Genomic DNA, 53,850 nt, shown 5'->3' on the forward strand with positions numbered 1-53,850 from the left:
GCCCGGTGCGCTCGGCCAGTTCCAGCCGGCTGATCCCCTCCGCCCCCGCGGTCCGCAGCAGGTCGAGCACGAGCGCGGTGTTGTGGCTGCGCAGGGCGAGCAGGTTGACCCCCAGCGGGGTCCCGCCGCTGCCGTCGTTGGTCCTGTTCACCGGGCCATTCTCCCTCCTGCTTGCACTTTGGCAACAGCGTTGCGAAAGTAGGTGCATGACTGTCACTCCCCTCCGCGTCGGCCTCGTCGGCTACGGCCTCGCGGGTTCCGTGTTCCACGCCCCGCTGATCGCCGCGACCGAGGGCCTCGCGCTCGACACGGTCGTCACCTCGAACCCGGAGCGGCAGCGGGGGGCCCGCGCCGAGTTCCCGGACGTACGCGTCGCCGCGACGCCGGACGAGCTCCTCGCCCGCTCCGGCGAGCTGGACCTGATCGTCATCGCGTCCCCGAACAAGACGCACGTCCCCCTCGCCAAGGCCGCCCTCCAGGCCGGTCTACCGGTGGTCGTCGACAAGCCGCTCTCCGGCACGGCGGCCGAGGCCCGCGAGCTGGCGGCGCTCGCCGAGGAGCGCGGCCTGCTCCTCTCCGTCTTCCAGAACCGCCGCTGGGACAACGACTTCCTCACCCTGCGCAAGCTGCTCGACGACGGCGAACTCGGCGACGTGTACCGCTTCGAGTCCCGTTTCGAACGCTGGCGTCCGCAGCTCAAGGGCGGCTGGCGGGAGTCCGGCGACCCCGCGGAGATCGGCGGTCTGCTCTACGACCTCGGCAGCCATGTCGTCGACCAGGCGCTGGTCCTCTTCGGCCCGGTGACCGCCGTGTACGCGGAGGCGGTCGTCCGCCGTGACGGCGCGCAGACCGACGACGACACGTTCATCGCGCTGACGCACACCAACGGCGTCCGCTCCCACCTCTACGTCTCCGCAACCACGGCCCAGCTCGGCCCGCGCTTCCGCGTCCTGGGCTCGAAGGCGGGGTACGTCAAGCACGGCCTCGACCCCCAGGAGGCGGCCCTGCGCGACGGCGACCGCCCCGGCACGGCCGGCGCCGACTGGGGCACGGAGCCGGAGGAGCTGTGGGGCCGCGTCGGCGCCGGGGAGTCCCCGGTGACCGGCGGCGGCAGCCCCGTACCGACCCTCCCGGGCGACTACCCCGCCTACTACGCGGCCGTGGCGAAGGCCCTGCTGGAGGGCGCCCCCAATCCGGTGACCGCGCGGGAGGCGGCCGCCACCCTGGACGTACTGGAGGCCGCCCGCCGGTCGGCCCTGGAGAAGGTGACGGTGACGCTGTGACCACCACCCCGACCGTGGAGGAGCTGGAGGCGCAGGAACGCCGCCTGGTCTTCTCGCAGTTCACCTACGACGACGCGTGGGCGCTCGGCTCCCTGCTGGTGGAGCTGGCGCGGGAGCGCCGGGCCCCCGTCGCCATCGACATCCACCGCGCGGGCCAGCAGCTCTTCCACGCCGCCCTGCCCGGCTCCACCCCCGACAACGACGCCTGGATCGCCCGCAAGCGCCGCGTGGTGGAACGCTACGGCTCCGCCTCCTACCTGGTGGGCGCCCGCCACCGGGCCAAGGGCACCACCTTCGAGGCCTCCTCCCGCCTCGACCCCGACACCTACGCGGCCCACGGCGGCTCCTTCCCCCTCACCCTCGAAGGCACGGGCGTCATAGGCGCGATCACCGTCTCAGGCCTCCCCCAACTCGAAGACCACGAACTGGTGGTGGCAGCCCTGGAGCGCTTCCTGGCCCGCCCGTAGGCACCGCCGGGCGCCTCCCGCACGAGCCCTGCCGGGTCCCGCACGAGCCCTGCCGGGTCCGCAGGGCACTGGAGGATCCCGCAGGTGCCCTGCCGGGTCCGCCCCTTGCCCGCGGCGCTGCTCCGGCCGGGTGACACTCGGGGCGCGGCGCGACGCCCCGGCGGGGAGGCTGGCGTCATGGCACCCTCGCTGTCGCGGCGGCCGGCCGCCGCGCTCCTCGTCTGCATAGCCGTCATGTGCGGGACGGTCGCCGCCGTCCCGGCCGGCGGCGACCCCGGTGCTTCGGACCGGTCTCCCACGGCGGCCGGCGACGCACTGCCGTCCCCCGCGCCGCCGGCCCTCGAGAAGGCCGCCCGTCCGTTGCGCACCATCGAGCCCACCGGCCCCTTCGAGGACCTGCGCCCCTTCGGGAGGGCGGTCGGTGACGCCGTCGTGGTCGGCATCGGCGAGGCCGCCCACGGCTCCCACGACTTCGTCGCCTTCCGGCACCGGGTGCTGCGGTACCTGGTCGAGGAGAAGGGCTTCCGCTCCTTCGTCCTGGAGGCCAACTGGAGCGCGGGCGCCCGCCTCGACGACCATCTGCTCACCGGTCGCGGCGACCCGGCCCGCATCATGTCCGAGGAGTTCCAGGACGCCTACCTGCTGCTGCACAGCCAGGAGTACCTGGACATGATCCGCTGGATGCGCGCGTACAACGTCGCCCACCCCGGCGATCCGCTCAGGTTCGCCGGCGACGACAGCAGTCACGCCGGCCCGGAACTGTACGACCGGGTCCTCGACCACGTCCGGCACGCCCACCCCGACCTGCTGCCCACCGTCACCCGCCTGTACCGGGGGCTGCGCCCCACCCTGCCCGCCGGTGCGTGGATGCGCGCCGTCGTGACCGCGCCGCTGGACGAGCGCCGCGCGGCGGCCGAACGCACCGGACGCGTCCTGGAGCTGCTGCGCGCCCGCGAGCCCGCCGGGAGGGACGGCGGCCACGACCTGACGGTCCAGCACGCCAGGGTCATCGACCAGGTGGCGCGGCTGTACGCCTTCGACCTCAGCGACCCCCGGGCCGTACCGCGGGCCATGGTCCACCGCGACACCGCCATGGCGGACAACACCCTGTGGTGGCACCGGCACACCGGCCACCGGCTGGTGCTGGGCGGACACAACAGCCATCTGTACAAGCGCAGTTCCACGCCCAGCCTGCCCCTCGCCCAGGGCGCGGTGCTCCAGCGGCGCCTCGGCGACGGCTACCTGGCGGTGGGTCTCTCCTTCGGCAGGGGCGCCGTGCGCGCCACCGCACAGGGCCTGCAGAACCCGGCCGACGGCGACGTCCGGCGGTTCGAGGTGGAGCCCCCCGAACCCGGCTCGGTCGAGCACCTCCTGGACCGGGTGGGCCACCAAAGCTGGTACGCCGACCTGCGCACCGCGCCGCCGGACGCCCGCGCCCTGCTGGACGTCACCCGGCCCAAGCGCGAGATCGGCACGGACTTCCCGCCGCCCGGTGACCGGGTCAACCTGCTGCGGTCGGCGGACCTGGTGGTGCACCTGCGCGAGATCCGGCCGGGCGCGGGACTCGCCCGTGAAGGGGCCGGACAGCGGGCCCGTGCGCCGGGGACGTCCACCGGCCTGCTGCCCGCCCTGCGCAAGGCGGCCCGTCCGCTGCGCACCGTGGAGCCCACCGGCCCCCTCGACGACCTGCGCCCCTTGGGGGCGGCGGTGGGCGACGCCCGGCTGGTCGGCGTGGGGCAGGCCGCCCACGGCTCGCACGACTTCCTCGCCCTCCAGCACCGGGTGCTGCGGTACCTGGTCGAGGAGAAGGGCTTCCGCTCCTTCGTCCTCGAAGCCCCTTGGAGCGCGGGGCTGCGTCTGGACGACCATCTGCTCACCGGTCGCGGCGACCCGGCCCGGATCATGTCCGAGGAGTTCCAGGACGCCTACCTGTTCATGCGCACCCGTGAGGTACTGGACCTGATCCGCTGGATGCGCGCGTACAACGTGGCCCACCCCGGCGATCCGCTCAGGTTCGCCGGCAACGACAGCAGTCACGTCGGCCCGGAACTGTACGACCGGGTCCTCGACCACGTCCGGCACGCCCACCCCGACCTGCTGCCCACCGTCACCCGCCTGTACCGGGGCCTGCGCCCCACCCTGCCCGCCGGTGAGCACATGGCGGCTTCCCTCGAGGAGCCCCTGGCCGTGCGGCAGGAGAAGGCCGCACGCACCGGGCGCGTCCTGGAGCTGCTGCGCGCCCGGAGCTTCGCCGGGCTCACCGCGACCCGGGGCGACCACCTGCGCGCGGTGCGGAACGCGGAGGTCGTCCACCAGGTCGCACGCCAGAACGCCTTCGACTACGACGACCCGGCCGAGGAACGCCGCGCCCTGGCCTACCGCGACACCGTGATGGCGGAGAACACCCTCTGGTGGCTCCGGCACACCGGTGCCCGGACGGTGCTGGCCGCCCACGACGGCCATGTGTACCTGGAGGGCTTCGACCCGGACTACCCGGTCATCCAGGGCGGCCTGCTCCGCCGCGCGCTCGGGGACTCCTACCGCGCCGTGGGCCTGGCCTTCGGCCACGGCTCCTTCAACGCCACCGGCACGGGCGTCGCCGCCCCCCGTCCCGAGGACGTGAAGGTGTTCCGGTCGGGACCGGCCGCGGCCGGCTCGGTCGAGCTCGTCCTGGACCGGGTGGGGCACCGGAACTGGTACCTGGACCTGCGCACCGCGCCGCCCGCCGTGCGCTCCTGGCTGGACCACGCCCGTCCCAAACGGGAGATCGGCACGCACTGGCCGCGGGACCCGGACCGGGTCAACCTGCTCAGGTCGGCGGACGTGCTGGTGTACCTGCGCGAGATCCGGCCGAGCCGTCCGCTCCTCCCCGGCTGAGCCCCGCCGCCGGGGCGGCCCCTACGGTGCCGCCCCGTTCGCGTACTGAACCGGGCGCGCCCCGCCCCCTCACCGGTACAGCGCGGCCCGCTCCACCAGCCCCCACGTCGTACTGGTAACCACATACAGCGCCGCCGCCAACGGCATGACCGCCACGCTGACGAGCGTGAAGAACGACATGAACGGCATCACCTTCGTCACCGCCCCCAGCCCAGGAACCTGTTCCCCCTCGCCGACACCCGCCGTCGCGGACTGCGCAGCCATCATCCGCCGCGACAACCGGTACCCGAACCACGCGACGACGGCAACGACCGCGAACAACCCCACGTACACCACCCCGGCCCCGCCGAACACCCCGCCGTCCCCGAGCGCGTCCGCCCACCGCCCCCCGAGCGGCGCCGCGAACAGCTGATGGTCGAGGAGCCCGTTGGCCCGCCCGCCGATCTCCTCGCTGGAGAACAGGTGGTACATCAGGAAGAACGCCGGCACCTGCAGCAGACTCGGCAGGCACCCGGACAGCGGCGACACCTTCTCCCGCGTGTGCAGCTCCAGCACGGCCCGCCGCAGCTTCTCGGGATCGCGCCCGTGCCTGCGCCGCAGCTCGGCGATGCGCGGCTGAAGCGCGGTCCGGGCCTTCTGCCCGCGTGCGGCGGCCCGCGACAGGGGGTGGACGAGGAGTCGTACGAACGCGGTGAACAGGACGATCGCGGCGGCCGCCGCGGAGACGCCGAACAACGGCTGGAGCAGGTCGGCCAGGCGCTCGACCAGGCTGGCGAAAACGGTCATGGGTGAGCCCTCCGGGGGTCTCGTCGTGCCGGAAGTCCCGGGAAGTCCGGGACGGACGTACGGATTGCGGCATGACGACCCGCAGCGGGGCGTGGTGAAGGTAAGGAAGCAGCGCCCTACGCGGCGGTCGCCGGAAGGGCGTGCCCGGGTGCCCGGGGTCTGGTGCGCCCCTTGGCGTCGGGGTCGCGCTGGGGCAGGAAGGCCGTACGCCGGTCACGGTCGCGTATGGCCGTACGCACCCGGGTGGGCGCCACGGCGGGCGCGCTGCGCGCGAGGACGACCACGCAGGCGGCGAGCGCGGCACCGGCCGCGGCGGTCGCGACATCGGCCACGGAGAGGCCGCCGGCGACCGCCACCAGCACCAGGACGACCTGGACGAGGGGAAGCAGCACGGCGACGGACCGCATGGCCACCCGACCGCGCATCGCCCGCCCCTCCCCTCGACACCCGCCCCGGATCCACCGGATCCCGATCGAGCGCGGGCCCGGCAGCACATCAACGTCCGGCACGTCCGGGATGGTTCCGGGAACCGGATGTTCACCCGTACGTGCCGGACACTGCCTCGGACTCCGTACGTCAGGCGCCGGACGAAGGGGAGGGCGACGCGGTGGGCGCGGGCCCGCCGGGCGGCAGGTCGCCGTCGTTGGTGGCTTCGGGATCGACGGCCATCGTGATGTGGCCGACGACGCCGCGCTCGATGTGCCGCTTGTCGTGGACGAGCCGGAGCAGACCGCCCTGGGTGCCGGTCCCCGGGTAGATGCCGTCCTCGTCGAGGGTGACCCGCCGCGCGGTGTTCGCCGAGTAGGGGGCGATGGTCTCGGTGGCCTCCACCGACTCCTCGGCAAAGTAGAACTGCCCGGTGTGGCAGGTGCGTCCGCCGGTGTAGCCCTCGGAGGTGCGGGTGCCGCCGGTGTGCACCTTGGTGTGGACGTGGACGGCCCGCCCGGCGTACCAGCCGGGGAAGACGGTCCGGAAGGTGACGAAGCCGTGGCGGTCGGTCATCTGGATGCCGCGCAGCCAGGTCAGGTCGTCGGTCGGGGTGGCGTGCCCGCCACCGCCGCCCGGGGGCGGGCCGGTCGGCGCGTCGGTGGGCGGGGTGCCGGGCGGTTCGGTGGGGGGCGTGCCGCCGCCCCCGTTGCCGTTGTCGGTGTAGCCGGAGTAGACGCCGGAGGCGTCGCAGTGCCAGATCTCGATGGCCGAGTGGCGGATGGGCTCGCAGGTCACGGCGTCGACCGCGCGCAGGACGAGGAGGAGGGGGATGCCGGTGCGGTCCTCGACGACGTTCGACCGGAAGAGTTCGTAGTCGAGGTAGTAGGGGCCCTCCATCTGCTCGGTGGTCAGCTCCATGCACGCGCTGAAGGCCAGGGCCGCGGCCTTGGCCTTCTCGACGGCGTCGGCGCCGGTGGAGGCGTCCCGGGCGAGGGCGTGCGCGGCTCCGAACCCGGTGAGGGCGAAGGCACCGGCCGCGCCGAGGCCGAGCATGCGGCGGCGGGGCAGGAGACGGGAGACGGCGGCGTTGTCGGGCTCCTCGTGGAGTGGTTTTGTCATGCGCGCGACGCTATTGACGCTGCCTGTGAGGACCATATGAAGAACCCCACCCGATCACGCCAACTTCTGTCCGGTCACCCCCTGTCCACCGGACCGCCCCCACCACCCCACAGCTCCAGAGGCCGAAGCACCGCCCCGGAGCCTCAGCAGACCACCACGGGAACGGCGGTCACCGGCTCCACGACACCCCCGCCGGAACCAAGGACCCGCTGAAGGCGATAGCACTGCTCGACCACCGCCCCCTCACCACCCGAACCCCCGCCCAGGCCCGTGTCCCGGACGAGAACCACAGCGACGACGTTCTCCCCCCGCCGGACGACGCTCCGAACGACGAAACGACTCTCGTCGTCCGCCCGGCCGACCGGATCGAGGACGCGCTGCAGACCCGCGCGCGTGAACCGGCCGTCCGCCTCCCATCCCTCCATGGCCGTGCGCACGAACCGCACGGAGCTCTCGATCTGCCGGCTCCCCCGACACGCCTCGATGTCCCGCTCGGTGACCTTCGAGGTCCACCCCGCGCCAGGACGGCGTACATAGGAGGAGACGAAGCAGCGCTGGACCATGTCCGGCCCACCGCCGAGCAGCTGCATCTCCTCCGTGTACTCGGCGGACCGCAGCCCGACGGCGGTGAACACCCGCCGCTCCTCGTCGTACGAGATGACGGGAGTCCCGGTGTGCTCCCAGATCACGCCCGTCAGCACGTCCGCGCCGCCGTTGCCGCCCGCGGCGCTCTCGTCCAGCGCGCCGACGGTCCGGTCCGCAGCGGCCCGGGCCTGGCGCAGGAGCGAGTCGTGAGCCTCCTGCCGGCGCCGGTCGTTCTCGTGCCCGGCCTGCCAGACCGAGTACCAGAAGTACGCCAGCAGCACGGCGGGAATCATCAGCACTACCAGACACCCGGTGGTCAACGCCTTGCGCACGCTCCCGCCCCCTCGGTCGCTCGCCCGCACCGAAGCGTAGGCCCCGCCCGGCACCCCCGCCGCCCTCACCCCCCAGGCCCCCACCCCCGCGCCGGGGCGCCCCACAACCGGAGGCCGTCTCACCTTCGTCACCCACCGGCAGTACGGTGTCCCCCATGCGCCCCGACACGCCTGCCGAAAACGTCGACCACACCGCCGAAGCCGCCCGCCTGGAGCGGACCGCCGATCTCTACCCCGAGGACGCGGAAGCCCTCCTCCTGCGGGCCGCCGCCCACCGGGAACTCTCCGGCGACCGCCCCTCCGCGACCGCGCTCTACGACCGCCTGCTGACCTCCGCCCAGGAGCTGGACGACCCGTACCTGGTACGGGCGCTCAAGGCGTCCAACCTCTGGGAGTACGGCCACGAGGCGGAGGCCCGCGCGATCATCGACGGCATCCGCACGGCGTCCCCGCGCGACCCGGCCCCCTGGGTGATCGTCGCGGAGTCCCTGGAGTCCCACGACGAGCTGGAGCAGGCGCACGAGACGTTCACGCAGGCGGTGCGTCTCCTGCTGGCCGACGGGACGGAGCCCCCGCGCGCCACCCACCCGCTCCTCTTCGGCCGCCACCGCGTGCGCCGGATGCTCGGCGCGGCGCACGACGAGTGGGACGCCCTGGCGGACACCGTCCACACCCTCCCGATCACCCTGGACGAGCTCCACGACCCCAAGCGCGTGTGGTCCCTGGGCTCGGAGAACCCGGCGGAGCTGGAGGCGGAGATCATCCGCCTGCGCGCGGAACTGGGCGCGTACCGGGAGGCGTTGTCCCGCCCCTTCCCGGTGGCGGTGCTCCACTGGCCGGCCGGCGAACTGACGGAACTGCTGTCGGCGTACCCGACGCTGGCCGAGGAGTACCCCTCGCACGGGGACCACCTGAGCGCGATAGAGGGCGCCCTGCGCGAACTGGCCTCTTCCGGCACCCCCAACCTGGGCATCGTCACGGGCACGGTCCCGTCGTACGAGGCCTTCGCCGCCTCGGAACTCGCGTCCCCGTCCGACGCGACCCTGCTCCCCCAGTACGCGACGACGCTGGCGGCCCGGGGCCGTGCCGTGGCCTGGCCCCCGGAGCGGTCGGCGGCCTGCTGGTGCGGCTCGGGACAGCCGTACGGGGAGTGCCACGGCGCCTGACGCTCCCCGGGCGTCAGCGCACGGGTCACGCCGTGGCCCGGTCGCCGACGGTCACCCGCCCGCCCGCGGCGCACCGCACCAGGCGCGCCCCGTGCCCACGGCGCTCCGCCTCCGCGAGGAAGTCCTCCAGCGGGGAACGGAAGACCGTGTAGTCGCTGTGGTGCACGGGCAGCGCCCGCCGCGGTCGCAGCAGGTCGAGCAGGTCGGCGCCCTGCCCGGCGTCCATGGTGACCACCAGGCCGCCCGGCAGGGTCGTACCCCCGAGGTGCAGGACCGCCAGGTGGATGTCCGGGTACCGCGCGGCGATCTCGCGCAGCCCGTCGTACATCAGGGTGTCGCCGGAGAGGTAGAGGACCAGCCGGGTCTCCCCCGAGCCGTCGCCGAACTCCAGCAGGCTCCCCATCACGGGCGGCAGCAGGCCCCGCAGCGGGCCGGGCGCGTGGCGGCCCGGCAGCGAGGTGACGCGCACGGAGGAGTCCCCGCGCCGCAGCGTGCGGCTCTGCCAGGTGCGCAGGCCGGTGGCCCGGCGGAACCCGTACAGGCCCTTCAGCAGGCGGGCGGCGTGGTGGGTGGTGACAAAGGGCAGGCCCCGGTCCAGTCCGCGCCGGGCCACCCGGTCGAAGTGGTCGCCGTGCAGGTGCGAGAGCAGGACGGCGTCCAGGTCCTCGTGGGGCAGCTCCGCCACGTCCAGGACGGGCTCGGTCAGCCGGCGCGAGACCAGCCCGTAGCCGAGGTGGGCGTACTGCCCGCGGTGCAGGAAGTTCGGATCGGTCAGCAGCGTCAGCTCCCCGTAGCGGATCAGCAGGGTGGCGTTGCCGATGAAGAGGATCTCCGCGGTGCCCTCGGGCGGATGCTGCCGCACGGCCGGCTCCCTCCGTCGTTCGCGGGTTCCGTAACCCCCGAGTGAGCACCAGCGCCGGTTCCACACCCACGCGCCCCTCCGGAACTCCGTCCACCGGCTATCTCGCGTCCGGGGCGCGGGCTAGCATGCCCCGTCGACTCCGGGGGGAGGCCAGGTGGACCAGCCGTGGCTCACGATCACGCTCGTCATGGCGGCAGGGGCGCTGGCCCTGGGCATCGCGATCCTGCGCACGGCCCTGCCCCAGCGCCGCGCCCTCGGCCGCCTCGGCGTCCGGGGCGTCCGCACCCGCGGCGAGGTCGCCCGCGGCGCACGCCGCGAGGGCCAGACCGTCCACCCCCCGCAGGTCCGCTACCAGGCCCCACCGGTCGGCCGCCCCGACGCCCCACCCACCCAGACCTACCGCCGCACCCCCCTCAACCACGAGTCCCATCCCCTCCACGCCGGCATCCCGGTCGTCCTCCGCTACGACCCGGCCGACCCGCGCAGGGTGGTGGTCGTCCACACGAAGGACGGCCGCCCGGGGATGGTGTCGTACTCGGCTACGGCGAACCTGACGTGGGGGATCTTCTTCGTGCTCTTCGGGGTGGCTGTGGGGGTGGGGGCGTTTCTGTAGTACCCAAGGATCTTCGCCCGCACGGACAGCATGATCCGCTTGCACTCCAGGCACTCGGCGTCGCGCCGACTCTCTTCCTCGCATGGTTGCCCGGGTGGAGGCGGCAAGCACCTCCATCCAGCAGCTCCTCCAGACACGCAAAGTATCTGACTGCGTACGCGACGTACGCCGATACGCAGTTGGCCCCAGGAACCTTGCTGTTGCCGTGGGGACGCAAGCGGTCATGGCGCAGAATGCGAGACTCTTGGTACCGAGGAGCAGGTCCTGATCACTGCTCCTCCCTTGATGAAGACACCTCAGGAGGAGCGGTATGCCCCGCAGCGGCCAGAAGCGACCGCGGTTCGCCTCGCCATTGACCTCGATCGAGATCTGTGCGGGTGCCGGGGGGCAAGCCGTCGGACTGCACAACGCCGGCTTCGACCACCGCGCCCTCGTCGAGTGGGACTCACACGCCGTGGCCACGCTGCGGGCCAACGTGGGCGACTGGCCCGGCTGGGATCAAGAGAAGGCCCATGACATCCACCCGATGGATGTCAAGGATTTCCTGGCCTCCGATGTGCGGAAGAGCCTCAATCTGAAGCCTGGAGAGCTCGATCTGCTCGCCGGCGGGGTTCCGTGCCCGCCGTTCTCCCTGGCGGGTCACAGGCTTGGCCCCGACGACGAACGGGATCTCTTCCCCGCCGCACTCGACATCATCAAGGCACTCAGACCGAAAGCGGTAATGATCGAGAACGTTCGGGGAATTCTCGAGCCCCCAGAGGTTTTCCTCGAATACAGAAATTCGATTCTCGACACCCTGCGTGACCTTGAATATCTGATTCCCGATGTCAACCGAGATCTTTCCGCTAACGCCCAGGACGTAGAAATGCGGAAAGTTTGGCGGCGACTTGATGCACGAGACTTTGGAGTACCACAGCTTCGCCCCCGCGCTATCCTAGTCGCTATCCACAAGGACGCGGTCACCTCGGACAGTCCTGGGTTCCAGTGGCCGACGAGAATCAAGGGAAGCGAAGTAACAGTATTCGAAAAACTCAAGGACAGCATGCTCGCGCGCTGTGAGGAGTTCTGGGACAGGAACCAGTACGGCAAACCGGCGGGTCCTGGAGAAGCAACCGGCGAGAGAGTCTTTCGGAACTGGGAGCGGAAGCTCACCGAAGCCAAGAAAACGGGCAAGACCGTGGCTCCCACGCTGGTGGGTGGCTCAAGGAAGCACGGTGGTGCCGACCTGGGTCCGACTCGAGCCAAGCGTGCTTGGGGAGAGCTGGGCATTGACGGCATGGGCATTGCCAACGATCCGGAAGACTGCGACCCCGAGCGCGACCTGTTCCGGCCGAACGGCCCCATGCTCACTGTCGCCCAGGCGGCAATCATCCAGGGATTCCCGGAGGACTGGAAGTTCCAGGGGCGGAAGACAGCCCGTTACCGTCAGGTCGGAAACGCGTTCCCCCCTCCGGTAGCAGAGGCCGTCGGACGGGCCATCGCCGCGGTCCTCCGCCCCGAGCAGCGCGAGATGCTCACAGAGGGCTACGAGATGGAGCCGACGGGCGCGCCGCCCGCGGAGGAGATTCCGCAGCAGCTGGAAATCTCAGTCCCCGCGAGCCAGGCGAGCTTCACGCCGAGCCAGCACCGCCAAGGCGATTTTGTCAGCACAGGCGTCTGACGGCTCGTGCTCCCAGAAGCGGAGCACGAGCCAGCCAGCTTCTCTCAGCTTCTCGTCGGTTTCACGATCTCGCCTGACATTGCCAAGGACTTTCTCTGACCAGTACCCGGAGTTCGTTTTCGGCGGCACATAGTGCTCAGGGCAACCGTGCCAGTAGCAGCCATCTATGAACACCGCCACCTTCGCCGGACGGAAGACCATGTCAGCCGTCCGGCGAAGGTCCGGCAGAGGGCGGGCTGCCACCCTGTACCGCAGCCCCGCGGCATGTACGAGACGCCGAATCGTAATCTCCGGCTTCGTGTCACGGCTGCGGATCGCCTGCATGTTGCGGCGACGGGCTGCGGACGAAGCCCAGGAACCCTCCGGGGCTTCCCATTCGGCATCTTGGGACACACTGGAGAGCGTAGTCCGCTATGCCCGCAGCACGCGGCCCGGTCCTACCGGTCCTATCGGCCTCCTATGTGAGTCAACAGCGCCTCGATGTCGCTCGGTGCAAGGCCAGCGGCCACCGACGGCTCCTCTTCGAGGTCGGCGAGCTGCTGCACGGTGGGATCGTCCAGGATGCGTCCCATGAACTCCAGCTTCTGTTCCAGGCGGGCCGCCACCACCTCGTCGATGGAGTTCCGTACGGCTAGGACCGTCACCCTGGTCTCCGTCTCGGGAGCGAGCCCGAGACGGTGAATTCGGTCCAGACTCTGAAGAAACCGACCCGCCATGAAGTCACGGTCCACGTAGATCGCGTCGTGGCAGACGTGGTGCAGGCTGATCCCTTCGCCCAGCGTGGCCGGGTTAGAGATGAGCACCATGCATCCTGGGTCCTCCCTGAATCGGCGGAGCTGCTCATCCCTGTCGGGGGTGCCGCCGTAGACGACAGCCGGGCTGTACTTCTCCAGCATGCGCTCCAGCGTGGTCAGGCTTCTGACGAACGTCGTCCAGACCAGCGTCTTACGGCCCTGAGCGGCGTTCTCCGCGATGATGGCTACGGCTTCCTTGTACTTGGGTGACAGCTCGTAGTCAGGCAGGTTCTGCATGAGCGAGTACAGCGAGCTTCCCTCAGGGGGGTCGATCGGCGGAAGCTGATAGGCGAGGGGTTCGTACCGGCTGCCTCCCTCAAGGAGCAAGGCTGGGCTCGTGGCAGCCATGAGAAGCCGGAGAGCCGTCTTCCCGAGGGAACTCAGGTCTTCGCGTGCGCCACCGCTGCTCACGCCCCCGACGAGAGAGGCGTAGATCTCGTCGTGCAACGGCGGCATATCGACGAACCGCAATCCCAGCTCTACGGGAGGCAGACCGAGTTCCTGCTTCGTAGTACGGGTGAACAGCGGCCGGAGGACGGAGCTGGCATGAGCCAGATCGCCTCCGGCTACCGCTTGGACCACCGTGCGCTGGCCATGTCCCGGCCAGACAAAACCGAGGAGGTTCTCCAGATCCCTGGACCCATTAGGGGCCGGCGTGCCGGTAAGGATCAGTCGGCGCGCCGCCAATGGGCCCAGTGCCATGCAAGCCGCCCCGTACGTGCCTCGTGCCCCCAGCTTCATCCGGTGCGCCTCATCCAGAATGATCATCGAGGGCGCCGACTTGAGCCAGCCGGCCAGCACGGACAGCGACCGGTCAAGACGCTCATAGTTCACCACGAGCACCTCGGCCCACTGGTCCATCGACCCGTCTAGGACGTTGACGCGGAGTGGATGGATCAGGCACTCGGCTGTTTCGTAACGCCACGACTCGTAAGCCGACTTCGGGCACACGACCAGCAGCCGGCGCACTCGGCCTGCTGCCTTCTGAGCCGCGTACACAGCGAGCGCGACCCGGGTCTTGCCAGCGCCGGGCACGCTGAAATTGGCACCGTGCTGAAGCGACAGCAGCTTTGCGATGTCCCGGCGCTGGAACTCGCTGAGTTCGCCCTTCCAGCTATCGCCGAGAAGCGCGAGCACGCCGTCAGGCGCGACCTCGCCGACCGTCTCCCGCCCCGCAAGCCGCTGCTGCACGGTGTGGGCGTCCTGGACCACCCCGGACACCAGATCACGCAGGTCGTCCGCCCACTCCACACCAGCCGGGTCGGACCATGTGCTAAGCAGGCCAAGGTCTGCGAGCAGCTCATCCAGCGAGACCGAGGCACTCAGCGGGCCGAGCTGGCCGCCGGTACGAAACCGGGCGGCCAGCTGTACCAGTTCCTGCTGGAACGATTCCGTAGTCCGCAGGACGACACGAGTCCGGGTTTCGTCGAACCCGAGACGCAGTGACTTCCCATCGACGGCACTGCTCACCGGGAGCCCTCCGCCGAGACCGCCTCCAGCAGCCAGGCCACGCCGTCACCCGGCTGAGGGAGTCCGCGGCCCGCCTGCTGCGCGAGCTTCAGCAGGCTGTCCCGCAGCTTGACCACCGCGTCGTCGAACGCCTCCTCGTCCAGGCTCCGGGAGGTCCGTGCCTGGACCAAGTCGCTCACGCACTGGTCGATGCTCGCGCAGGCTTCAGCCAGCCGGGCCGGCGCGAGCTGCTTGCGCTTGCGCAGCCTGGCGTTGCGGCCGGCCGCTTCGATGGCCCCGTCGAACGCCTCTTTGGCGCTGTCGAGGACATTCTGTGCGGCTGCCTTGCCCGCGTCTCCGACCGCCGGTGTCTCACTGCTCACCACAGCGGCGGCCCGCAGGATCTCGTCGTTTATCGCACGCGCCTCGGCGACTACCGAGGAGGCCGCCGGCACCTCCAAGCCGAGCCCGGGGATGGAGACCGACTGCGGCTGGGCCGCACTGGCACCACTGGTGATCAGCCGCTGTTCGAGCCTGTCCTTGAGGAAGTCCTCGTTGAGGTGACGGACGTCCGTCTTGGAGAAGTTGAGCAGGATCGCGGCCAGACGCAGTTCCTTCAGGACCTCCGCCTGGTCACGGTCGACCGTCTCCAGCTTGACGTACAGCCGCTGGAGTTCCTTGAGCCGCTCCTGCGCGCCCTCCCAGTCGACCAGGCGCAGCCCGTTGCCGCTGCCGGTGCGGCTGCGCTCGATCAGCTCGCGGATCGTACTGAGGATCCACCGCTCCTGGTGGTAGGTACGGACTTGGATTCGGAAGTCCTTGGCGATCTGCTCCGGCGTGCGCCCCAGCGCCGCCTGTTCCTCCATGGCGATGAGACGGTTGATGTAGGAGTAGTCCCGCCGGTGGTCCTTGCGCAGCTGCAAGGACAGCTCGACAGCGTTGATGTCGGCCCAGGTGAACGACGCCGGCAGCACGCCAACCCGCATCGACTGCTCTCCGAGTTCACGCAGCGCGGCGGCCCGGGTGTTGCCGTTGACCAGCACTCCGTGCCGCGTCACCAGCCCAGGGTCGTTCTGTCTGAACTGCTGGAGGCTTTCCTTGAGGGTGTCAAACTCCTTGTCCCGAAGGCTGGGGTCCGCAGGGGACGCCTTGAGCAGGAACTGCAGGTAGTCCTGACTCTCGACGCTCCACGGGTCCTTCTCCAGCGCTGCCTCTCGCTCCGGGTCGTGGCTGCGCTGAGCCCGGATCCGGTGGGTGCTGGGGTTGTAGAAGAGGCTGCTGAGCGGCAGGTCGATCACCTCGACATGCGCCTGCTGCCCGTTCCAGTCGACGGTCACGGTCTCCCGGGTGCCGCCGGCTACCTTGACCTCTTCGACCTTCTTACTGATCAGCTCACTGAACTCGGCCGCCCGCGGCGGGGCCGGAAACTCTCGCATCATCATCGTCCCGTCCTGCCTCAGTCGTCCGTACCGTCAAGAGCGTCGGCCACAGCTTTACGGGAGTCCTCCGGCAGGGTCCGGTACAGCCCCCACAGCACCTCCAGCGAGCTGTACGTACGCTGGTCGTTCTTCACCCAGCTGCTCAGCACACTGCGCTCAAGGGGCGCCAGCGAATCAAGCTGGGAGATCAGCTCCGACAACTGCACGGTCCGGTCCACGGTGCCCCGGCCGCACCGCTGACACTCGGTGACCAGCTGGTGCGTGGCACTGCCGTCCGCCAGGGTGACCTGCCGTCGGGCGACGTTGAGCACCGCCTGCGCGACACCGTCCTCGTACGCCTCGCCGGCCGCGATGCCACAGGTGCGGCACAGGTAGCCGTCGGCCTGGAGCACCTTCACCCGCTGAGCGTTGGTGATGCTGGACTTGTGACTAGGGCCCTTCGCCTGGCCTGGCACCCAGACGTCCTTGCCCCGCGTAACGAAACGGCGTTCCTGCGGCAGCAGCTCGGGGTCCTCGCGGGCCGTCGAGATCTCCCACTCGTAGTCCCGAAGCCCGCGCATGCGCCGGTCGATCTGTGCGACGTCCGGAAATGCCTCGCGCAGCTTGGCCACCGTGAAGATCTCCCCCTCCCCGACCACCTGGATCAGCCACAGCGCGGCACGCGCCATGCTCCCCAGCTTGTGGTTCCCGACACTGGTCTCCTGCCAAGACGGCATCGTCATGATGGGTCCCCTCCCATAAAGCACGCGCTTACTGCGCGCAATCTGACGATCCGCCGCCAATCACACGAAATGACACGACTGCGCCCTTCACTCGGGCACAACTCGCGCCACCTCCGCCCAACTGGCGACTGACACCTAAAGCGTGGCACATCGAAACCGCTTTGAACCCTCTCGATGCAACTTGCGCACCAACTAGCAAGACAGGAAGCAAAAAACGCCAGGCAGCGCTTTTGCACCCTCCGGCACAATGACGAACGGCATCGACAACTGGCAGCATTAGCCGCCGGTTCGACCCGAAATACGGAGGTATGCCGCAGTGGCAGCTCGCAGCAGCAGTCGTCCCCCGTTCGCATGGACGAAAAAGGACCTCCACGAGAATGTGCTGCCGGACAAACGGCGACTGGCCGTGACTCTGCAGAAGATCTGCCGCCACCTGGTCATCAAGTCTGCGGATGGCGCGCCTGTCACTCATCCAACGCAAGCGCAGGCAGCGAAGCACATGAACATCGGCGAAACCTCGCTGACGAGGTACCTCACTGGTCAGTACGTCCCGCCCGCGCAGGTGACCGCCTCACTCTTTGACACCGCCTGCCTGGATGCTGGAGGCGAGCAGAATCTTGGCATCACCAAGGTGGAACTGCTGGAACTGCGTGCGCGAGCCGAGCAGGAACGATGCGGCAACTGCGCACGGAACAGAGAGGAAGCGCGCGCTGCCGGGCTGAGACTCAGAGCCTCACGGGAGACGCAGGAGAGACTTGAGCGAACAGCTGAAGAACAGGGCGAACGGCTACGTGTGCTGCGACAGCGGGCAGCCGTTTTGGAGCAGGAGGCACAGCAAGCGCGAGCCATTCAGCCAGGCGCTGAAGCCGGCCCGCGACAGGGTTGGCACGCGGTACAGACCGCAACTCCGTTGCCGGTCTCCCGCCGACAAGGGGACCGGCAACAGAGCGGAAACGACGTGGCGGCCGCACAAGTAATCGCCCGTCGAGCAGAGGAGCTGCTCCGCAGCGGCCGGCCGGACGGCACTCTTGCACTGTTGCGCAACACAGCGGAGGCCTACACCGCCACCGAAATAGCCCTGCTAGTAGCCCTGTTGCGAACGAACGGACAAAACCAGCTAGCTGGCAACCTGGTGCACATTTACGGGCGAGACCGGAGCGACCGGGATGTTGTGCGCGCGGCACTGAAGCTGCACGAACAGGATGTCGTCGCGGACGCGGAGGCGCTTCTGCGCGCAGCGGCAGCGCGTCCGGGTTCGGCACCCTCACACCCGGGCCGGCCAAGACCGCTGAAATGACAGCGGTCGGCCTTCCCAGTACGCGAAACGCGGGATGCTACCGCCACGCCGGCGGCCAGAAGCCAATGCCTCCCGCGGAGATGCTCAGGCAGCGATGTGCGCCTCGGCCTCGTAGTGCATCTGCGCCCGGTCCAGCACGTCGTCCGGGTCCAGGCCCTGCGCGGACGTCCAGTGGAGCAGGTCTGCGATCAGCTCGACCGCTGACTCCTCCAGGACCGCTTCGTGCCGCCCGCGCAGGGCGGTCTCGCTGCGCTCCCGGTAGTTCTCCAGCGCGTCAACGGCCCGCTCCATCCGCAGGCAGACGTCGTCCGGGCCCAGCTCGATCTCGCACCACACCGCCTTGCCCAGCGCCGTGACGACGGTCCCCCAGTCCACGGCCATGGCGGCGAGCATGTGCAGGCCGCGGCCGCACTCCGCCTCGCAGTCGGCGGTGCGCGGTGCGGGCAGGCAGCTGCTCTTGTCGTGCATCTCGACACGCAGCCGCTCGCGCTGCCACTCCAGGATCAGGGTCGCCGGTGAGCCCTCGCCCACGTGCTTGATGACGTTCGTCGCCAGCTCCGTCACGACGAGCTGCGTCGCATCGCCGGCGGCCGGCACACCCCACTGACCGAGCTGTGTGGCGGCGGCCCGCCGCAGCAGACGCACCTCCGCCGGCAGCGCCTCGAAGGGCAGAACGCAGCGACGTCGGCGGTCCTTGATGTCGATCCCGGGCATAAGCGGTTCTCCCTCCCGTGCCACGCGCATGCTGCGCCCGCCGTGTCCGAACGGCTGCACTGCGTAGCTTTCCGTCACCGAGAATGACACAGAGAAGTCTCGCTATGTAACTTCTCATCGACCTCGATCGAGTGAATCGCGTAGTGAGCAAGCTGCCGCGCTACCTAGCCTGTTCACACCCCGAGCGCCTGCCCGGGTCAGTGCTTGAGGAGTTCCATGTCCGTACGGACCACTACACGCCGTCGCCAACTCGGAGCGATGCTGCGCAAGTTGCGGGCGCGCAAGGGGATGACCCTGGAGGAAGCCGGCAGGCTGGTCGGCGTATCGAAGGCGACGGTCAGCCGGTACGAGACGCAGGCGGGACCAGTGAAGTGGATCGTCGTGGACGCCTTGTGCCGTGAGTACGGAGCCGCGGACGCCGAGCGGGAAGCCGTGGTCCGCCTGGCGAAGGACGCCAAGCAGCAGGGGTGGTGGAGCTCTTTCGCCGACTCCATTCCGGAGAGCATGAACCTCTTGCTCACCCTGGAGGACGAGGCCGTGCGCGAGGACCACTTCTCGTGCGTCTACGTCCCCGGCCTTCTCCAGACACGCGCCTACAGCACCGCTCTCCAGAAGGCGAACGAGATCCCCCTGGAGCCGGCCGAGATCGAGCGGCTGGTGGACATCCGTATGAAGCGGCAGGAGATCCTCACTCGACCGAAGCCGCCTCGCCTGTGGGCCATCCTCGACGAGTCCGTCATCCGCCGTGTCGTGGGGTCGCAGGAGGCCATGCGGGAGCAGCTTGACCGGCTGCTTGAGGCGAACGACTCACCTCACATCAGGCTCCAGGTACTGCCGTTCGCCAAGGGCGCCCATTCCGCCGCCCTCGGCAGCTTCGTGATCCTCGGGGGAGTCGAGTCCGCCCTCGACGTGGTGTACGTGGACTTCCACGCCGGCTCTCTCTTCCTTGAGAAGGAAGAAGAACTGGAGCGCTACAGACTTGCGTTCGAGTACCTCCGCGCACAAGCGTTGGACATGGAGGCCTCCTCCGCCCTGATCCACCGCGCGCGCAAGGAGCTGTGAATGTCCGTGGCCCATCGGCCCGTCACCGAGCGAAGCTGGTTCAAGTCGTCGTACAGCGGCGGCAACGCCACGGAGTGTGTTGAGTGCGCGTTCGCCGGGAGCGGCACTCTGATACGCGACTCGAAGAGGGTGAACGGCCCGGTGATCCGCGTTGCGGCCGGACCTTGGCTCACGTTCGTACGGGCCCTGCCTCAGCGCCCCGCCGAATAGCACGGTGCCGGAAGGGCCACTGGACATGTCGGATGTCATACCGCCGCTCGTTCATCCGCACCAGGTGTTGGAAGGGCTCGCCGGGAACCCCGCGCTGCCGCCCGCGTTCGTCCGGCGGCTCTGCGGCCATCGCGCGGGCCTCCGCGGGGTCGCCCAGCGGGCGGACCTGGCCGACGACGTGATCGCCGAGATCATCGCCCTCGACGACCACTGGCTCACCCATTCCCTCGCGCTCAACCGCAGCCTGCCGCGCGCCTTCCGGATGAGGCTCGCCGAGCACCCGGATCCCGCGATACGTACGGCCGTGGTGGTCGGTGCGGACGGCGCGCCCCGGGAGTTGTTCGAGCGGTTGATCGGCGACGGCGAGCCGCAGGTGCGGGAGCACCTGGCGCAGAGCGATCACGTGCCGCCGGATCTGCGGGCCCGGCTGGCGACCGACCCGGACGCGACGGTACGGGCGACGCTTGCCCGGTGGTGGACTCAGGTCCCGGAGCCGGTGCGCCGGCGCCTGCTGACTGATGCCGAGGACGCGGTACGGGCGAAGGCCTGCGCGACCTACTACGCACGGCTCCCCCATCCCGTACCGCCCGCCGACCTGCTTCCGGCGCTGCTGGCCGACCCGGTCACGCGCGCCGGGGCGGTGCGGCACTGCGCACTCGACGCGGACACGGCCCGTCGGCTGGCCGGTGACCCGGACGAGGAGGTGCGTGAGGAACTCGCCGGACACCCCGACCTCCCGCCCCCGCTGCGCGACCGGCTCGCCGAGGACCCCGTGCCGCAGGTCGCGCTCCGCGTCTTCGCCCGGCAGGACACCCCCGGACCGACCCGCGCCGCGATCCACGCACGGATCCTGTCCGAGGCTCCGCCGGCGGACTGGCTCACCGACGGCTCGGTCCCGGACGACGACGTGCTGGAGCGGCAGCTCATGAGCGAGATGGCCCGGCTTCAGCTGAGGACGCTGCGGCTGCCGTGGGTGACCGCGGACCCCTTGCCGTACGTGGACTCCCCCTATGCCTGCTTCCGCGCCTCGGCGGCGATGTCCGACGACCTCCCCGCACCGGTCGTGGCCCGGTTGCTCCACGACGACGAGAGCAGCGTCCGCACGGCCATGGCCCTGCACGCCCGTGACCGGGTCGACTCCGCCACCGCGGAGCGCATCGACCGCGGTTACCGTCCGGCGAAGAAGACCTCGTGGCGTCCGGCCGACGACTTCCCCCTCCCGGTGGACGTCCTCCGGCGTCTGGCCGCGGACCCCGACCCGAGGATGCGGGAGCTCGCCCCGCGCGACCCCGACCTGCCGGAGGCACTCGTCCGCCGGCTGGCCGCCGATCCCGATGCCAGGGTGCGGGGCGCGATCGCGCGGTGTCCCCGGACTCCGGCCGGCGTGCTGGCGCGACTGCTGGCCGATCCGTCGGAAGCGGTCGCGAGCGCCGCCGCCCGCCATCCCGGGCTGTCGCAGGAGCACATGCGGCAGCTCCTCGCCCTGGCGGAACCGTGACCCGGCCGGACGGAAGCTAGCCCTCGATGTCGAGTGCCGTCCCATAGAGGCGGTTCACCTTCAGGCGGATGACCACGCGACGCTCGGCGACCAGTTGGGCCAGGAACGCGGTCTCGTCCTCGGGCTTCGCGGCCTCCGGGAGCATGCCGAGCAGTTCGCGGCCGACCTCGTCGCCGGGGGTCGTCGTGATGTCGGAGACCTCGGCGTCGCCCTCGGCGACGGCGAAGGACCACGGGTCGCCGCCCTGTACGTGGAGGGCCGCGTGCGGGTTGTTGCGGAGGTGTTTGAGCTTGACGCGGTCGGCCGTGGTGGAGAAGCGGACGACGCGGGCCTCCGGGTCCCAGCCGTAGACCATGGTGGTCAGGTGGGGGTGGCCGCTGCGCTTGACGGTGGCGAGGGTGCCGAACTGCTGCCGGCCGAGCAGCTCGGAGAGGGCGTCGTCGGTCAGGGGGCGGGGTGCGGGTCCTTGGCTCATGACGTGGCCAACTGCCGCCCCACGCGGATCATTCCGTGGGGGTAGGGACAGAATCAGGCCAAAGTCGCCGCCGCAGTAGAGGAGTTGGGGCTGTGCTCGGCGAGGGCCGGTGGACGCCGGTGCCGTTCGGGGTGACCCGGGCCGGTCAGGGGCCGTCCGGGGCCAGTAGCTGGGCGCGGAGGGTGTCGTGGGCCCAGCGCTGCCACTTGGCGGGGGGCCAGGCGCGGTCGCGGGTGAGGACCAGGAAGAGTTCCGGGCTGAGGACGGCGTAGAGGATGTCCGCCGCCTCGTCGGCGGGGAGGGCCGGGCGGGCGCCCGGTTTCCCGGTCAGGGACTTCGCCGCCGTGGAGAGCACCTCGTAGCGGGGGTCCGTCTCGTCCGGCCACAGGCCCCTGATCTCCGGGTCGGTGGCCGCCGCGGCGCTGACCATCTCGGCGATGGCCGCCACGCGTTCGAGCGTCCCGCGGGTGCCGGAGACCAGGGCGGTCAGCGCTGACCCGGCGGTGGGCGCCGAGGTGACCTCCGCGAACCAGGGGCGGTCCATGGTCGGCACCGGGTCGTCGTCGCCGGCGATCGCGACGTCGACGAGCTCCTTGAGCAGGGTGGGCTTGTTGCGGAACACGAAGTAGATCGTCTGCACCGCGACGCCCGCGCGGTCGGCGATCTCCTGCAGCTTGGTCGCCCCGTAGCCCTGCTCGACGAAGAGCGCGCCCGCCGCCTCGATGATCCGCCGACGCGTCTTTTGGGCCTTGGCGCCCCTTTTCCCCTTGCCCTCAGCCATGAATGGAGTCTATATCTAGAAGTGCACTCTAGAGTTGGACTCTAGCGAAGGGGAGATGAGCCGTGCGCGCCATCGCGAACCGTCAGCAGGCAGAGGCATGGAACGACTGGGAGGGCAGGCACTGGGCCGAACATCCGGAGCGCTACAACGGGATGCTGGAGGCGTTCAACGCGCCCCTGTTCGACGCGGCGGGCGTCGCGGCCGGCGACCGCGTCCTCGACGTCGGCTGCGGCACCGGGCAGACGACGCTGATCGCCGCGCGGCGGGCGTACGACGGAAGCGTCCTGGGGGTCGACCTGTCGGCGCCGATGCTGGAGCGGGCCCGCCGGGACGCCGTCGCGGAAGGCGTCGGCAACGTCGGCTTCGAGCAGGGGGACGCCCAGGTGCACCCGCTCCCCGGGCAGGAGTTCGACGTCGTCCTGAGCCGGGGCGGGGTGATGTTCTTCACCGATCCCGTCGCGGCCTTCACTCACCTCAGGGGCGCCCTGAAGCCCGGCGGGCGGCTCGCGTTCCTCGGTCCCCGGCCCGGGGGCCCGGACAGCGCCTACGGGCGGGCGACCGCCGCGCTCACGCCCTACCTGCGCGAGTCGTCCCCCGCGGCCCGCGGCATGGGGTCGCTCCTCGACCCGGACCGTATCCGCGACGTGCTCACCGGCGCGGGGTTCACCGGCGTCGACGTCACCCCGGCCGATGCCGACATGCGCTTCGGCGCCGACGCGGACGACGCCGCGGACTTCCTCTTCGGCATGGGTCCGACGCGCTACAACCTGCGTGACGTCGACGCGCGGACCGTCGCCCGTGTGCGGGACGAAGTGCGTGACGCGCTGGGGCAGTTCGAGACCGCCGACGGTGTCCGGATTCCCGGGTCGGTCTGGATCGTCACCGCGTCGCCGGGAGGCGCCTCCCCGGTCGGGTGAGGCCGCACCCGCCCCGCCGACGGGCCCGGTCAGGCCGTCGTGGTGATGCGGGCGACCGCCTCGCGGGTCAGGGCGCGGTCGGGCGGGGTGTCGTCCAGGGCGCGGTGCAGGGCCAGTCCCTCGATGAGGGCGTCCAGCTGGCGGGCCGTGGCGGCGTCGAAGTGCTGTTCCAGGAGGGTGCGGCTGCGGCGCATCCAGCGGGCGCACAGTTCGCGGTACGGCTCGTGGCGGGCCGCCAGGGTGTAGAGCTCCTGGGTGAGGATCAGGTCGCGGCGGGGGCCCTCGGAGAGGGTGTGGATGAGGTCGGTGACCGCCTCGCGGGCCTCGTCGGCGGTGGTGGCGCCGCCGAGGTGGGTCTCGAAGAGCGTCACCACATGGCGGGCGAAGCCGGTGAACGCCTGGAGCAGCAGGTCGTCGATGCCGGTGAAGTGGTACGTCATCGAGCCCAGGGGCACCTGGGCCCGCGCGGCGATCCTGCGGTGGGAGGCGCCCGCGACGCCCGCCTCGGCGATCAGGTCGAGCGCCGCCGCGAGGATGCGCTCGCGGCGGTGGGGGTCGGTCTGTCCGGTGGCCATGCGGGTGCGTCAGATCGAGCGGACCACGCGGGCCGGGTTCCCCACGGCCACCACGTTGGCGGGGATGTCCTTGGTGACGACCGCTCCGGCGCCGATCACCGAGTTGTCGCCGATGGTCACTCCGGGGCAGACGATCGCGCCGCCGCCGAGCCAGACGTTGTCCCCGATGGTGATGGGCAGCGCGGCCTCGAGCTTGTCGCGGCGGGGGCCGGGCTCCACGGGGTGGGTGGGGGTGAGCAGCTGGACGTTCGGGCCGATCTGGCAGTCCTCGCCGATGGTGATCCGGGCGACGTCCAGGGCGGTGAGGTGGTAGTTGACGAAGGTGCGGGCGCCGATGCTGATGTTGCTGCCGTAGTCCACGTACAGCGGCGGGCGCACGTCGACGTCCTCACCCACCGAGGCGAGGAGTTCGGTCAGGGTCGTCCTCGCCTCGGTGGGGCTCTCGGGGTAGGCGGCCGTGTAGCGGGCCGCGAGGCGCATCGCGCGCTGCTGACGGCGGGCGATCTCCGGGTCGTCGGCGATGTACAGGTCACCGGCGAGCATGCGCTCCAGGTTGGTGCGCGGGTCGTTCGCGAAGTAGTCGTCCGTCGGCATGCGTACGATCGTACACTCCGAGGCGTACGAACGTACACTCCCCCGCGGTGGCGTGTTCCGTCAGTCGAGGTCGCCGCGCTCCACGCAGAACTCGTTGCCCTCGGGGTCGGCCAGGGTGACCCAGCCGCCGCCGTCGGGGCGGGTGCGGTCCGCCACCTGGCGGGCGCCCAGGGACAGGGCCCGGGCCACCTCCTGCGCGCGGGTGCGCCCCGTCGGCCGCAGGTCGAAGTGGAGGCGGTTCTTGGCGGTCTTGCCCTCGGGCACGCGCACGAAGAGCAGGCCGGGGCCGCCGGCCGGGTCCGCGATCAGGGCCTCCGGGTCGCCGGGCTTGTCGTCGTCGGCGAGCGGGTTGCCCAGCATCGCGCTCCAGAACTGGGCGAGATCGTAGGGGTCGCCGGTGCAGTCGAAGGTGATGTGGCGGATGGTGGGATGCAACGGTCCTCCGGGACACGGGAGTTGGGCCGGTATGGCTTCCGGGGCGCAGGATGCCGCGCGGGGAGGGACGTCGTCGAACCATTTTCGGCGGGCGGAGACCGGGGCCGGGAGGGATGACCCGGCACCGGCCCCGGTCCACCCGGGCACGGCCCCGGCCCCGTGCCCGGGGCCGTGCCGGCTTTCGTGCGGGAGAGGGGCGTGCGCCCTTCCGTCAGACCGCGGACAGCTCCGCCCGGCCGAAGAGCAGGGCGTAGCCCGGCGGCAGCTGGGCCAGCACCCGGCTGACCAGGGCGTCGCCGACCAGGCCGGGCAGGACGCACAGGACCGAGCTGACGTCCCAGCGGGCCGTGGCCGGGGTCGCGCCCTCGGTGCGGTCGGCGAGCGACGCGACGAACTCCGCGGCGGTCAGGTGCCGGGTCACCGGTATCTGGGAGGCGATCACTCGCGCCGCCTCCTCGGGCAGGGCGCGGGCCAGGTCGACGCGTTCGTCGCCGATGACGTGACCGCCCAGTGCGGCGAGGACGGCACGGGTGACGCTCTCCGCCTCCGACCGTGTCGCGTACTGGCCCGATTCCCGTACGGCGTCGATCAGGTGGTGCCAGCGGTCGTCCTCCGGCGTGGCCGCCGGGGCCGGGACTGCTCCGGCCGGGACTGCTCCGGCCGGCTGCGGGGTCGCGGGCATCTGCGGTGTCAGCGTGGTCATCGGTTCCTCTCTCCTTCTCCGGTTACTCCAGTGCCCCGGTTCTTCGCACACATGTGCCGCGCCGCGGGCCTGGTCGCGGGGGCCGCGCCGGGGAGCGTTAGCCTCGGAGTCCGGACGATCCCGTGCCCTGGGGGCACGGCGGCAGGAGGCGGCGGAGATGGCGAAGGTTCCCAGTTCGGTGGTGGCAGCGAGCGGACTCGTCGGGGGGTACGGCGTGGCCCGCTGGACCCGGAAGCGGCAGCTGGGCGGGGTCGTCCTCGCCGCCGCCGGGGCCGCCGCCGCGCAGCAGTGGCGGGAGCGGGCCGGCGGGAAGGCCGCGGGGGCGCTGTCGGTGGCGTACGTCGCCGCGTTCGCGGGGTCGCATCCGCTGGCGAAGAAGGTCGGCGCCTGGCCCGCCGTGTTCGGAGTGGCGGGGGCCGTGGCGCTCGCGTCCTGGGCGGTGGCCGACCGGCGGGGCTGAGCGGCAGCTCCGCCGGGGGACGCCCTCGTCAGGGGGCGCCCCGGTCAGGGGCGGTGGGCCAGGACGTTCACCACGCGGTCGTTGGGGTCGCGGGCGAAGAAGCGGCGTACGCCCCACTCCTCGTCCCTGAGTTCCCGGACGATCTCCACGCCCGAGGCCCGTACCTGCTCGTACACCGCGTCGACGTCCGTCACCTCCACGCTGAAGTCGGGGACCACCGGCGCCGTGCGGTCCTCGGTGAAGAAGCTGATCTGGGCGGTGGGGTTGGACGGGGAGGCCATGGTGGTCACCCAGCCCATGTTCATCATCTCCTCGAAGCCGAGCAGACCGTAGAAGGTCCGGCTGCTGTCCAGGGCCTCCTCGGAGGCGACCTTGATGTCGGGCATGATCCGGCGGACGGTCATCGGGGGCGGCTCCTCGTGCCTGTGGGTGTCCGGGGGCTGGTGGGTCCGGGGGGGGCGGCTGCTGGTGGTCCGGGTGATTGCTACCCGCTATGCCGTCGCCTGTCGCGAGCCAGTGGCGTCCGGGTCCGTGCCCCCGCCGGTGGCCTTCGACGCGGCGGCCGTGAGCGGCCTGGCGATGTCCTCCAGGGAACGGCGTTCCGCGTTCACCGCGAGGAACGCGGCGACCAGGCCCGCCGCGCACATCAGACCGGCGCCGATCTGGAAGGCGAGGACGGTGTCGCCGACCTTGCCGGTGCCCGTGAGGTCGGCGAAGAGCAGAGGGCCGCTGATGCCGCCGGCGGCGGTGCCGAGAGCGTAGAAGAAGGCGATGGACATCGCGCGGGTCTCCATGGGGAAGACCTCGGAGACCGTCAGATAGGCGCTGCTCGCGCCCGCCGAGGCGAAGAACAGGACCGCGCACCAGCAGGCCGTCAGCGTGGTGGCGCTGAGCGAACCCTGGTCGAACAGCCAGGCGGTGCCGAAGAGGAGCAGGCCGGAGAGCAGGTAGGTGCCGGAGATCATCACCCGGCGGCCGACCGTGTCGAACAGCTTGCCGAGCAGCATCGGGCCGAGGAAGTTGCCGACCGCGATCACCGCGAAGTAGTAGCCGGTGTTGCCCGACGGGACGTCGAAGAACGTCGTCAGGATCGCGCCGAAGCCGAAGGTGATGGCGTTGTAGAGGAACGCCTGCCCGATGAAGAGGGAGAAGCCGAGGACCGAGCGCCTGCGGTACTTGGCGAAGACGGTGCGGGCGATCTCGGCGAAGGTGACGCTCTTGCGCTGGTGGATGGTCAGCTCGCCCTCGGCGCGGGGCAGCGGCTCGCCCCGCTCGGCCTCGACGCGCTGCTCGATCTCGCCGACGATGCGTTCCGCCTCCTCGTCGCGGCCGTGGATCAGCAGCCAGCGCGGGCTCTCGGGGACGTGCCGGCGCACCAGGAGGATGACCAGGGCGAGTACGGCGCCGAGGGCGAAGGTGAGGCGCCAGCCGACGTTCGCCGGGAAGATCGACGTGTTCAGGGCGAGGATCGACAGCAGGGAGCCGCCGACCGCGCCCAGCCAGAAGCTGCCGTTGATCATGAGGTCGACGCGACCGCGGTACTTGGCCGGGATCAGCTCGTCGACCGCGGAGTTGATCGCCGCGTACTCACCGCCGATGCCGAAGCCCGTGATGAAGCGGAAGAGCAGGAACCACCAGGTGTCGAACGCGATCGCGGTGAGGGCGGTCGCGCCGAGGTACACCGCGAGGGTGATCATGAAGAGCTTCTTGCGGCCCCAGACGTCGGTCAGGCGGCCCCAGAAGAGGGCGCCCGCGCAGGCGCCGGCGACGTAGAGGGCGGCGGCGAGGCCGGTGACCTGGCCGGAGCTGATGGGCAGGCCGCTGCCCGGTTCGGAGAGGCGGCCTGCGATGTTCCCGACGACCGTGACCTCGAGGCCGTCGAGGATCCACACGGTGCCGAGACCGATGACGATGGACCAGTGCCAGCGGGACCACGGGAGGCGGTCCAGGCGGGCGGGGATGGTGGTGGTGATGGTGCGTGCGGACCCGGACGGCGCGGTGGTCATGGGCTCCCTCCCTGGCGAAGTGAACCTTCGTCGTGTGCCCCCGGGCGGGCGTTTTCACGCCCGCCCGCTTTGTCATGCCGTGACGGGGGGTGCCTGGGGGCGTGGGGAGGGTGCGGGTGGGTGGGGGCTGGTCGCGCAGTTCCCCGCGCCCCTGAGGGGGGTGGGGGGACCGGCGGTCGGCGGGTGCGGGTGGGTGGGGGCTTGGCGCGCAGTTCCCCGCGCCCCTAAGGGGGGTGGGGGGCCGGTGGTTGGGAGGTGCGGGTGGGTGGGGGCGCGGTTTTCCGCGCTCGGTTAGGCGCTCAGGGCTTGGGTGAGGGTGTAGATGAGGAGGCCGGCGAGGGAGCCGACGACTGTGCCGTTGATGCGGATGAACTGGAGGTCGCGGCCGATGTTGGCCTCGATCTTCTTCGTGGTGTGCTCGGCGTCCCAGCTCGCCACCGTGTCGGTGATCAAGGAGGTGATCTCCTTGCGGTAGGTGGTGACCAGGTACACCGCCGCGCTCTCCAGCCAGCCGTCGACCTTGCCCTGCATCTTCGGGTCGAGGGACATCCGGGCGCCCAGCGCGAGCAGCGAGGAGCGCACCCGCAGGCGCAGTTCGCTGCGCTCGTCCTCCGCCGCGGACACGATCATGGACCGTACGGCGGTCCAGGCGGAGGCGATGAGGTCCTGGACCTCGCCGCGGCCGAGGATCTCGCTCTTGAGGCGCTCCGCGCGGGCCCGCGTGTCGGTGTCGGACTGCAGGTCGGAGGCGAAGTCGCTGAGGAAGCGGTCGAGGGCGCCGCGCGCGGGGTGGGCGGGCATGTCGCGCATCTCGGTGATGAAGCGGAGCAGTTCCTTGTAGACGCGCTCGCCGACCTTGCGGTCCACGAACCGGGGGGTCCAGCCGGGGGCGCCGCCGTGGACGGCGTCCATCACGGTGTCGCTGTGCAGCACCAGCCAGTCGTGGGCGCGGGTGACGACGAGGTCGACGGCGCGTTTGTGGCCGCCGTCGGCAACGACCTTCTCCAGCATCTTGCCCATGCCGGGCGCGATCTCCTGGGCGTCGGCGCGGCGGGTGATGGCCTCGCCCACCACCGCCTGGACGTCGGAGTCGCGCAGCACGGTCAGGGCGCCGCGCAGGGCCGCCGACAGTTCGGCGGTGACCCGGTCGGCGTGCTCGGGGACGGCGAGCCAGGCGCCGAGCCGGCTGCCGATGCCGACGGCGCGCAGCCGCTGCCGTACGACGGCCTCGGAGAGGAAGTTCTCGCCGACGAACTCACCGAGGGAGACACCGAGCTGGTCCTTCTTGGTGGGGATGATCGCGGTGTGCGGGATGCGCAGGCCGAGGGGGTGGCGGAAGAGCGCGGTCACGGCGAACCAGTCGGCGAGCGCGCCGACCATGCCGGCCTCGGCCGCGGCCGCGACATAGCCCGCCCAGGGTCCGGCGCCCTGGTGGGAGGCCCACTTGGCGAGGACGTAGACGACGGCGACGAAGAGCAGCAGCCCGGTGGCGGTGAGCTTCATACGGCGCACTCCGCGCTGCTTCTCCTCGTCCGCAGGGCTGAACGTGTTCATCGCACGGTTCGTGAAGGCGCCGGGGCGGGCATGCTCGCCCTCGGCGTCCGGGCCCGCGGTTTCCGCCCTTCCCGCCGCTTCCGCCGTCTGTGCCGTTTCCTTCTGGTCCATCCGCTCCACCCGTTCGGTGATCCCTCACACATTGTCCCTTCCTGACCGACTCCTGGAACGGAACAGGAGTTCCCGGCGTCTGTCCGGAGGGGGGTTTGTCCGGGGGATCACCCAAGGGTCCTCAGGGGTCCCTCCCGTCAGCCTTCCCGGCCCATGGCTCATCATGGGTCCGTCGGATCGGAGCCTCGGGCTCCCGTCTCCCGAGGAGAACAGAACAGCATGACCCCGGGTCGTGACGGCGGCGCGCAGGTGCCTCCGGCCAGGCAGCGCGCCCTGCTCGCGGCGATCGTCGCCGCGGTCGTGGCGGTTTCGGCCGCCATCTACGTCGGTGTCGGCGTGGGCGCCGTCGACGGTACGAGTGAGCGCGGCACCCTCGCCGGTGGCCGTGGCGCGCAGAACAATCCGGCCGCGCCGGCCTCCACCGGCACCTGGGTGGCCTCCTGGGCGACCGCCCCGGTCGGGGGCGAGCCCGGCACCGAGACGACGGGCCTTGCGGGCCGCTCGGTGCGCAACGTCGTCCACACCAGCGCCGGCGGGACGAGTGCCCGCGTCACGCTGTCCAACCTGTACGGCCAGTCACCGCTGACCGTCAGCCACGCCTCGATCGCGGTCGCCGCCGGTCCGGGTACGGCGGCGGCGCTGGCGGACAGCCTGCGTCCGCTGACCTTCGCCGGCAGTCCGTCGGTGGTGATCCCGGCGGGCGGGCAGGTGCTGAGCGACGTGGTGCGCATCGCCGTGCCGCACGACGGGGACGTGCTGATCACCACGTACTCCCCCACCGCCTCCGGGCCGGTCACCTACCATCCGCACGCGCGCCAGATCTCGTACGTCGCCGACGGCGAGCACACCCGGGACGCGACGGGGGCGGCGTACACCGGGCAGAGCACGTTCTGGCGGTACGTGACCGCGCTGGACGTGCTGGGCAACGAGTCGGACGGCACGGTCGTCGTCCTCGGGGACTCGCTGACCGACGGCATCACCTCCACGGCGGGCGCCAACCGCCGGTGGCCGGACGTGCTGTCCGACCGGTTGCGGGATGCGGTCGCCGCCGGGCGGGACGTGCCGCGCTACAGCGTCGTCAACGAGGGCATCAGCGGGAACCAGGTGCTCGCGGACGGGCTGGGGCGGCCGGCGGAGAACCCCAGCGGGGTGAACCGGTTCGAACGGGACGTGCTGGGGCGGACGAACGTCAAGGTGGTCGTGGTCGCGCTGGGGATCAACGACATCCTGCGGCATCCCGGCACCGCGGATCCCGACGTGGTCGTCGCGGGGCTGAACGTGCTGGTCGAGCGGGCCCATGCGCGGGGGCTGAAGGTCGTGGGGGCGACGCTCATGCCGTTCCGGGGGCATCGGGGGTACACCGGTGCGCGGGAGGCCGTGCGGCAGGCGATCAACGCGGAGATCCGGGCGGGGCGGGTGTTCGATGGGGTGGTCGACTTCGATGCGGCGGTGCGGGATCCGTATGATCCGCGGCGGTTTCGGGTGGAGTACGACTCCGGGGATCATCTGCACCCCAGTGACAGGGGGTTCGCGCGGATGGGTGAGGTGTTCGATCTGCGGGATCTGAAGGGTGGGGCTCCGGCGCGGTTGTAGGGGGCTGGGGGGAGGTTTTCGCCCCCGCCGCCCCTACCCGTCCCGTACCCGGGGCTCCGCCCCGGACCCCGCTCCTCAAACGCCGGAGGGGCTGGATGCAGCCGGCGGAGCTGGAGAGCGGGGCGGCGGGGCTGGGTGCAGTCGGCGGAGCTGGCTACAGCCGACGGGGCTGGAGGGAGCCGGCCGGGCCTGAGGGCTTGGGTCAGTGGTCCTCGGGGCCTGTTTCCAGTTGGCGGCGGCGGTCTTCCTTGCGTTCGAGCTTTTCGCGGCGGCGTTCCTCGCGGAGGCGCTGTCTCTCCGCACGGGGGAGCTTGCGTTCCACGCCGACGCCGCCCCAGAAGGCGAAGCCCGTGACGATCACGCGGGGCGCGCCGGGGTCGCCCGGTACGCCCTCCTCACGGTGGTCGAAGCCGCCCATGATGCCGATGCCGCGCACCACGACCTCGACGCCGGGCGGGACGGTGACCTGCACCCCGCCCATGATCGCGACCGCGTTGATGACCACCTCGCGGTCCACGAAGTACGCGTCCCGCAGGTCGATCTCCCCGCCGCCCCAGAAGGTGAAGCAGTTGAACCGGCGCGGCGCCGTCCACCGTCCCCTGCGCTGGAAGCCCGACATCACGGCCACCGCCCACGACGACGTCCCCGTCTCGTCGCCGCCGACGATCCTGTCCGACCAACTGCCCTGCCGCGCCGGCTCCTTGGTCAGGGAGACGGCCGGGACGACCGCTCCCTGGTCCGGCAGGTCACGGGTGATCGGCGTCAGCTCCCCGTAGGTGCGCGCCTTGTACGTCGCGTCCAGCCGCTCGTCGAACTCCTCCATGTCGAGGCGGCCCTCCGCGAGGGCGTCGCGCAGGATCTCGGCGACCCGTTCACGGTCGGCGTCGGAGGCACGAAGGTCCGGGGCGGCTGCGTCTTCGGTCATACACAGCAGCCTACGAGTTGTCTCCGCCGCACGGCTACGAGAGAGCCCGTCCGGCTCGCTCCTCGTACATTTTCGCGATCACCGCCTCGATGTCCGGCTCCCGGACCGAGAGGTCCACCAGCGGGTACCGGGCCGCGACCCGCGCCACCAGCTCGGCCGCCGACGCCGACGCCGGGAACGCCAGCCACTGCCGGGGCCCCTCCACCCGCACCACCCGCGCGGGCGGCGGCGCGTCGATCGGCGGGAGCTCCCGCTCCAGGTCCACCACCAGCGTCCGCTCGCTCTCCCCCACCTCGTGCAGCCCGGCGAGCGCGCCGTCGTACACCAGCCGGCCCTGGTCGATGACCATGACCCGCGAGCACAACTGCTCGATGTCCTGCAGGTCGTGCGTGGTCAGCAGCACCGTCGTGGCCCGTTCGGCGTTCAACTGGCGCAGGAAGTCCCGCACCTTGGTCTTGGAGACGATGTCCAGGCCGATCGTCGGCTCGTCCAGGTACAGCACCTCCGGGTCGTGCAGCAGCGCCGCCGCGATGTCCCCGCGCATCCGCTGGCCCAGCGAGAGCTGGCGCACCGGCACGTCCAGCAGCGCGCCCAGGTCGAGGAGTTCGGTCAGCCGCTCCAGGTTCTCCCGGTACCGCGCGTCGGGAATCCGGTACATGCGGTGCATCAGCCTGTACGAGTCGATCAGCGGCAGGTCCCACCACAGCGTCGTACGCTGCCCGAACACCACCCCGATACGGTGCGCCAGCCGCATCCGCTCCCGGGACGGGTCGATCCCGGCCACCCGCAGCCGGCCGCCGCTCGGCGTGAGGATCCCCGTCAGCATCTTGATCGTCGTGGACTTCCCGGCGCCGTTCGGGCCGATGTAGCCGACCATCTCGCCCCGCGCCACCGTGAAGGAGATCGAGTCGACCGCCCGCACCCGGTGCCGCTCCCGCTTCAGGAAGCCCGTCTTCCTGCGGACGTCGAAGACCTTCTCCACGCCGCTGAGTTCAATGAACGCGTCCATCGTCTGCTAGCTCCCCGTGCTCCGGTACGACCTCAGTCCCGTCCGCCACGCCAGACCCGCCAGCAGGCAGCACCCCACCGCCACCAGCGGCGACGCGAACGCCGCCCAGCCGGGCAGTCCGACCGGGTACGGCCGGTCCAGTACGTAGGCGGCGGGCACCCAGTTGACGAAGGCGAGCGGCAGCATGAACGTCACCCCCCGCACCAGATCCTTCCCGAACACGGTCGGCGGGTACTGCAACAGCGTGGTCCCGCCGTACGTGAACGCGTTCTGCACCTCGGCGGCGTCCTGCGCGAAGATCTGGAACGCGGCGCCCGCCACGAACACCGCCGAGAAGATCGCCGCGCCGCTCACCAGCATCACCGGCACCAGCAGCACCTTCGGCACGCTCCAGTCGACGTCCACCGACACCAGCGCCCAGCCCAGGACCAGCGCGCCCTGAGTGACCCGGCCCAGCCGGCGCACCGCGAAACGGTCCGCGCCGACCTGCGCGAGCACCGGCGCCGGACGCACCAGCAGCACGTCGAACGAGCCGTCCCGCATCCGCGACCCCAGCACGTCCATCGAACCGAGCAGCATGTCGGCGACCCCGAACGCCGTCGCCGACAGCCCGTACAGCAGGGCGATCTCGGGCAGCGACCAGCCGCCCAGCGAGTCCACCTGCGAGAACATCAGCAGGATGCTCACGAAGTCCAGACCGGTCATCAGCAGGTTGCCGACCACCGTGAAGACGAAGGACGTCCGGTACGTCATGCCGGACCGCACCCACATCCCCGCGATCAGCCGGTAGGCCCGCAGCCCCTCCACGAGCGTGCTCCGCTCAGCCACCCTGCACCACCACCCGGCGCGTCGCGGCCGACTGCAGCAGCCGCCCCAGCCCCAGCAGCGCCACCGCCCACGCCGCCTGGAACGCGAACGCCCCCAGCGGGTCCGTCTCCCCCATCAGCACGTCCGCCGGCACCTGCAGCTGCGCCGCCCACGGCAGCACCCGCACGACCTCGCCCAGAGCACCCGGGAAGACGTTCAGCGGCAGCACCATCCCCGAGAAGAACACCCCCGTGATCATCAGCACCTGGCCGACCCCCATGCCGTCCATCAGCCAGAACACGCTCAGCGCCGCCAGATAGCGGATCGCGAAACTGACCACCGCCGCCAGCAGCAGCGTCACCGCGAACGCCGCCCAGGCGGTGGCCTCCGCGGGCAGCGCCATCGGGAAGAACAGCGAACCGACCAGGAACGGGACCACCCCCCGCCCCAGCATCTGGAACCCCGCCCGCCCCAGATCGCCCGCCAGCCACCACACCTGCAGATCGGCCGGCCGGTACAGGTCCACGGCGATCTCACCGGTGCGGATGCGCTCCATCAGGTCCTTCTCCGCGCCGCCGCCCTGGATCGCCAGCGCCGCGTACAGACACTGCCCCAGCCACACGTACGTCACCGCCTGCGACTGGTCGTACCCGCCGAGACCGGGCCGCTCCTCCCACAGCGCCAGATACGTGTACACGAGGATCAGCCCGAACACCGTGTTGGTGAACACCCCGGCCAGCGTGGCCGCCCGGTACGAGGCGTACCGGCGGAAACCCCCCACCGCGACGGCCAGATACAACCGCGCCGAGCCCACACCCACCCCTCCCCGCTTCCGGCGCCAAAGCGCAAGAGCCTAATCCGCCCGTCACACCCCCCGCCACGCAATTTCGCCTGGGCCATGTGTGTGACAAGCCGCGAGCGCGCGCCACGCGCGGCGGCACCGGGAACGCGCCACCGGGTGGGACAGTCTTGAATAAGAGCCGCAGACCATGGCGGAGTGGAACGAAAAAGGCGAAACAGGAGTCCGTGCACGACATGAGCGACGAGCCGCAGCCGCAGCCAGAGCCGCAGCAGCAGCCCGAGAAGGGCTGGGCACCGAGAAAGCCCCTGGCGGCCGACGCGAAGAAGTCCGGACGCACCGGATGGCGCCGGCTCGTCCCCACCTGGCGGATGGTGCTCGGCGGCTTCCTCGTCGCCGCCGTCCTCGTCGTCGGCGGCTTCTTCCTGGGCTACCACCTCGTCCAGATCCCCGCCGCCAACGCCCTCGCCACCCAGCAGGCCAACGTCTACCTCTACGCCGACGGCTCCGTCATCGCCCGCGACGGCGAGGTCAACCGCGAGAACGTCGCCCTCTCCCAGATCTCCCAGGACGCCCAGCACGCCGTCCTCGCCGCCGAGGACCGCGACTTCTACACCGAGTCCGCCGTCGACCCCCAGGCCATGGTCCGCGCCGCCTGGAACACCGCCACCGGCAAGGGCAGACAGTCCGGCTCCACCATCACCCAGCAGTACGTGAAGAACTACTACCTGCGCCAGGAGCAGACCGTCACCCGCAAGGTGAAGGAGTTCTTCATCTCCATCAAGCTCGACCGCGAACAGACCAAGGACCAGATCCTCGAGGGCTACCTCAACACCAGCTTCTTCGGCCGCGGCGCCTACGGCATCCAGTCCGCCGCCCACGCCTACTACGGCGTCGACGCCTCCGAACTCGACGCCGGCCGCGCCGCCTACCTCGCCGCCCTCGTCAACGCCCCCAGCCAGTACGACGTCATCACCCACCCCGAGAACCGCGACACCGTCGAGGACCGGTGGAACTACGTCCTCGACGGCATGGTCGCCGAAGGCTGGCTGGAGGCGTCCGAACGCGCCGGCATGACGTTCCCGATGCCCCAGCGGACCACTCTCTCCACCAGCCTCTCCGGACAGCGCGGCTACATCGTCAACATCGTCAAGGACCACCTCGTCAGCGAGGGCGTCGTCGACGAGGCCGCCCTCGACACCGGCGGCTACCGCATCACCACCACCCTGCAGAAGGACAAGCAGGACGCCTTCGTCGACGCCGTCAACGACAAACTGATGGACCGGCTCGACAAGAAGAACCGCAAGGTCGACACCTACGTGCGCGCCGGCGGCGCCTCCGTCGACCCCCGCAACGGCAAGGTCGTCGCCATGTACAACGGCATCGACTACGTCAAGCAGTACACCCCCAACGCCACCCGCCGGGACTTCCAGGTCGGCTCCAGCTTCAAACCGTTCGTCTTCACCGCCGCCGTCGAGAACGGCTCCCGCACCCAGGACGGCCGGCCCATCAGCCCCAACACCGTCTACGACGGCACCAGCGAACGCCCCGTCCAGGGCTGGAGCGGCCGCTACGCCCCCGAGAACGAGGACCACCGCGACTACGGCGACATCACCGTCCGCGAGGCCACCGACAAGTCGGTCAACGCCGTCTACGCCCAGATGGCCGTCGACGTCGGCCCCGACAAGGTCCGCCGGACCGCCATCGACCTCGGCCTCTCCGAGAAGACCCCCAGCCTCGACGACGCCGGCCCCTCCATCGCCCTCGGCGTCGCCACCGCCAGCGTCCTCGACATGGCCGCGGCCTACGCCACCCTCGCCAACCACGGCGAGCACGCCGACTACACCATGGTCGAGAAGGTCACCCAGAACGGCGAGAACGTCGAACTGCCCGAACGCACGACCCGGCAGGCCGTCAGCCGCCAGGCCGCCGACACCACCACCGCCGTCCTACGCGGCGTCGTCGAGAGCGGCACCGCCACCGCCGCCCAGACCGCCGGCCGCCCCGCCGCCGGCAAGACCGGCACCGCCGAGGAGGACACCGCCGCCTGGTTCGCCGGCTACACCCCCGACCTCGCCACCGTCGTCGCCGTCATGGGCCAGGACCCCGAGACCGCCGGCCACCAGCCCCTCTACGGCGCCATGGGCCTCCCCCGCGTCAACGGCGGCGGCGCTCCCGCCGAGATCTGGGGCCAGTACACCCGCCACGCCCTCGCCGACGAACCCGTCAAGAGCTTCGACCTCCGGCTCCAGCCCGGAGCCTGGAAGACCCAGCCGCCCCCCGGCGACTCCAGCACCGGACCGTCCGAACCCGGCGACGACGACACCGACACCCCGGGCGACGAGGACACCGGCGACGAGCCCACCGGCCCCGACGAGGCCGAACCGACCCAGGACTCCACCGACGGCGGCGGCACCGGCGACTCCACCGGCGGCACCGGGGACGACGGCGGGACCACCGAGGGCGGGCCGCTCACCGGCGACGACGGCGCAGGCGGCGACGACACCGGCCCCGGCGGCCTGACCGGCACCCTCACCCAGCACGGCCGCCGGGACCTGTGGTGAACCCGGTCAGTGCCCGGACGTCGCCTTCAGCCCCACCACGGCCACCAGCAGCAGACAGATGAAGAAGATCCGGGCCGCGGTCACCGGCTCACCCAGCACCAGCATGCCCAGCACCGCCGCCCCGGCCGCACCGATCCCCACCCACACGCCGTACGCCGTACCGATCGGCAGCGTGCGGGAGGCGTACGACAACAGCAGCATGCTCGCGACGATCCCGGCACCGGTCAGCACACTCGGCACCAGCCGGGTGAAACCGTCGGTGTACTTCATCCCCACCGCCCAGCCGACCTCGAGCAGACCGGCGACGACGAGCAGAACCCAAGCCATGACAGGCACCTCCGGGACACGAACGGAAACGGGGGTGCGTCGTCTTTGCCTTCACCCCGGTACGGCGCGTCTCGTCGGGGCCCTCTCGGGTCCCTCCACCCTAGCCAAGAAACGGAGAAAGGGCTGGTGACAACGGTCACCAGCCCTTCCCACCCTCGCTTCTACAGGTACAAACCGGTCGAATCCTCGGAACCCTCGAAACGGTCCGCGGCCACGGCGTGCAGATCGCGCTCCCGCATCAGCACGTACGCCGTGCCCCGCACCTCGACCTCCGCCCGGTCCTCCGGGTCGTACAACACCCGGTCACCCGGCTCCACGGTCCGTACGTTCTGCCCCACCGCGACGACCTCGGCCCACGCCAGCCGGCGGCCCACCGCCGCCGTCGCGGGAATCAGGATGCCGCCCCCGGAACGCCGTTCGCCCTCACTGGTGTCCTGCCGCACGAGTACGCGATCGTGCAGCATCCGGATGGGCAGCTTGTCGTCCTGGGAACCGTGCTCGTGTCTCTTGGCGCTCACGTCCTGAAACCTACCCGCAATCGCCGCACACGTGGACGGGCGGGGTACGCGGGATCAACGCCTGCGCCGCCGGGCCCCCAGGGCCAGCAGCCCCACGACCCCGACCGCCAGCACCGCCACCGGCACGACCCGCTCCAGGCGGGGCGAGCCCTCCGCGTTCACGAACCGGCCCTTGACGTCGCTCACCACCCCGTTGACCCGGACGTACGCCCGCCCCAGCGTGTGGTCGACGTGCGACACGACCCTGGCCCTGGCATCCCCCACGATCGTCTTCGGGTGCACCCGCACACCGATCTCGTCCAGGGTCTCGGCCAGCACCGCACGGCGGCGACTGATGTCCGCCTCGATCTGCGCAGGTGTTCTGGTGTCCGCCGTGTCCGCCACCGTGCTGCCTCCGAAATCCACTGATACCTGTGTACCTGTGCCGGACAGTCTGTCAGCTCCACGCCGCCACGCACTGTCAGGACCCCCGGTTACCCTCGATCCCGGCACCCGATCCACGCAGTGCGTACGTACGAGGAGACCAGACCGATGAGCGAACGCCTCCAGCCCGGGGACGAGGCCCCCGCCTTCACCCTGCCCGACGCCGACGGCAACGAGGTGTCCCTGGCCGACCACAAGGGCCGCAAGGTCATCGTCTACTTCTACCCGGCCGCCCTCACCCCCGGCTGCACCAAGCAGGCCTGCGACTTCACGGACAACCTGGAGCTGCTGGCCGGCGCCGGGTACGACGTCATCGGCATCTCGCCGGACAAGCCGGAGAAGCTCGCCAAGTTCCGCGAGCAGGAGTCCCTGAAGGTCACCCTCCTCGCCGACCCGGACAAGCAGGTCCTCGACGCCTACGGCGCCTTCGGCGAGAAGAAGAACTACGGCAAGACCTACATGGGCGTCATCCGCTCCACGATCGTCGTCGACGAACAGGGCAAGGTGGAACACGCCCTCTACAACGTCCGCGCGACGGGCCACGTGGCCAAGATCATCAAGGATCTGGGCATCTGAGCCCGCCGCACCTACGGGACGGCCCGCACCGGGACCCCGGTACGGGCCGTTCCGCTTTTCGTACGTGCCTGTCCGATATCCGGTTCGTTACTCCGTACGAGGCCACGAACGGGTGGCCGGGAGACGGAGGGGTTCGATGGGAGCCAGTGCGTACAGCAGGGAGCGGCTGGTAGAGGCGGCTCGGGGGGCGCGGACGTTGACGGAGGCGTTGGGGCGGTTGGGGGTGGATCCGAGGAGTTCGACGCGGCACTACATCAGGGAGCGGATGAAGAAGCTAGGCGTCGACACGTCCCACTTCGAGCGCGACGGCCTGAAGTGGACGAGAGCGATACTCCAAGCCGCGGTGTCGGCCTCGACGAACATGTGCGAGGTACTGCGTCACCTCGGACTCGACGTGGTCGGTGGGCATCACACGCACATCAGTCGAAGGATCAAGGCCCATGGCATCGACACGTCACACTTCCAAACGCAGAGCCAGCGCCGTAGGTCACAAGGGCTGCTCATCGAGCAAGCACCCGCCGCCGCCCGACGCATTCCAAACGATCGCCTCAAGCGAGCCATGCTCAAGCACGGAGTGCATGAGCACTGCGCTCTGTGCGGCATTGAGGCGGTCTGGCTGGGAGAGCCACTGCCGCTTGAGGTCGACCACATCGATGGCAACTGGCGGGACAATCGAATTCAGAACCTGCGACTGCTCTGCCCCAACTGCCATTCCACGACGGACAGCTACCGTGGTCGGGGCAAGGCGCGTGTCTCGTGACTAGCGGTACGCGGTACACCCGCGAGCGACTGACAGAAGCAGCCGAGAAGTGTGCCGACATCAAGGAGGTCATCGCCTTTTTCGGCACCCAGCCTTACCCGCACCTCGATCGCTACCTCGCAAAGCGCTTCGCTCACTACGGGATCGACATCTCGCACTTCGGCCTTCGTAGCAGGCTGCCGCGCCCTACGTCTGAGGAACTGCACACGGCGGTCGCCAACTCGGTGTCGATAGCGGGGACACTCCGCCACCTGGGCCGACCGGACAACGGTGGCCAGCGTGCCATGTTGCGACGGTGGATCACCGAGGAGCGTCTCTCGACCACACACTTCCTGGGCCAGGCTCATCAGCGAGGAAAGCCAAGCCCAAACCCGCCCAAGTGTGCTGGTGACATCCTCGTTCAGCACACTGGCACGCAACGGACCAGGACTCTTCTGCTGCGTCGCGCACTCCGCGAGGTCGGCGTGCCTGAACGGTGCACCATGTGCGGCACCGCCCCGGAGTGGCTCGGCAAGCCTATGACGTTGGAGGTCGATCACATCAACGGGAACTGGAGTGACGACCGTCGCGAGAATTTGCGACTGCTGTGTCCCAACTGCCATGCGATTACCAGCACCTGGTGCAGAGGAGGTCGGCCTAGGCAAGCAGCCCGAGACCGGTAGCATGGCGACAACGCGGCCGTGGCGAAATAGGCAGTACGCGCGGGCCTTAGAAGCCCGTGGGCGAAAGCCCGTGTGGGTTCGAATCCCACCGGCCGCACCGCCCCCCACCTTTGAAGCAAAGGTGGGGGGCGTCTTCATAAGTCAGCCCAGCAGTTCCCGGACCGCCGGGACCAGCGCCCTGAACGCCTTGCCTCGGTGGCTGATGGCGTTCTTCTCGGCCGGGGTCAGTTCCGCGCAGGTGCGGGTTTCGCCCTCGGGCTGGAGGATCGGGTCGTAGCCGAAGCCGCCGGTGCCGGCGGGGGTGTGGCGGAGGGTGCCCATCAGGTCGCCCTCGACCACTCGCTCCGTGCCGTCGGGCAGGGCCAGGGCCGCCGCGCAGGCGAAGTGGGCGCCCCTGTGCTCGTCGGCGATGTCCGAGAGCTGGGCCAGGAGCAGGTCCAGGTTGGCCTTGTCGTCGCCGTGGGTGCCCGCCCAGCGGGCGGAGAAGATGCCGGGGGCGCCGTTCAGGACGTCCACGCAGAGGCCCGAGTCGTCGGCGACTGCGGGGAGGCCGGTGGCCCGGGCGAGGGCGTGGGCCTTGAGCAGGGCGTTCTCGGCGAAGGTGACGCCGGTTTCCTTGACGTCGGGGATGTCGGGGTGGGCGTCGGCGCCGACGAGGTCGTGGGGCAGGCCCGCGTCGGCGAGGATCGCGCGGAGTTCGGAGATCTTCCCGGCATTGCGGGTGGCGAGGATCAGGCGGGTCATGGGCCCAGTATCCCTGGGCCCATGAGGCGGCCGTCCGCTACGGGGTGCAGACCTTGGTGAGTTCGCCGGCCGCGTCGGTGATGGGGCTGACGTCGGGGGTCGCGTCGCCGTTCTCGACGGAGGTGCGGACGTTCTGCACGGCCTTCTCGAGGTCGTCGACGGCCTTGGAGACGTCGGCGTTGTCGGTCTTGTCGCCGATCTCGCCGAGGTTCTTGTCTATCGAGTCGAGGGATTCCTCGAGCTGGGTGACGTCGTCGCCGGCGTTCTCGACGGCCTGCTGCATGTCGGTGACGCTGTCAGCGATGGCGTCGGCGGTCTGGACGCAGTCCAGTGCCTTGTCGACGGCGGCGCAGCCGGTGGTGAGTCCGGCGGTCAGCGCGACGGCCGCCAGGGTGGCGGCGACGGCTGTGGTGCGGCGTCGGCGGCTCGCGGCCATGGAACGGTCCTTCCCCTTCGTCGGGCCGGTGGGCCCTGGTCGTTGGCCGGGCGCCCGGGGATGAGCCGTGCGCCCGTACTCCTTCAGACGCGGCGGTGACCGGCACGGTTGCCCGCGCCGGCCACCTGCCTTGGTATTTCTTTTACCTTTCGAGGACGCCGTCGAGCGCCTTGCGCTGGGCGGCGGCGAGCTCGGCGCAGCCGGTGACGGCGAGGTCGAGGAGGGCGTTGAGTTCGTCGCGGGCGAAGGGCTCGGCCTCGGCGGTGCCCTGGACCTCGACGAAGCGGCCGTCGCCGGTGCAGACGACGTTCATGTCGGTGTCGGCCTTGACGTCCTCCTCGTAGCGGAGGTCGAGCAGCGGTACGCCGCCGACGATGCCGACGGAGACGGCGCTGACGGTGCCGGTGAGGGGCCGGCGTCCGGCGCGGACGAGCTTCTTGTCCTGGGCCCACTGGACGGCGTCGGCGAGGGCGACGTAGGCGCCGGTGATGGCGGCGGTGCGGGTGCCGCCGTCGGCCTGGAGGACGTCGCAGTCGAGGACGACGGTGTTCTCGCCGAGGGCCTTGTAGTCGATGACGGCGCGCAGGGAGCGGCCGATGAGGCGGCTGATCTCGTGGGTGCGGCCGCCGATGCGGCCGCGGACGGACTCGCGGTCGCCGCGGGTGTTGGTGGCGCGGGGCAGCATCGCGTATTCGGCGGTGACCCAGCCCTCGCCGCTGCCCTTGCGCCAGCGGGGGACGCCTTCGGTGACGGAGGCGGTGCAGAGGACTTTGGTGTCGCCGAAGGAGACGAGGACGGAGCCTTCGGCGTGCTTGCTCCAGCCGCGTTCGATGGAGACGGGGCGGAGCTGGTCGGGGGTGCGGCCGTCGATTCGAGACATGGCGCTGAGCCTAGCCGTACATGCGGAAGGGGCCCCTTCCGCGTGGGGAAGGGGCCCCGATGGTGTGGCCGTGGCTCACATCATGTCTTCGATCTCCGCGGCGATCGGGTCGGCGTCGGTGCCGATGACGACCTGGATGGCGGTGCCCATCTTGACGACGCCATGGGCTCCGGCGGCCTTGAGCGCGGCTTCGTCGACCAGTGCGACATCGTGGACCTCGGTGCGGAGGCGGGTGATGCAGCCCTCGATCTCGTCGATGTTGTCGATGCCGCCGAGCCCGGCAACGATCTTCTCAGCCTTGGTGGCCATGTTCGTTCTCCCTGATCCGAACCGCTTTGTCGCAGTAACCCACAGTTGGCCCATCTTTGCGAGCGGTCATGCCGTCCGTACCGAATGATGGCGTCACGACAGCGGAACCGTCCTCCGGCTGGTCTACACCACCGGGAGGACTGCCGCCAAACCCGTCGTGACCGCTCTTCTGGGAGGGGGACCGGATGAGTGCCGAGAGTTCCGCCGGCGCCGGTGATGCGGTCGGGCCGGCGCGGGAGCGCTGGAACCGTTTGTTCCAGGGTCTGCAGAAGATGGGGCGGAGTCTGCAGCTGCCGATCGCGGTGCTGCCGGCGGCGGGCATCCTGAACCGGCTGGGGCAGCCGGACGTGTTCGGGGACGAGGGTCTGGGGTGGACGGACGTCTCGAGGGTGATGGTGGGGGCGGGCGGGGCGCTGCTGGACGGTTCGCTGGGGCTGCCGCTGCTGTTCTGTGTGGGTGTGGCCATCGGGATGGCGAAGAAGGCGGACGGTTCGACGGCGCTGGCGGCGGTGGCGGGGTTCCTCGTCTACTACAACGTGCTGCGGCAGTTCCCGGAGGACTGTCCGGAGGGGTCGAAGGCGGTGCCGATGGTGGGCTGCCAGGTGGCCGACGGGACGGTGACGGCGTTCACGTTCCAGAATCCGGGGGTCTTCGGCGGCATCGTGATCGGGCTGATGGCGGCGTTCTTCTGGCAGCGGTTCCACCGTACGAAGCTGGTGGACTGGCTCGGTTTCTTCAACGGGCGGCGTCTGGTGCCGATCATCATGGCGTTCGCGGCGATCGTGTTCGCGGCGCTGTGTCTGTGGGTGTGGCCGCCGATCGGTGACGCGCTGGAGGGTTTCAGCGACTGGATGGACGGTCTGGACGCGTGGGGCGCGGGTGTGTTCGGTGTGGCGAACCGGGCGTTGCTGGTGGTGGGGCTGCACCAGTTCCTGAACGTGCCCATCTGGTTCCAGTTCGGGAGCTTCACCAAGCCGGACGGTTCGGTGGTGCACGGTGACATCAACATGTTCCTGGCGGGCGATCCGGACGCGGGGCAGTTCACGTCGGGGTTCTTCCCGATCATGATGTTCGCGCTGCCGGCGGCGGCGCTGGCGATGACGCACTGTGCGAGGCCGGACCGGCGCAAGGAGGTCGGGGGGCTGATGCTGTCGGTGGCGCTGACGTCGTTCGTCACGGGGATCACGGAGCCGCTGGAGTACTCGTTCCTGTTCGTGGCGCCCTTGCTGTACGTGCTGCACGCGGTGCTGACGGGGGTGTCGATGGCGGTGACGTGGGGGCTGGGGGTGCACGACGGGTTCAGCTTCTCGGCGGGGCTGATCGACTACGTCATCAACTGGAACCTGGCGACGCGGCCGTGGGCGATCGTTCCGATCGGGCTGTGCTTCGCGCTGGTCTACTACGTGGTCTTCCGGTTCGCGATCACACGGTTCGACCTGAGGACTCCGGGGCGGGAGCCGGAGGGGGAGGTGGAGGACACCACGAAGGCGTGACCTCTTAGGCTGGGGGCGGCTTCCCGAGCCCTCGGACCGTGTGGTCCGGGGGCTTTTCGGTGCGCCCGCGAAGGGTTGCGCGCCGTGGTCCGCGACGGGCACGGTGCGTAGCCCGCCGGTGGCGGAATCGTGGGTTCCTTACGTGGCCTTCATCGTGCTACAAAAGGTCTACACCACTAGTGGTGTAGACCACCACCGATGGAGGAAGTATGAGCACCGCCACCGCCTCGGCGGCCCCCGCAAAGAAGCGGGGATCAGGCCTGTTCCAGGGCCTGCAGAAGGTAGGCCGCAGTCTTCAGCTCCCGATCGCCGTGCTGCCGGCGGCGGGCATCCTGCTCCGGCTCGGCCAGGCCGACGTCCAGGAGAAGCTGAACCTGCCCGACAAGGTCACCGCGGTGTTCGCCACGGCGGGCGGCGCGATCTTCGACAACCTTCCGATGCTCTTCTGCATCGGTGTGGCGATCGGCTTCGCCAAGAAGGCCGACGGCTCCACCGCCCTGGCCGCGCTCGTCGGCTTCCTGGTCTACAGCAACGTCCTCAAGGCGTTCCCGGTCACCGAGGCGAAGGTGCAGGACGGCGCGGACATAGCCGCGACCTACAACAACCCCGGTGTGCTCGGCGGCATCCTGATGGGTCTGCTGGCGGCCGTGCTCTGGCAGCGGTACCACCGCAAGAAGCTCGTCGACTGGCTGGGCTTCTTCAACGGCCGCCGTCTCGTCCCGATCATCATGGCCTTCGTCGGCACCGTCATGGGTGTCTTCTTCGGCCTGGTCTGGGAGCCGATCGGTGAGGTCATCTCCGACGCCGGCGAGTGGATCACCGGTCTGGGAGCGGCGGGCGCCGGCCTGTTCGGCCTGATCAACCGCGCGCTGATCCCGATCGGCATGCACCAGTTCGTGAACACCGTCTCCTGGTTCCAGATCGGCGACTTCACCAACGCCGCGGGCGAGCTCGTGCACGGCGACCTGAACCGCTTCTTCGCCGGTGACCCCGACGCCGGTCAGTTCATGTCGGGCTTCTTCCCGATCATGATGTTCGGTCTGCCCGCCGCCGCCATCGCCATCGCGCACGCCGCCCGCCCGGAGCGCCGCAAGGCCGTGATGGGCATGATGGTCTCCCTGGCGCTGACCTCCTTCGTGACCGGTGTGACCGAGCCGATCGAGTTCTCGTTCATGTTCATCGCCCCGGTGCTGTACGCGATCCACGCGGTGCTCACCGCCCTGTCCATGGCGATCACCTGGGCGCTCGGTGTCCACGCGGGCTTCACGTTCTCCGCGGGCGCCATCGACTACGGGCTCAACTGGAGCCTGGCGACGAAGCCGTGGCTGATCATCCCGATCGGTCTGGTGTTCGCGGCGGTCTACTACGTGCTCTTCCGCTTCGCGATCACCAAGTTCAACCTGCCGACCCCGGGCCGTGAGCCCGAGGAGGAACTCGAGGACTCCACGAAGGCGTGAGCCGTCCTCGTACGACATGACAGCGGGGCCCCCGGAAGCCGTCACGGCTTCCGGGGGCCCCGGCCGTTTCGCCCGCGTCTCAGATCTGGTACGTCGCGCCGCGCGACGCCAGCCCCACCGGGCCGTCGTACACCGCGCGGGCGTCGGTGAGGCTGATCTGGGGGTCGGTCCAGGGGGCGATGTGGGTGAGGATCAGGCGGCGGACGCCCGCGCGGGCCGCCGTCTCACCGGCCTCGCGGCCGTTGAGGTGCAGGTCCGGGATGTCCTCCTTGCCGTGCGTGAAGGCGGCTTCGCACAGGAAGAGGTCGGCGTCGCGGGCGAGGTCGTCGAGTGCGGGGGTCACGCCCGTGTCGCCGGAGTAGGTCAGCGTCTTCCCGCCGTGCTCGATGCGGATGCCGTAGGCCTCGACCGGGTGCGCGACGCGCTCGGTGTGGACGAGGAACGGGCCGATCTCGAAGGTGGACGGCTTGACGGTGTGGAAGTCGAAGACCTCGCTCATGGAGGACGCCGAGGGGGTGTCGGCGTAGGCGGTGGTCAGCCGGTGCTCGGTGCCCTCGGGTCCGTAGACCGGGATGGGCTCGCAACGGCCGCCGTCGTGCCGGTAGTAGCGTGCGACGAAGTAGCCGCACATGTCGATGCAGTGGTCGGCGTGCAGATGGCTGAGGAAGATCGCGTCGAGGTCGTAGAGACCGCAGTGGCGCTGCAGCTCGCCCAGGGCGCCGTTGCCCATGTCGAGGAGCAGCCGGAAGCCGTCGGCCTCTACGAGGTAGCTCGAGCAGGCCGATTCCGCGGACGGGAACGACCCCGAGCAGCCGACGACGGTGAGCTTCATGAAGCAGAAACCTCCGCTGGCGGAAATGGAGGGACGGGGGTCGTGCGGTTCGTCGAGCGTAAGGCGCGAAACCGGCGGTCGCTCCTCCACCAGGGGTCGTTGTGGGCGAACTCACCTGTGCTGTCACCGGTTCGGCTGGAAGCGGCGCGTGCGGAGGCCGGGAGGGGGCGCGCACCGGCGGTCCGCGCCGGTACCGTCGGGGCATGAACACGGCCTGGTGGCTCGCCCTCGCCGCGGTGGTACTACTCGCCCTCGTCACCGCGCTGGTCGACGGGTGGGGGCGGGGGCGCCGGCCGCGCAGACGGCGGCGGTCCGGGAGGGACGGGAGTGCTCCCGGAGACAGGTGAGGGGCCGGAGACTGCGGTCTCCGGCCCCCGGTCGTGCGGGTGGCGCTACGCCCAGAGCTGTCCCTGGAGCGTGTCGATGGCCTCTTCCGTCGTGGCGGCCGTGTAGACGCCGGTCGACAGGTACTTCCAGCCGCCGTCGGCGACGACGAAGGCGACGTCGGCGGGCTCGCCGGCCTTGAGCGCCTTGTTGGCGACGCCGATCGCCGCGTGCAGGGCGGCGCCGGTGGAGACGCCGGCGAAGATGCCCTCCTGCTGGAGGAGTTCACGGGTGCGGGTGACGGCGTCCGCGGAGCCGACCGAGAAACGGGTGGTCAGCACGGAGGCGTCGTACAGCTCGGGGACGAAGCCCTCGTCGAGGTTGCGCAGGCCGTAGACCAGGTCGTCGTAGCGCGGTTCGGCGGCGACGATCTTCACGTCGGGCTTGTTCTCGCGCAGGTAGCGGCCGACGCCCATCAGCGTGCCCGTGGTGCCGAGGCCGGCCACGAAGTGGGTGATGGACGGCAGGTCGGCGAGGATCTCGGGGCCGGTGGTGGCGTAGTGCGCGCCGGCGTTGTCCGGGTTTCCGTACTGGTAGAGCATCACCCAGTCGGGGTGCTCGGCAGAGAGTTCCTTGGCGACGCGCACGGCGGTGTTGGAGCCGCCCGCGGCCGGCGAGGAGATGATCTCCGCACCCCACATGCCGAGCAGGTCACGGCGTTCCTGCGAGGTGTTCTCGGGCATCACGCACACCATGCGGTAGCCCTTGAGCCTGGCCGCCATGGCGAGGGAGATGCCGGTGTTGCCGGAGGTGGGTTCGAGGATCGTGCAGCCCGGGGTGAGGCGGCCGTCCTTCTCCGCCTGCTCGATCATGAACAGGGCCGGGCGGTCCTTGATCGAGCCGGTCGGGTTGCGGTCCTCCAGCTTCGCCCAGATCCGGACGTCGGCCGACGGCGACAGCCGCGGCAGGCACACCAGCGGGGTGTTGCCGACCGCGGCCAGCGGGGAGTCGTACCGCATCGCCGATCAGGCCATACCGCCGGCCACGGCCGGCAGGATCGTGATGCTGTCGCCGTCGGACAGCTTGGTGTTGATGCCGTCCAGGAAGCGGACGTCCTCGTCGTTGAGGTAGACGTTGACGAAGCGGCGCAGCTGCTCGCCGTTCGCCTCGTCGATGAGGCGGGCCTGGATGCCCGTGTGCCGGGTCTCGAGGTCGGTGAAGAGCTCGGCGAGGGTGTTCCCGGTGCCTTCCACCGCCTTCTGGCCGTCGGTGTACTGGCGGAGGATGGTCGGGATGCGGACCTCGATGGCCATGGCTGAGGGCTCCTGTCGGAAGTGTCTGTCGTGGGTTCGTCAGGGCGCGCGGTGGCGCACGGCAGTCCGCCGCGGCTCACGGCCCACGGCGGCAGCGGAGGATCAACAGATGGCGCTGTTCAGCCTGCACAGGTCGACGTGCAGGCGCGCCACGAGCAGTGTGCCCGGCGCCTTGTCGCTCACGTCGATAAGAACCATGCGGTCATCGTATCGATTCCCGGACGGGCTCCCGGAGTGTGATCTCACCTCTCGGACACATCCCTTCCGCACTGTAAGACGGGGGTGCGATCGCCCGGTCAGTACGCCTCGACGACCTTGACCTCCTCCTCGGTGATCTCACCCTCCAGGATGCGGAAGGAGCGGAACTGGAACTCGCCGGCGTCGTCGGTGTCGGCGGTGGAGACCAGGACGTAGTGGGCGCCGGGCTCGTTGGCGTAGGTGACGTCGGTGCGCGACGGGTAGGCCTCGGTGGCCGTGTGGGAGTGGTAGATCACCACCGGCTCCTCGTCGTTGTCGTCCATCTCGCGGTACAGCTTCAGCAGGTCCTGGGAGTCGAACTCGTAGAAGGTGGGCGAGCGGGCAGCGTTCAGCATCGGGATGAAGCGCTCGGGGCGGCCGGCGCCCACCGGGCCCGCCACCACGCCGCACGCCTCGTCGGGGTGGTCCTCGCGCGCGTGGGCGACGATCTGGTCGTACAGGGCCTGGGTGATGGTCAGCATGGGGCTCAGGATAAGCAGACGGGCCGTTCCGTACCGAGGGGTGGTACGGAACAGCCCGTATGCCGGACGGCTTGCGTGGTGAGGGGGTCAGCCGACCTTCTCGAAGCGGCTGTCGTCGCGCCGGGTGATCTGCGGGTTGCGGTTCTTGAGGACCATCCAGCCGATGCCGAGGGCGACGGCCCAGCCGGCCATCACGTACAGGCAGATCCGGGCGTCCGCGTCGATCGCGATGAGGCAGGTGACGAAGAGCAGGAACGCGATGGCGATGTAGGAGCAGACCGAGCCGCCGGGCGCCGGGAAGGACGAGGCGGGCAGCCGGCCCGCGACGACCTGGCGGCGGTAGAGGACGTGGCTGATCAGGATCATCAGCCAGGTCCAGATGCCGGCCGCGGTGGCGATGGACGTGACGTAGCCGAAGGCCTTCTCGGGGACGACGTAGTTCAGGACGACGCCGATGCCCATGAAGAACACCGAGGTGGCGATGCCGAGCGCGGGCGTCTTGCGGGACGACAGCCGCTTGAAGGCGCCCGGGGCCTCTCCGTTGTCGGCGAGATTGCGCAGCATGCGTCCGGTGGAGTACATGCCGGAGTTGCAGGACGACAGGGCGGCGGTGAGCACGACGAAGTTGACGATGCCGGCGCCGGCCGGGATGCCGATGACCGCGAACGCCTTCACGAAGGGGCTGGCGTCGGCGGAGAACTCGGTCCACTTGACCACGCACAGGATGACGGTGAGCGCGCCGACGTAGAAGAGCGCGATGCGCCAGGGCAGCGTGTTGATCGCCTTGGGGAGGGTCTTCTCGGGGTTCTCGGACTCGCCGGCCGTGACACCGACGAGCTCGACGGCGAGGTAGGCGAACATGACGCCCTGCAGGGTCATCAGGGACGAGCCGATGCCCTTGGGGAAGAAGCCGTCGAAGGCCCAGAGGTTGGAGACGGCGGCGGTGTCGCCGGCCTGGCTGAAGCCGAGGGTGAGCACACCGAGACCGATCACGATCATGCCGATGATGGCGGTGACCTTGACCATCGAGAACCAGAACTCGATCTCGCCGAACAGCTTCACCGAGATCAGGTTGGCCCCGAACAGGATGACCAGGAAGACCAGCGCCGACGTCCACTGCGGGATCGCCGGGAACCAGTAGTTGATGTAGATGGCCGCGGCGGTCAGCTCGGCCATGCCGGTGACCACCCACATCAGCCAGTACGTCCAGCCGGTGAAGTAGCCGAAGAACGGGCCGAGGAACTCACGCGAGTATTCGGCGAAGGAGCCGGAGACGGGGCGGTAGAGCAGGAGCTCGCCCAGGGCCCGCATGATGAAGAAGATGATGACGCCCGCGAGGGCGTACATGACGATCAGGCTGGGACCGGCCTTGGCGATGTTCGCCCCGGCTCCCAGGAAGAGCCCGACGCCGATGGCGCCGCCGATCGCGATCATCTGGACCTGGCGGCTGTTGAGGCCGCGCTCGTACCCCTCCTCGGGTACGGACTCCGTGTCGACCTGCGGTGAGGCCATGTGTCGTGCGCCTTTCTCCATGCCGATCCGGGCCGCTGTCGGCCTCGGATCGGGTCGCGATCCCCCCGGACTGATGGAGTTGTTGCCTGGCCGGCGGTCACCGGCTCGGTGGCGCACCCGGCGGAACATAAGGGTGGTGTTCGCCGGGCGGTCGTGAAGATTTATCACGGCCGCAATACTGATCACAGGGGCGGCGTGTGGCGCGCCTCACAGGAAGAAGCGGACAAAAGACACCTGAAGAGCGCATAGATGGCGGGGCCTTTGACGCGATCGTTATCCGGATTTGAGTGTCCTCTGAGCGATCGCGTCAGCAGACTTTTCCGGACCTCCGGCACGCATTCACGGCATGGGAGTCACACATTCCGGAACACGGAGTCCGGGCACGCCGAAGCGCGGATCCCGGGCGTGGGACGCCGGATCCGGGGCGTGAGGCAGCGGTTCGGGGTGTGGCGGTTCAGGGCATCAGCGTCGTGACGAGCGTCTCCTGGAGCCCGCCGAGCCAGAGGTACGCCATCACCATCGGCTTGCGGGGGTCCTGGTCGGGGAGGTGGAAGAGGAGGTCGCTGTCGTCCTCGTCGCTGATCTCCAGCCGGGCGCCGATCGCCAGGCGCAGGTCGTTGAGGGCGCCGAGCCACTTCCGGGAGTCGTCCGGCGACAGCTCGAGCACCGCGCCGCCCTCGCCGGCCGGGCTGAGCGCGTCCAGGGAGCGGATCACCGCGAGGGCGTTGTCGCGCTTGCCGGCCCGCAGGTCGTTCTCGGTGTAGCGGCGGAACTCGGCGGAGTGGGCCTTCTGCTCCTCGGCCTCCTTGGCCCCCGGGGTGCCGTCCGGGTCGCCGTAGGCGTCCGGGAACAGGCGGCGCAGCACCGGGTCGGAGGGCGGCTCGCTCGGGCCGTCGGCGAAGAGGTCGGCGAGCGGGTCGGCGGAGGCGTCCTCGGCTGGTCCGGGGCCGATGAGCTCCATCATCTGCACGGCCAGGGAGCGGATGATGGAGATCTCGACGTCGTCGAGCGCGACGGCCGCGCCGCCGCCGGGGAGCGGTTCGAAGGTTCCTGGCATGGCGGCGATTCGCTACTTCCGGTCCTGCGGGCGGGGTCGGGTCATGTCCGGCTCGGTCACTTCCGGTCGTGCTGGAGGGTGGCCCACAGTCCGTAGCCGTGCATGGCCTGCACGTCGCGTTCCATCTCCTCGCGGGTACCGCTGGAGACGACCGCCCGGCCCTTGTGGTGGACGTCGAGCATGAGCTTGGTGGCCTTGTCCTTGGAGTAGCCGAAGTACGACTGGAAGACGTACGTCACATAGCTCATGAGGTTGACCGGGTCGTTGTGGACGATGGTGACCCACGGGACGTCGGGCTCGGGTACGGCGAAGACCTCCTCCGCCGACTCGGTGCGTTCGATCTCCATGGGTGCGGGTGACGTCACAGGCCCCATGCTGCCACCGCTGGGGGGTGGTCGCACAAACCGGCCCGCTGTTCCGGTGCGCGGACCTAAATCGTCAAACTGACGAAATGGGGGTAGCATCCACGTCATGAACACAGCGGACCTTGGGCTGCCGGTGGACGTCCCCTCGACGGCTCTCTTCACTGACCAGTACGAGCTGACCATGCTGCGGGCAGCGCTGAAGGCCGGCACGGCCGGGCGGCGCAGCGTGTTCGAGGTCTTCACCCGGCGACTGCCGGACGGCCGCCGCTACGGCGTGCTGGCCGGCACCGGACGGGTGCTGGACGCGGTGGAGAACTTCCGCTTCGACCCGGGCGTCCTCGGGTTCCTGCGCGAGAAGGACATCGTCGACGAGGAGACCCTGGACTATCTGGCCGGCTACCGCTTCTCCGGTGACATCTGGGGCTACCCCGAGGGAGAGGTGTACTTCCCGGGCTCGCCGGTCATGCGGGTGGAGGGCAGCTTCGCGGAGTGCGTGCTCCTCGAGACGGTGATCCTGTCGATCCTCAACCACGACTCGGCGATCGCCGCCGCTGCCTCCCGGATGTCCTCCGCGGCCGGCGGGCGGCCGCTGATCGAGATGGGCGCGCGGCGCACCCACGAGCTGGCCGCGGTGGCCGCCTCCCGGGCCGCGTACGTCGGCGGCTTCGCCTCCACCTCCGACCTGGCGGCCGGCTTCCGCTACAACATCCCGACCGTGGGCACCTCCGCCCACGCCTTCACCCTGCTGCACGACAGCGAGCGGGACGCCTTCCGGGCCCAGGTGGACTCCCTCGGCGGCGGTACGACGCTGCTGGTGGACACCTACGACGTGACCGAGGCGGTCCGCACGGCCGTGGAGATCGCCGGGCCGGAGCTGGGCGCCGTCCGGATCGACTCCGGTGACCTGCTGCTGGTGGCCCACCGGGTGCGGCAGCAGCTGGACGAGCTGGGCGCCACCGGCACGAGGATCCTCGTGACCTCGGACCTGGACGAGTACGCCATCGCCTCGCTGGCGGCGGCGCCGGTGGACGCCTACGGGGTGGGCACGCAGCTGGTGACCGGCTCGGGACACCCGACGGCCTCCATGGTCTACAAGCTGGTCGCCCGCGCGGAGTCCGCCGACCCGAAGGCGCCGCTGGTGCCGGTGGCGAAGAAGTCCACCGGAGGCAAGACCTCCGTCGGCGGCCGCAAGTGGGCCGCGCGGCGGCTGGACGCGGACGGCGTCGCCGAGGCCGAGGTGATCGGCACCGGCCCGGTGCCGGACGAGCTGGCCGGGCGGCAACTGCTGGTGCCGCTCGTCGAGGGCGGCGAGGTGGTCGCCCGCGAGCCGCTGGACGTGGTCCGCGACCGGCACGCGGCGGCGCGGGCGGGGCTGCCGCTCTCCGCCACCCAGCTCTCCCGAGGGGAACCCGTCCTTCCGACGGAGTACGCGCAGCTGCCGTCGGGTAGCTAGAAGCGTGTCCCCGTCCGT

The 53,850-nt window shown here is 70.4% G+C and carries 59 protein-coding genes, 1 tRNA gene, 1 pseudogene and 1 riboswitch (1 of these 62 only partly in view); of the genes and pseudogenes, 22 read left to right on the top strand and 39 right to left on the bottom strand.

What is annotated here, in order from left to right; all coding sequences use genetic code 11:
* Positions 1–115 carry the start of an ROK family transcriptional regulator gene (locus CNQ36_RS12985; RefSeq protein WP_228313130.1) on the bottom strand. Its footprint begins 962 nt before the window's first position, so 115 of the gene's 1,077 nt are visible here — the first part of the coding sequence; its start codon is at positions 113–115; its stop codon lies off the left edge, out of view.
* 91 nt (positions 116–206) lie between these two features.
* On the opposite strand from CNQ36_RS12985, the gene CNQ36_RS12990 reads away from it, so the two are divergent.
* The 3 genes from CNQ36_RS12990 to CNQ36_RS35245 all read left to right on the top strand — a co-directional run bounded on the left by CNQ36_RS12990 (position 207) and on the right by CNQ36_RS35245 (position 4,627).
* Complete coding sequence (locus tag CNQ36_RS12990; protein WP_121546117.1) at positions 207–1,283, top strand: Gfo/Idh/MocA family protein; 1,077 nt, start codon at positions 207–209, stop codon at positions 1,281–1,283.
* The gene (locus tag CNQ36_RS12995; RefSeq protein ID WP_121546118.1) at positions 1,280–1,750 is read left to right on the top strand and encodes a heme-degrading domain-containing protein; all 471 of its coding nucleotides are present in this window, start codon (positions 1,280–1,282) and stop codon (positions 1,748–1,750) included. Before CNQ36_RS12990 ends, CNQ36_RS12995 begins: the two co-directional genes overlap by 4 nt.
* A 177-nt stretch (positions 1,751–1,927) precedes the next feature.
* On the top strand, positions 1,928–4,627 hold the full coding sequence (locus CNQ36_RS35245) for an erythromycin esterase family protein (RefSeq protein WP_228312963.1): 2,700 nt from the start codon (positions 1,928–1,930) through the stop codon (positions 4,625–4,627).
* 69 nt (positions 4,628–4,696) lie between these two features.
* On the opposite strand, the gene CNQ36_RS13010 is transcribed toward CNQ36_RS35245, so the two are convergent.
* The 4 genes from CNQ36_RS13010 to CNQ36_RS13025 all read right to left on the bottom strand — a co-directional run bounded on the left by CNQ36_RS13010 (position 4,697) and on the right by CNQ36_RS13025 (position 7,878).
* Positions 4,697–5,413, bottom strand: coding sequence for a YidC/Oxa1 family membrane protein insertase (locus CNQ36_RS13010; RefSeq protein WP_121546119.1), 717 nt, complete (start codon positions 5,411–5,413; stop codon positions 4,697–4,699).
* Positions 5,414–5,529: 116 nt separating this feature from the next.
* A complete protein-coding gene (locus CNQ36_RS13015) occupies positions 5,530–5,838 on the bottom strand; it encodes a DUF6412 domain-containing protein (protein WP_142170575.1) in 309 nt (102 codons plus the stop codon).
* Between the two features lie 151 nt (positions 5,839–5,989).
* On the bottom strand, positions 5,990–6,961 hold the full coding sequence (locus CNQ36_RS13020) for an intradiol ring-cleavage dioxygenase (RefSeq protein WP_121546121.1): 972 nt from the start codon (positions 6,959–6,961) through the stop codon (positions 5,990–5,992).
* Positions 6,962–7,104: 143 nt separating this feature from the next.
* A complete protein-coding gene (locus CNQ36_RS13025; protein ID WP_163013254.1) occupies positions 7,105–7,878 on the bottom strand; it encodes a hypothetical protein in 774 nt (257 codons plus the stop codon).
* Positions 7,879–8,033: 155 nt separating this feature from the next.
* On the opposite strand from CNQ36_RS13025, the gene CNQ36_RS13030 reads away from it, so the two are divergent.
* The gene (locus CNQ36_RS13030) at positions 8,034–9,044 is read left to right on the top strand and encodes an SEC-C domain-containing protein (protein ID WP_121546123.1); all 1,011 of its coding nucleotides are present in this window, start codon (positions 8,034–8,036) and stop codon (positions 9,042–9,044) included.
* A 25-nt stretch (positions 9,045–9,069) separates the two neighbouring features.
* Here the strand turns inward: CNQ36_RS13030 and CNQ36_RS13035 are convergent, their stop codons facing one another.
* The gene (locus CNQ36_RS13035; protein ID WP_121546124.1) at positions 9,070–9,906 is read right to left on the bottom strand and encodes an MBL fold metallo-hydrolase; all 837 of its coding nucleotides are present in this window, start codon (positions 9,904–9,906) and stop codon (positions 9,070–9,072) included.
* A 154-nt stretch (positions 9,907–10,060) separates the two neighbouring features.
* Between CNQ36_RS13035 and CNQ36_RS13040 the strand changes: the two genes are divergently transcribed.
* Positions 10,061–10,519: a DUF3592 domain-containing protein gene (locus CNQ36_RS13040; RefSeq protein WP_121546125.1), complete on the top strand. Its 459-nt coding sequence runs from the start codon at positions 10,061–10,063 to the stop codon at positions 10,517–10,519.
* A gap of 310 nt (positions 10,520–10,829) precedes the next feature.
* On the top strand, positions 10,830–12,179 hold the full coding sequence (locus CNQ36_RS13045) for a DNA cytosine methyltransferase (protein ID WP_121546126.1): 1,350 nt from the start codon (positions 10,830–10,832) through the stop codon (positions 12,177–12,179).
* Here the strand turns inward: CNQ36_RS13045 and CNQ36_RS13050 are convergent.
* Genes CNQ36_RS13050 through CNQ36_RS13065 form a run of 4 tightly spaced genes read right to left on the bottom strand, consistent with a single transcriptional unit; the run spans position 12,105 to position 16,583 of the window.
* On the bottom strand, positions 12,105–12,572 hold the full coding sequence (locus CNQ36_RS13050; RefSeq protein ID WP_121546127.1) for a very short patch repair endonuclease: 468 nt from the start codon (positions 12,570–12,572) through the stop codon (positions 12,105–12,107). The genes CNQ36_RS13045 and CNQ36_RS13050 overlap by 75 nt on opposite strands.
* 53 nt (positions 12,573–12,625) lie before the next feature.
* Complete coding sequence (locus CNQ36_RS13055) at positions 12,626–14,443, bottom strand: DEAD/DEAH box helicase (RefSeq protein ID WP_121546128.1); 1,818 nt, start codon at positions 14,441–14,443, stop codon at positions 12,626–12,628.
* Positions 14,440–15,864: a hypothetical protein gene (locus CNQ36_RS13060; protein ID WP_323135678.1), complete on the bottom strand. Its 1,425-nt coding sequence runs from the start codon at positions 15,862–15,864 to the stop codon at positions 14,440–14,442. The genes CNQ36_RS13055 and CNQ36_RS13060 overlap by 4 nt, the downstream gene beginning before the upstream one ends.
* 14 nt (positions 15,865–15,878) lie before the next feature.
* Complete coding sequence (locus tag CNQ36_RS13065; RefSeq protein WP_121546129.1) at positions 15,879–16,583, bottom strand: hypothetical protein; 705 nt, start codon at positions 16,581–16,583, stop codon at positions 15,879–15,881.
* A 316-nt stretch (positions 16,584–16,899) separates the two neighbouring features.
* Between CNQ36_RS13065 and CNQ36_RS34675 the strand changes: the two genes are divergently transcribed.
* Positions 16,900–17,880, top strand: a complete 981-nt coding sequence (locus CNQ36_RS34675; protein WP_163013255.1) for a hypothetical protein — start codon at positions 16,900–16,902, stop codon at positions 17,878–17,880.
* Between the two features lie 84 nt (positions 17,881–17,964).
* Here CNQ36_RS34675 and CNQ36_RS13070 read toward each other — a convergent pair whose 3' ends face one another.
* Entirely contained in the window at positions 17,965–18,594 is a 630-nt protein-coding gene (locus CNQ36_RS13070) for an ATP-binding protein (RefSeq protein ID WP_121546130.1), read from the bottom strand.
* Between the two features lie 216 nt (positions 18,595–18,810).
* On the opposite strand from CNQ36_RS13070, the gene CNQ36_RS13075 reads away from it, so the two are divergent.
* The 3 genes from CNQ36_RS13075 to CNQ36_RS13085 are packed head-to-tail and all read left to right on the top strand — an operon-like array spanning position 18,811 to position 21,364.
* Positions 18,811–19,656, top strand: a complete 846-nt coding sequence (locus CNQ36_RS13075; RefSeq protein WP_121546131.1) for a helix-turn-helix domain-containing protein — start codon at positions 18,811–18,813, stop codon at positions 19,654–19,656.
* Positions 19,657–19,866 (top strand): DUF397 domain-containing protein, encoded by a 210-nt coding sequence (locus CNQ36_RS13080; RefSeq protein ID WP_121546132.1) that lies wholly within the window; start codon positions 19,657–19,659, stop codon positions 19,864–19,866.
* Between the two features lie 25 nt (positions 19,867–19,891).
* Positions 19,892–21,364 carry a hypothetical protein gene (locus CNQ36_RS13085; protein ID WP_121546133.1) on the top strand — a complete coding sequence of 491 codons (1,473 nt, stop codon included), beginning with the start codon at positions 19,892–19,894 and terminating at the stop codon, positions 21,362–21,364.
* 16 nt (positions 21,365–21,380) lie between these two features.
* On the opposite strand, the gene CNQ36_RS13090 is transcribed toward CNQ36_RS13085, so the two are convergent.
* The gene (locus CNQ36_RS13090) at positions 21,381–21,839 is read right to left on the bottom strand and encodes a TIGR03618 family F420-dependent PPOX class oxidoreductase (RefSeq protein ID WP_121546134.1); all 459 of its coding nucleotides are present in this window, start codon (positions 21,837–21,839) and stop codon (positions 21,381–21,383) included.
* A 145-nt stretch (positions 21,840–21,984) separates the two neighbouring features.
* Complete coding sequence (locus CNQ36_RS13095) at positions 21,985–22,620, bottom strand: TetR/AcrR family transcriptional regulator (protein ID WP_121546135.1); 636 nt, start codon at positions 22,618–22,620, stop codon at positions 21,985–21,987.
* Between the two features lie 62 nt (positions 22,621–22,682).
* Here CNQ36_RS13095 and CNQ36_RS13100 point away from each other — a divergent pair, with 62 nt between their 5' ends.
* Positions 22,683–23,537 carry a class I SAM-dependent methyltransferase gene (locus tag CNQ36_RS13100; protein ID WP_121546136.1) on the top strand — a complete coding sequence of 285 codons (855 nt, stop codon included), beginning with the start codon at positions 22,683–22,685 and terminating at the stop codon, positions 23,535–23,537.
* Positions 23,538–23,566: 29 nt separating this feature from the next.
* Here the strand turns inward: CNQ36_RS13100 and CNQ36_RS13105 are convergent, their stop codons facing one another.
* The 4 genes from CNQ36_RS13105 to CNQ36_RS13120 all read right to left on the bottom strand — a co-directional run bounded on the left by CNQ36_RS13105 (position 23,567) and on the right by CNQ36_RS13120 (position 25,844).
* Positions 23,567–24,112 (bottom strand): TetR/AcrR family transcriptional regulator, encoded by a 546-nt coding sequence (locus CNQ36_RS13105; RefSeq protein WP_121546137.1) that lies wholly within the window; start codon positions 24,110–24,112, stop codon positions 23,567–23,569.
* 9 nt (positions 24,113–24,121) lie between these two features.
* Positions 24,122–24,706 carry a sugar O-acetyltransferase gene (locus CNQ36_RS13110; protein ID WP_004931000.1) on the bottom strand — a complete coding sequence of 195 codons (585 nt, stop codon included), beginning with the start codon at positions 24,704–24,706 and terminating at the stop codon, positions 24,122–24,124.
* 60 nt (positions 24,707–24,766) lie between these two features.
* Positions 24,767–25,141, bottom strand: a complete 375-nt coding sequence (locus CNQ36_RS13115; protein ID WP_121546138.1) for a VOC family protein — start codon at positions 25,139–25,141, stop codon at positions 24,767–24,769.
* A gap of 211 nt (positions 25,142–25,352) precedes the next feature.
* Positions 25,353–25,844 carry a DUF2267 domain-containing protein gene (locus CNQ36_RS13120; protein WP_163013256.1) on the bottom strand — a complete coding sequence of 164 codons (492 nt, stop codon included), beginning with the start codon at positions 25,842–25,844 and terminating at the stop codon, positions 25,353–25,355.
* 157 nt (positions 25,845–26,001) lie between these two features.
* Here CNQ36_RS13120 and CNQ36_RS13125 point away from each other — a divergent pair, with 157 nt between their 5' ends.
* Positions 26,002–26,304 (top strand): hypothetical protein, encoded by a 303-nt coding sequence (locus CNQ36_RS13125; protein ID WP_121546139.1) that lies wholly within the window; start codon positions 26,002–26,004, stop codon positions 26,302–26,304.
* Between the two features lie 44 nt (positions 26,305–26,348).
* Here the strand turns inward: CNQ36_RS13125 and CNQ36_RS13130 are convergent, their stop codons facing one another.
* The 3 genes from CNQ36_RS13130 to CNQ36_RS13145 all read right to left on the bottom strand — a co-directional run bounded on the left by CNQ36_RS13130 (position 26,349) and on the right by CNQ36_RS13145 (position 29,984).
* Positions 26,349–26,708: a VOC family protein gene (locus tag CNQ36_RS13130; protein ID WP_121546140.1), complete on the bottom strand. Its 360-nt coding sequence runs from the start codon at positions 26,706–26,708 to the stop codon at positions 26,349–26,351.
* An 87-nt stretch (positions 26,709–26,795) separates the two neighbouring features.
* Positions 26,796–28,310: an MFS transporter gene (locus CNQ36_RS13135; protein WP_121546141.1), complete on the bottom strand. Its 1,515-nt coding sequence runs from the start codon at positions 28,308–28,310 to the stop codon at positions 26,796–26,798.
* A 291-nt stretch (positions 28,311–28,601) separates the two neighbouring features.
* The gene (locus CNQ36_RS13145) at positions 28,602–29,984 is read right to left on the bottom strand and encodes a DUF445 domain-containing protein (RefSeq protein WP_228312964.1); all 1,383 of its coding nucleotides are present in this window, start codon (positions 29,982–29,984) and stop codon (positions 28,602–28,604) included.
* Between the two features lie 210 nt (positions 29,985–30,194).
* Here CNQ36_RS13145 and CNQ36_RS13150 point away from each other — a divergent pair, with 210 nt between their 5' ends.
* On the top strand, positions 30,195–31,568 hold the full coding sequence (locus CNQ36_RS13150) for an SGNH/GDSL hydrolase family protein (protein WP_121546142.1): 1,374 nt from the start codon (positions 30,195–30,197) through the stop codon (positions 31,566–31,568).
* Positions 31,569–31,770: 202 nt separating this feature from the next.
* Here CNQ36_RS13150 and CNQ36_RS13160 read toward each other — a convergent pair whose 3' ends face one another.
* From CNQ36_RS13160 to CNQ36_RS13175, 4 genes are read right to left on the bottom strand one after another with little or no spacing between them, the layout of a single operon-like run.
* Positions 31,771–32,493: a DUF1707 SHOCT-like domain-containing protein gene (locus tag CNQ36_RS13160; protein ID WP_121546144.1), complete on the bottom strand. Its 723-nt coding sequence runs from the start codon at positions 32,491–32,493 to the stop codon at positions 31,771–31,773.
* Between the two features lie 34 nt (positions 32,494–32,527).
* On the bottom strand, positions 32,528–33,502 hold the full coding sequence (locus CNQ36_RS13165) for an ABC transporter ATP-binding protein (protein ID WP_121546145.1): 975 nt from the start codon (positions 33,500–33,502) through the stop codon (positions 32,528–32,530).
* 6 nt (positions 33,503–33,508) lie between these two features.
* Entirely contained in the window at positions 33,509–34,330 is an 822-nt protein-coding gene (locus tag CNQ36_RS13170; protein WP_121546146.1) for an ABC transporter permease, read from the bottom strand.
* Entirely contained in the window at positions 34,323–35,123 is an 801-nt protein-coding gene (locus tag CNQ36_RS13175; RefSeq protein WP_121546147.1) for an ABC transporter permease, read from the bottom strand. Before CNQ36_RS13175 ends, CNQ36_RS13170 begins: the two co-directional genes overlap by 8 nt.
* Positions 35,124–35,344: 221 nt before the next feature.
* On the opposite strand from CNQ36_RS13175, the gene CNQ36_RS13180 reads away from it, so the two are divergent.
* Entirely contained in the window at positions 35,345–37,672 is a 2,328-nt protein-coding gene (locus tag CNQ36_RS13180) for a transglycosylase domain-containing protein (protein ID WP_121546148.1), read from the top strand.
* 6 nt (positions 37,673–37,678) lie between these two features.
* Here the strand turns inward: CNQ36_RS13180 and CNQ36_RS13185 are convergent, their stop codons facing one another.
* The 3 genes from CNQ36_RS13185 to CNQ36_RS13195 form a co-directional block, all read right to left on the bottom strand.
* Positions 37,679–37,999 (bottom strand): DMT family transporter, encoded by a 321-nt coding sequence (locus tag CNQ36_RS13185; protein ID WP_004930973.1) that lies wholly within the window; start codon positions 37,997–37,999, stop codon positions 37,679–37,681.
* A 33-nt stretch (positions 38,000–38,032) separates the two neighbouring features.
* Positions 38,033–38,094, bottom strand: a riboswitch (guanidine-III (ykkC-III) riboswitch).
* A 66-nt stretch (positions 38,095–38,160) separates the two neighbouring features.
* Positions 38,161–38,517 carry a GroES family chaperonin gene (locus CNQ36_RS13190; protein ID WP_004930971.1) on the bottom strand — a complete coding sequence of 119 codons (357 nt, stop codon included), beginning with the start codon at positions 38,515–38,517 and terminating at the stop codon, positions 38,161–38,163.
* 54 nt (positions 38,518–38,571) lie between these two features.
* Positions 38,572–38,901, bottom strand: coding sequence for a DUF3618 domain-containing protein (locus tag CNQ36_RS13195; protein ID WP_004930968.1), 330 nt, complete (start codon positions 38,899–38,901; stop codon positions 38,572–38,574).
* Positions 38,902–39,048: 147 nt separating this feature from the next.
* Between CNQ36_RS13195 and bcp the strand changes: the two genes are divergently transcribed.
* The 4 genes from bcp (at position 39,049) to CNQ36_RS13215 (ending at position 41,035) form a co-directional block, all read left to right on the top strand.
* A complete protein-coding gene (bcp, locus tag CNQ36_RS13200; RefSeq protein ID WP_004930966.1) occupies positions 39,049–39,516 on the top strand; it encodes a thioredoxin-dependent thiol peroxidase in 468 nt (155 codons plus the stop codon).
* Positions 39,517–39,652: 136 nt separating this feature from the next.
* On the top strand, positions 39,653–40,276 hold the full coding sequence (locus CNQ36_RS13205) for an HNH endonuclease signature motif containing protein (protein ID WP_121546149.1): 624 nt from the start codon (positions 39,653–39,655) through the stop codon (positions 40,274–40,276).
* On the top strand, positions 40,273–40,938 hold the full coding sequence (locus tag CNQ36_RS13210; RefSeq protein WP_121546150.1) for an HNH endonuclease signature motif containing protein: 666 nt from the start codon (positions 40,273–40,275) through the stop codon (positions 40,936–40,938). Before CNQ36_RS13205 ends, CNQ36_RS13210 begins: the two co-directional genes overlap by 4 nt.
* Before the next feature lie 12 nt (positions 40,939–40,950).
* Positions 40,951–41,035, top strand: a tRNA-Leu gene (locus CNQ36_RS13215).
* Positions 41,036–41,079: 44 nt separating this feature from the next.
* On the opposite strand, the gene rdgB is transcribed toward CNQ36_RS13215, so the two are convergent.
* From rdgB to CNQ36_RS13235, 4 genes are all read right to left on the bottom strand, one after another.
* Positions 41,080–41,682, bottom strand: coding sequence for an RdgB/HAM1 family non-canonical purine NTP pyrophosphatase (gene rdgB / locus CNQ36_RS13220; protein WP_121546151.1), 603 nt, complete (start codon positions 41,680–41,682; stop codon positions 41,080–41,082).
* A gap of 37 nt (positions 41,683–41,719) precedes the next feature.
* Positions 41,720–42,118, bottom strand: coding sequence for a tropomyosin (locus tag CNQ36_RS13225; RefSeq protein ID WP_004930954.1), 399 nt, complete (start codon positions 42,116–42,118; stop codon positions 41,720–41,722).
* A gap of 142 nt (positions 42,119–42,260) precedes the next feature.
* Positions 42,261–42,998, bottom strand: coding sequence for a ribonuclease PH (rph, locus tag CNQ36_RS13230; protein WP_004930953.1), 738 nt, complete (start codon positions 42,996–42,998; stop codon positions 42,261–42,263).
* A gap of 75 nt (positions 42,999–43,073) precedes the next feature.
* Positions 43,074–43,307 (bottom strand): PTS sugar transporter subunit IIB, encoded by a 234-nt coding sequence (locus CNQ36_RS13235; RefSeq protein ID WP_004930949.1) that lies wholly within the window; start codon positions 43,305–43,307, stop codon positions 43,074–43,076.
* Between the two features lie 185 nt (positions 43,308–43,492).
* On the opposite strand from CNQ36_RS13235, the gene CNQ36_RS13240 reads away from it, so the two are divergent.
* Together CNQ36_RS13240 and CNQ36_RS13245 are read left to right on the top strand one after the other, a co-directional pair.
* Entirely contained in the window at positions 43,493–44,800 is a 1,308-nt protein-coding gene (locus CNQ36_RS13240) for a PTS transporter subunit EIIC (RefSeq protein WP_004930947.1), read from the top strand.
* A gap of 209 nt (positions 44,801–45,009) precedes the next feature.
* A complete protein-coding gene (locus tag CNQ36_RS13245; RefSeq protein ID WP_121546152.1) occupies positions 45,010–46,257 on the top strand; it encodes a PTS transporter subunit EIIC in 1,248 nt (415 codons plus the stop codon).
* A 79-nt stretch (positions 46,258–46,336) separates the two neighbouring features.
* Here CNQ36_RS13245 and CNQ36_RS13250 read toward each other — a convergent pair whose 3' ends face one another.
* Entirely contained in the window at positions 46,337–47,089 is a 753-nt protein-coding gene (locus CNQ36_RS13250) for an MBL fold metallo-hydrolase (protein WP_004930942.1), read from the bottom strand.
* 101 nt (positions 47,090–47,190) lie between these two features.
* On the opposite strand from CNQ36_RS13250, the pseudogene CNQ36_RS35250 reads away from it, so the two are divergent.
* Positions 47,191–47,415, top strand: a pseudogene (locus CNQ36_RS35250) (type II toxin-antitoxin system PemK/MazF family toxin); the annotation flags it as partial.
* Between the two features lie 66 nt (positions 47,416–47,481).
* Here CNQ36_RS35250 and CNQ36_RS13255 read toward each other — a convergent pair.
* The 7 genes from CNQ36_RS13255 to clpS form a co-directional block, all read right to left on the bottom strand.
* Entirely contained in the window at positions 47,482–48,432 is a 951-nt protein-coding gene (locus tag CNQ36_RS13255) for a PLP-dependent cysteine synthase family protein (protein WP_121546153.1), read from the bottom strand.
* Positions 48,433–48,438: 6 nt separating this feature from the next.
* Positions 48,439–48,726 carry a MoaD/ThiS family protein gene (locus CNQ36_RS13260; RefSeq protein ID WP_121546154.1) on the bottom strand — a complete coding sequence of 96 codons (288 nt, stop codon included), beginning with the start codon at positions 48,724–48,726 and terminating at the stop codon, positions 48,439–48,441.
* 102 nt (positions 48,727–48,828) lie between these two features.
* Entirely contained in the window at positions 48,829–48,924 is a 96-nt protein-coding gene (locus CNQ36_RS35715) for a putative leader peptide (RefSeq protein WP_313905537.1), read from the bottom strand.
* Between the two features lie 98 nt (positions 48,925–49,022).
* Positions 49,023–49,445 carry a M67 family metallopeptidase gene (locus CNQ36_RS13270; RefSeq protein ID WP_121546155.1) on the bottom strand — a complete coding sequence of 141 codons (423 nt, stop codon included), beginning with the start codon at positions 49,443–49,445 and terminating at the stop codon, positions 49,023–49,025.
* Between the two features lie 87 nt (positions 49,446–49,532).
* Positions 49,533–50,957: an amino acid permease gene (locus tag CNQ36_RS13275; RefSeq protein ID WP_121546156.1), complete on the bottom strand. Its 1,425-nt coding sequence runs from the start codon at positions 50,955–50,957 to the stop codon at positions 49,533–49,535.
* Positions 50,958–51,411: 454 nt separating this feature from the next.
* A complete protein-coding gene (locus CNQ36_RS13280) occupies positions 51,412–52,014 on the bottom strand; it encodes a DUF2017 domain-containing protein (protein ID WP_121546157.1) in 603 nt (200 codons plus the stop codon).
* 56 nt (positions 52,015–52,070) lie between these two features.
* The gene (clpS, locus tag CNQ36_RS13285; RefSeq protein WP_004930922.1) at positions 52,071–52,388 is read right to left on the bottom strand and encodes an ATP-dependent Clp protease adapter ClpS; all 318 of its coding nucleotides are present in this window, start codon (positions 52,386–52,388) and stop codon (positions 52,071–52,073) included.
* A 97-nt stretch (positions 52,389–52,485) separates the two neighbouring features.
* On the opposite strand from clpS, the gene CNQ36_RS13290 reads away from it, so the two are divergent.
* Positions 52,486–53,832 carry a nicotinate phosphoribosyltransferase gene (locus CNQ36_RS13290; RefSeq protein ID WP_121546158.1) on the top strand — a complete coding sequence of 449 codons (1,347 nt, stop codon included), beginning with the start codon at positions 52,486–52,488 and terminating at the stop codon, positions 53,830–53,832.
* Positions 53,833–53,850: the final 18 nt, after the last annotated feature.

Source organism: Streptomyces fungicidicus (assembly GCF_003665435.1).
Taxonomy (GTDB): Bacteria; Actinomycetota; Actinomycetes; order Streptomycetales; family Streptomycetaceae; genus Streptomyces; species Streptomyces fungicidicus.

Bases quoted from the DNA above. Each gene is read 5' to 3' on its own strand.
- CNQ36_RS12990 (WP_121546117.1), top strand. From the start codon at position 207: ATGACTGTCACTCCCCTCCGCGTCGGCCTCGTCGGCTACGGCCTCGCG.
- CNQ36_RS35245 (WP_228312963.1), top strand. From the start codon at position 1,928: ATGGCACCCTCGCTGTCGCGGCGGCCGGCCGCCGCGCTCCTCGTCTGC.
- CNQ36_RS13010 (WP_121546119.1), bottom strand. From the start codon at position 5,413: ATGACCGTTTTCGCCAGCCTGGTCGAGCGCCTGGCCGACCTGCTCCAG.
- CNQ36_RS13015 (WP_142170575.1), bottom strand. From the start codon at position 5,838: ATGCGCGGTCGGGTGGCCATGCGGTCCGTCGCCGTGCTGCTTCCCCTC.
- CNQ36_RS13020 (WP_121546121.1), bottom strand. From the start codon at position 6,961: ATGACAAAACCACTCCACGAGGAGCCCGACAACGCCGCCGTCTCCCGT.
- CNQ36_RS13030 (WP_121546123.1), top strand. From the start codon at position 8,034: ATGCGCCCCGACACGCCTGCCGAAAACGTCGACCACACCGCCGAAGCC.
- CNQ36_RS13045 (WP_121546126.1), top strand. From the start codon at position 10,830: ATGCCCCGCAGCGGCCAGAAGCGACCGCGGTTCGCCTCGCCATTGACC.
- CNQ36_RS13060 (WP_323135678.1), bottom strand. From the start codon at position 15,864: ATGATGATGCGAGAGTTTCCGGCCCCGCCGCGGGCGGCCGAGTTCAGT.
- CNQ36_RS13065 (WP_121546129.1), bottom strand. From the start codon at position 16,583: ATGACGATGCCGTCTTGGCAGGAGACCAGTGTCGGGAACCACAAGCTG.
- CNQ36_RS13070 (WP_121546130.1), bottom strand. From the start codon at position 18,594: ATGCCCGGGATCGACATCAAGGACCGCCGACGTCGCTGCGTTCTGCCC.
- CNQ36_RS13075 (WP_121546131.1), top strand. From the start codon at position 18,811: ATGTCCGTACGGACCACTACACGCCGTCGCCAACTCGGAGCGATGCTG.
- CNQ36_RS13080 (WP_121546132.1), top strand. From the start codon at position 19,657: ATGTCCGTGGCCCATCGGCCCGTCACCGAGCGAAGCTGGTTCAAGTCG.
- CNQ36_RS13085 (WP_121546133.1), top strand. From the start codon at position 19,892: ATGTCGGATGTCATACCGCCGCTCGTTCATCCGCACCAGGTGTTGGAA.
- CNQ36_RS13090 (WP_121546134.1), bottom strand. From the start codon at position 21,839: ATGAGCCAAGGACCCGCACCCCGCCCCCTGACCGACGACGCCCTCTCC.
- CNQ36_RS13095 (WP_121546135.1), bottom strand. From the start codon at position 22,620: ATGGCTGAGGGCAAGGGGAAAAGGGGCGCCAAGGCCCAAAAGACGCGT.
- CNQ36_RS13105 (WP_121546137.1), bottom strand. From the start codon at position 24,112: ATGGCCACCGGACAGACCGACCCCCACCGCCGCGAGCGCATCCTCGCG.
- CNQ36_RS13110 (WP_004931000.1), bottom strand. From the start codon at position 24,706: ATGCCGACGGACGACTACTTCGCGAACGACCCGCGCACCAACCTGGAG.
- CNQ36_RS13120 (WP_163013256.1), bottom strand. From the start codon at position 25,844: ATGACCACGCTGACACCGCAGATGCCCGCGACCCCGCAGCCGGCCGGA.
- CNQ36_RS13125 (WP_121546139.1), top strand. From the start codon at position 26,002: ATGGCGAAGGTTCCCAGTTCGGTGGTGGCAGCGAGCGGACTCGTCGGG.
- CNQ36_RS13130 (WP_121546140.1), bottom strand. From the start codon at position 26,708: ATGACCGTCCGCCGGATCATGCCCGACATCAAGGTCGCCTCCGAGGAG.
- CNQ36_RS13135 (WP_121546141.1), bottom strand. From the start codon at position 28,310: ATGACCACCGCGCCGTCCGGGTCCGCACGCACCATCACCACCACCATC.
- CNQ36_RS13150 (WP_121546142.1), top strand. From the start codon at position 30,195: ATGACCCCGGGTCGTGACGGCGGCGCGCAGGTGCCTCCGGCCAGGCAG.
- CNQ36_RS13160 (WP_121546144.1), bottom strand. From the start codon at position 32,493: ATGACCGAAGACGCAGCCGCCCCGGACCTTCGTGCCTCCGACGCCGAC.
- CNQ36_RS13165 (WP_121546145.1), bottom strand. From the start codon at position 33,502: ATGGACGCGTTCATTGAACTCAGCGGCGTGGAGAAGGTCTTCGACGTC.
- CNQ36_RS13180 (WP_121546148.1), top strand. From the start codon at position 35,345: ATGAGCGACGAGCCGCAGCCGCAGCCAGAGCCGCAGCAGCAGCCCGAG.
- CNQ36_RS13185 (WP_004930973.1), bottom strand. From the start codon at position 37,999: ATGGCTTGGGTTCTGCTCGTCGTCGCCGGTCTGCTCGAGGTCGGCTGG.
- bcp (WP_004930966.1), top strand. From the start codon at position 39,049: ATGAGCGAACGCCTCCAGCCCGGGGACGAGGCCCCCGCCTTCACCCTG.
- CNQ36_RS13205 (WP_121546149.1), top strand. From the start codon at position 39,653: ATGGGAGCCAGTGCGTACAGCAGGGAGCGGCTGGTAGAGGCGGCTCGG.
- rdgB (WP_121546151.1), bottom strand. From the start codon at position 41,682: ATGACCCGCCTGATCCTCGCCACCCGCAATGCCGGGAAGATCTCCGAA.
- CNQ36_RS13225 (WP_004930954.1), bottom strand. From the start codon at position 42,118: ATGGCCGCGAGCCGCCGACGCCGCACCACAGCCGTCGCCGCCACCCTG.
- rph (WP_004930953.1), bottom strand. From the start codon at position 42,998: ATGTCTCGAATCGACGGCCGCACCCCCGACCAGCTCCGCCCCGTCTCC.
- CNQ36_RS13235 (WP_004930949.1), bottom strand. From the start codon at position 43,307: ATGGCCACCAAGGCTGAGAAGATCGTTGCCGGGCTCGGCGGCATCGAC.
- CNQ36_RS13240 (WP_004930947.1), top strand. From the start codon at position 43,493: ATGAGTGCCGAGAGTTCCGCCGGCGCCGGTGATGCGGTCGGGCCGGCG.
- CNQ36_RS13245 (WP_121546152.1), top strand. From the start codon at position 45,010: ATGAGCACCGCCACCGCCTCGGCGGCCCCCGCAAAGAAGCGGGGATCA.
- CNQ36_RS13250 (WP_004930942.1), bottom strand. From the start codon at position 47,089: ATGAAGCTCACCGTCGTCGGCTGCTCGGGGTCGTTCCCGTCCGCGGAA.
- CNQ36_RS13255 (WP_121546153.1), bottom strand. From the start codon at position 48,432: ATGCGGTACGACTCCCCGCTGGCCGCGGTCGGCAACACCCCGCTGGTG.
- CNQ36_RS13260 (WP_121546154.1), bottom strand. From the start codon at position 48,726: ATGGCCATCGAGGTCCGCATCCCGACCATCCTCCGCCAGTACACCGAC.
- CNQ36_RS35715 (WP_313905537.1), bottom strand. From the start codon at position 48,924: ATGGTTCTTATCGACGTGAGCGACAAGGCGCCGGGCACACTGCTCGTG.
- CNQ36_RS13270 (WP_121546155.1), bottom strand. From the start codon at position 49,445: ATGCTGACCATCACCCAGGCCCTGTACGACCAGATCGTCGCCCACGCG.
- CNQ36_RS13275 (WP_121546156.1), bottom strand. From the start codon at position 50,957: ATGGCCTCACCGCAGGTCGACACGGAGTCCGTACCCGAGGAGGGGTAC.
- CNQ36_RS13280 (WP_121546157.1), bottom strand. From the start codon at position 52,014: ATGCCAGGAACCTTCGAACCGCTCCCCGGCGGCGGCGCGGCCGTCGCG.
- clpS (WP_004930922.1), bottom strand. From the start codon at position 52,388: ATGGGGCCTGTGACGTCACCCGCACCCATGGAGATCGAACGCACCGAG.
- CNQ36_RS13290 (WP_121546158.1), top strand. From the start codon at position 52,486: ATGAACACAGCGGACCTTGGGCTGCCGGTGGACGTCCCCTCGACGGCT.